Origin of the sequence: Methylobacterium sp. Leaf113, assembly GCF_001423325.1 — a bacterium.
Lineage (GTDB): Bacteria > Pseudomonadota > Alphaproteobacteria > Rhizobiales > Beijerinckiaceae > Methylobacterium.
Genome location: NZ_LMNJ01000010.1, coordinates 1 through 56,597 on the forward strand (window position 1 = coordinate 1; position 56,597 = coordinate 56,597).

At 66.6% G+C, this 56,597-nt stretch carries 49 protein-coding genes and 1 pseudogene; 15 read left to right on the forward strand and 35 right to left on the reverse strand.

What is annotated here, in order from left to right; translation table 11 throughout:
- A pseudogene (locus tag ASF60_RS24325) lies at positions 1-89 on the forward strand (IS5/IS1182 family transposase); the annotation flags it as partial.
- A gap of 166 nt (positions 90-255) precedes the next feature.
- On the opposite strand, the gene ASF60_RS23500 reads toward ASF60_RS24325, so the two are convergent.
- The 9 genes from ASF60_RS23500 to ASF60_RS08310 all read right to left on the reverse strand — a co-directional run bounded on the left by ASF60_RS23500 (position 256) and on the right by ASF60_RS08310 (position 5,947).
- Positions 256-432, reverse strand: a complete 177-nt coding sequence (locus ASF60_RS23500) for a DUF1328 domain-containing protein (protein ID WP_003599466.1) — start codon at positions 430-432, stop codon at positions 256-258.
- Positions 433-572: 140 nt separating this feature from the next.
- The gene (locus ASF60_RS08275) at positions 573-812 is read right to left on the reverse strand and encodes a hypothetical protein (RefSeq protein ID WP_056183288.1); all 240 of its coding nucleotides are present in this window, start codon (positions 810-812) and stop codon (positions 573-575) included.
- A 173-nt stretch (positions 813-985) separates the two neighbouring features.
- Positions 986-2,182 carry a poly(ethylene terephthalate) hydrolase family protein gene (locus ASF60_RS08280; protein WP_056183291.1) on the reverse strand — a complete coding sequence of 399 codons (1,197 nt, stop codon included), beginning with the start codon at positions 2,180-2,182 and terminating at the stop codon, positions 986-988.
- A gap of 155 nt (positions 2,183-2,337) precedes the next feature.
- Positions 2,338-2,541: a hypothetical protein gene (locus tag ASF60_RS08285; RefSeq protein ID WP_156633953.1), complete on the reverse strand. Its 204-nt coding sequence runs from the start codon at positions 2,539-2,541 to the stop codon at positions 2,338-2,340.
- 91 nt (positions 2,542-2,632) lie between these two features.
- Entirely contained in the window at positions 2,633-3,073 is a 441-nt protein-coding gene (locus ASF60_RS08290) for a response regulator (protein WP_056183299.1), read from the reverse strand.
- Between the two features lie 154 nt (positions 3,074-3,227).
- A complete protein-coding gene (locus ASF60_RS08295) occupies positions 3,228-4,124 on the reverse strand; it encodes a dienelactone hydrolase family protein (RefSeq protein WP_082507820.1) in 897 nt (298 codons plus the stop codon).
- A 65-nt stretch (positions 4,125-4,189) separates the two neighbouring features.
- Complete coding sequence (locus tag ASF60_RS25130; RefSeq protein WP_056183303.1) at positions 4,190-4,675, reverse strand: hypothetical protein; 486 nt, start codon at positions 4,673-4,675, stop codon at positions 4,190-4,192.
- A 145-nt stretch (positions 4,676-4,820) separates the two neighbouring features.
- Positions 4,821-5,318, reverse strand: coding sequence for a DUF192 domain-containing protein (locus tag ASF60_RS23505; RefSeq protein ID WP_443136746.1), 498 nt, complete (start codon positions 5,316-5,318; stop codon positions 4,821-4,823).
- Positions 5,319-5,329: 11 nt separating this feature from the next.
- Complete coding sequence (locus ASF60_RS08310; RefSeq protein WP_056183306.1) at positions 5,330-5,947, reverse strand: cold-shock protein; 618 nt, start codon at positions 5,945-5,947, stop codon at positions 5,330-5,332.
- A gap of 302 nt (positions 5,948-6,249) precedes the next feature.
- On the opposite strand from ASF60_RS08310, the gene ASF60_RS08315 reads away from it, so the two are divergent.
- A complete protein-coding gene (locus tag ASF60_RS08315) occupies positions 6,250-7,236 on the forward strand; it encodes a DUF1624 domain-containing protein (RefSeq protein WP_056183309.1) in 987 nt (328 codons plus the stop codon).
- Positions 7,237-7,260: 24 nt separating this feature from the next.
- Here ASF60_RS08315 and efp read toward each other — a convergent pair whose 3' ends face one another.
- Complete coding sequence (gene efp, locus ASF60_RS08320) at positions 7,261-7,827, reverse strand: elongation factor P (RefSeq protein ID WP_055953091.1); 567 nt, start codon at positions 7,825-7,827, stop codon at positions 7,261-7,263.
- A 181-nt stretch (positions 7,828-8,008) separates the two neighbouring features.
- Here efp and epmA point away from each other — a divergent pair, with 181 nt between their 5' ends.
- From epmA to ASF60_RS08335, 3 genes are all read left to right on the forward strand, one after another.
- Positions 8,009-9,061 (forward strand): EF-P lysine aminoacylase EpmA, encoded by a 1,053-nt coding sequence (gene epmA, locus ASF60_RS08325; protein WP_056183312.1) that lies wholly within the window; start codon positions 8,009-8,011, stop codon positions 9,059-9,061.
- Positions 9,058-10,110: a lysine-2,3-aminomutase-like protein gene (locus ASF60_RS08330; protein WP_056183317.1), complete on the forward strand. Its 1,053-nt coding sequence runs from the start codon at positions 9,058-9,060 to the stop codon at positions 10,108-10,110. Before epmA ends, ASF60_RS08330 begins: the two co-directional genes overlap by 4 nt.
- Before the next feature lie 118 nt (positions 10,111-10,228).
- A complete protein-coding gene (locus ASF60_RS08335) occupies positions 10,229-10,693 on the forward strand; it encodes a hypothetical protein (RefSeq protein ID WP_056183320.1) in 465 nt (154 codons plus the stop codon).
- 3 nt (positions 10,694-10,696) lie between these two features.
- Here the strand turns inward: ASF60_RS08335 and ASF60_RS08340 are convergent, their stop codons facing one another.
- Together ASF60_RS08340 and ASF60_RS08345 are read right to left on the reverse strand one after the other, a co-directional pair.
- Positions 10,697-11,089 (reverse strand): phage holin family protein, encoded by a 393-nt coding sequence (locus ASF60_RS08340; RefSeq protein ID WP_056183323.1) that lies wholly within the window; start codon positions 11,087-11,089, stop codon positions 10,697-10,699.
- A 101-nt stretch (positions 11,090-11,190) separates the two neighbouring features.
- Positions 11,191-12,615 (reverse strand): SNF2-related protein, encoded by a 1,425-nt coding sequence (locus ASF60_RS08345; RefSeq protein WP_056183326.1) that lies wholly within the window; start codon positions 12,613-12,615, stop codon positions 11,191-11,193.
- A 182-nt stretch (positions 12,616-12,797) separates the two neighbouring features.
- Here ASF60_RS08345 and ASF60_RS08350 point away from each other — a divergent pair, with 182 nt between their 5' ends.
- Positions 12,798-13,442 (forward strand): hypothetical protein, encoded by a 645-nt coding sequence (locus ASF60_RS08350; protein WP_244478372.1) that lies wholly within the window; start codon positions 12,798-12,800, stop codon positions 13,440-13,442.
- 24 nt (positions 13,443-13,466) lie between these two features.
- On the opposite strand, the gene ASF60_RS08355 is transcribed toward ASF60_RS08350, so the two are convergent.
- Positions 13,467-15,521: a methyl-accepting chemotaxis protein gene (locus ASF60_RS08355; protein WP_056183474.1), complete on the reverse strand. Its 2,055-nt coding sequence runs from the start codon at positions 15,519-15,521 to the stop codon at positions 13,467-13,469.
- A gap of 518 nt (positions 15,522-16,039) precedes the next feature.
- Here ASF60_RS08355 and uvrA point away from each other — a divergent pair.
- From uvrA to ASF60_RS08370, 3 genes are all read left to right on the forward strand, one after another.
- A complete protein-coding gene (gene uvrA, locus ASF60_RS08360) occupies positions 16,040-19,021 on the forward strand; it encodes an excinuclease ABC subunit UvrA (RefSeq protein WP_056183328.1) in 2,982 nt (993 codons plus the stop codon).
- Between the two features lie 533 nt (positions 19,022-19,554).
- Positions 19,555-20,529 (forward strand): transporter, encoded by a 975-nt coding sequence (locus tag ASF60_RS08365; RefSeq protein ID WP_056183476.1) that lies wholly within the window; start codon positions 19,555-19,557, stop codon positions 20,527-20,529.
- Positions 20,530-20,778: 249 nt separating this feature from the next.
- A complete protein-coding gene (locus ASF60_RS08370) occupies positions 20,779-21,351 on the forward strand; it encodes a fasciclin domain-containing protein (protein ID WP_082507821.1) in 573 nt (190 codons plus the stop codon).
- 91 nt (positions 21,352-21,442) lie between these two features.
- On the opposite strand, the gene hflX is transcribed toward ASF60_RS08370, so the two are convergent.
- From hflX to ASF60_RS08390, 4 genes are all read right to left on the reverse strand, one after another.
- The gene (gene hflX, locus ASF60_RS08375) at positions 21,443-22,855 is read right to left on the reverse strand and encodes a GTPase HflX (protein WP_056183331.1); all 1,413 of its coding nucleotides are present in this window, start codon (positions 22,853-22,855) and stop codon (positions 21,443-21,445) included.
- Between the two features lie 130 nt (positions 22,856-22,985).
- Positions 22,986-23,240 (reverse strand): RNA chaperone Hfq, encoded by a 255-nt coding sequence (hfq, locus tag ASF60_RS08380; RefSeq protein ID WP_056183333.1) that lies wholly within the window; start codon positions 23,238-23,240, stop codon positions 22,986-22,988.
- Between the two features lie 155 nt (positions 23,241-23,395).
- Entirely contained in the window at positions 23,396-24,766 is a 1,371-nt protein-coding gene (gene ntrX, locus ASF60_RS08385; protein WP_056183336.1) for a nitrogen assimilation response regulator NtrX, read from the reverse strand.
- Positions 24,763-27,120 carry a sensor histidine kinase NtrY-like gene (locus ASF60_RS08390; RefSeq protein ID WP_056183338.1) on the reverse strand — a complete coding sequence of 786 codons (2,358 nt, stop codon included), beginning with the start codon at positions 27,118-27,120 and terminating at the stop codon, positions 24,763-24,765. The genes ntrX and ASF60_RS08390 overlap by 4 nt, the downstream gene beginning before the upstream one ends.
- Before the next feature lie 170 nt (positions 27,121-27,290).
- Here ASF60_RS08390 and ASF60_RS08395 point away from each other — a divergent pair, with 170 nt between their 5' ends.
- Positions 27,291-28,889 (forward strand): gamma-glutamyltransferase family protein, encoded by a 1,599-nt coding sequence (locus ASF60_RS08395; protein ID WP_056183341.1) that lies wholly within the window; start codon positions 27,291-27,293, stop codon positions 28,887-28,889.
- 99 nt (positions 28,890-28,988) lie between these two features.
- Positions 28,989-30,263: an oxalate/formate MFS antiporter gene (oxlT, locus tag ASF60_RS08400; RefSeq protein WP_056183346.1), complete on the forward strand. Its 1,275-nt coding sequence runs from the start codon at positions 28,989-28,991 to the stop codon at positions 30,261-30,263.
- A 114-nt stretch (positions 30,264-30,377) separates the two neighbouring features.
- On the opposite strand, the gene ASF60_RS08405 is transcribed toward oxlT, so the two are convergent.
- From ASF60_RS08405 to dusB, 5 genes are all read right to left on the reverse strand, one after another.
- Positions 30,378-30,998, reverse strand: coding sequence for a pyridoxamine 5'-phosphate oxidase family protein (locus ASF60_RS08405; RefSeq protein WP_056183350.1), 621 nt, complete (start codon positions 30,996-30,998; stop codon positions 30,378-30,380).
- A gap of 138 nt (positions 30,999-31,136) precedes the next feature.
- Positions 31,137-31,751: a DUF6886 family protein gene (locus ASF60_RS08410; RefSeq protein ID WP_244478373.1), complete on the reverse strand. Its 615-nt coding sequence runs from the start codon at positions 31,749-31,751 to the stop codon at positions 31,137-31,139.
- Positions 31,748-33,211 (reverse strand): nitrogen regulation protein NR(I), encoded by a 1,464-nt coding sequence (gene ntrC, locus ASF60_RS08415; protein WP_056183355.1) that lies wholly within the window; start codon positions 33,209-33,211, stop codon positions 31,748-31,750. The genes ASF60_RS08410 and ntrC overlap by 4 nt, the downstream gene beginning before the upstream one ends.
- Positions 33,212-33,220: 9 nt before the next feature.
- Positions 33,221-34,375 carry a two-component system sensor histidine kinase NtrB gene (locus tag ASF60_RS08420; RefSeq protein ID WP_056183484.1) on the reverse strand — a complete coding sequence of 385 codons (1,155 nt, stop codon included), beginning with the start codon at positions 34,373-34,375 and terminating at the stop codon, positions 33,221-33,223.
- A complete protein-coding gene (gene dusB, locus ASF60_RS08425; protein ID WP_056183363.1) occupies positions 34,372-35,424 on the reverse strand; it encodes a tRNA dihydrouridine synthase DusB in 1,053 nt (350 codons plus the stop codon). Before dusB ends, ASF60_RS08420 begins: the two co-directional genes overlap by 4 nt.
- Positions 35,425-35,621: 197 nt before the next feature.
- On the opposite strand from dusB, the gene ASF60_RS08430 reads away from it, so the two are divergent.
- The 3 genes from ASF60_RS08430 to ASF60_RS08440 all read left to right on the forward strand — a co-directional run bounded on the left by ASF60_RS08430 (position 35,622) and on the right by ASF60_RS08440 (position 39,493).
- Positions 35,622-36,917 carry a bifunctional 2-C-methyl-D-erythritol 4-phosphate cytidylyltransferase/2-C-methyl-D-erythritol 2,4-cyclodiphosphate synthase gene (locus ASF60_RS08430; RefSeq protein WP_056183367.1) on the forward strand — a complete coding sequence of 432 codons (1,296 nt, stop codon included), beginning with the start codon at positions 35,622-35,624 and terminating at the stop codon, positions 36,915-36,917.
- On the forward strand, positions 36,914-37,429 hold the full coding sequence (locus tag ASF60_RS08435; RefSeq protein ID WP_056183369.1) for a CinA family protein: 516 nt from the start codon (positions 36,914-36,916) through the stop codon (positions 37,427-37,429). Before ASF60_RS08430 ends, ASF60_RS08435 begins: the two co-directional genes overlap by 4 nt.
- Before the next feature lie 276 nt (positions 37,430-37,705).
- Positions 37,706-39,493, forward strand: a complete 1,788-nt coding sequence (locus tag ASF60_RS08440) for an ABC transporter ATP-binding protein (protein ID WP_056183372.1) — start codon at positions 37,706-37,708, stop codon at positions 39,491-39,493.
- Positions 39,494-39,518: 25 nt separating this feature from the next.
- Here ASF60_RS08440 and ASF60_RS08445 read toward each other — a convergent pair whose 3' ends face one another.
- The 6 genes from ASF60_RS08445 to ASF60_RS25575 all read right to left on the reverse strand — a co-directional run bounded on the left by ASF60_RS08445 (position 39,519) and on the right by ASF60_RS25575 (position 44,284).
- On the reverse strand, positions 39,519-39,974 hold the full coding sequence (locus tag ASF60_RS08445) for a type II toxin-antitoxin system RatA family toxin (RefSeq protein ID WP_056183375.1): 456 nt from the start codon (positions 39,972-39,974) through the stop codon (positions 39,519-39,521).
- 6 nt (positions 39,975-39,980) lie between these two features.
- The gene (gene lipA / locus ASF60_RS08450) at positions 39,981-40,943 is read right to left on the reverse strand and encodes a lipoyl synthase (protein ID WP_056183377.1); all 963 of its coding nucleotides are present in this window, start codon (positions 40,941-40,943) and stop codon (positions 39,981-39,983) included.
- A 179-nt stretch (positions 40,944-41,122) separates the two neighbouring features.
- Positions 41,123-42,511 carry a diguanylate cyclase domain-containing protein gene (locus tag ASF60_RS08455; protein WP_162241301.1) on the reverse strand — a complete coding sequence of 463 codons (1,389 nt, stop codon included), beginning with the start codon at positions 42,509-42,511 and terminating at the stop codon, positions 41,123-41,125.
- An 88-nt stretch (positions 42,512-42,599) separates the two neighbouring features.
- Entirely contained in the window at positions 42,600-43,280 is a 681-nt protein-coding gene (locus ASF60_RS08460; protein ID WP_056183382.1) for a PAS domain-containing protein, read from the reverse strand.
- Positions 43,281-43,577: 297 nt separating this feature from the next.
- Positions 43,578-43,904: a hypothetical protein gene (locus ASF60_RS25570; protein ID WP_244476854.1), complete on the reverse strand. Its 327-nt coding sequence runs from the start codon at positions 43,902-43,904 to the stop codon at positions 43,578-43,580.
- 92 nt (positions 43,905-43,996) lie between these two features.
- Positions 43,997-44,284, reverse strand: a complete 288-nt coding sequence (locus ASF60_RS25575; protein WP_056183386.1) for a PAS domain S-box protein — start codon at positions 44,282-44,284, stop codon at positions 43,997-43,999.
- Positions 44,285-44,746: 462 nt separating this feature from the next.
- On the opposite strand from ASF60_RS25575, the gene ASF60_RS08475 reads away from it, so the two are divergent.
- The gene (locus tag ASF60_RS08475) at positions 44,747-45,853 is read left to right on the forward strand and encodes a PAS domain-containing protein (protein WP_156376013.1); all 1,107 of its coding nucleotides are present in this window, start codon (positions 44,747-44,749) and stop codon (positions 45,851-45,853) included.
- A gap of 260 nt (positions 45,854-46,113) precedes the next feature.
- On the opposite strand, the gene ASF60_RS08480 is transcribed toward ASF60_RS08475, so the two are convergent.
- The 7 genes from ASF60_RS08480 to ASF60_RS08510 all read right to left on the reverse strand — a co-directional run bounded on the left by ASF60_RS08480 (position 46,114) and on the right by ASF60_RS08510 (position 56,532).
- A complete protein-coding gene (locus ASF60_RS08480; RefSeq protein WP_056183390.1) occupies positions 46,114-46,428 on the reverse strand; it encodes a hypothetical protein in 315 nt (104 codons plus the stop codon).
- A 7-nt stretch (positions 46,429-46,435) separates the two neighbouring features.
- Entirely contained in the window at positions 46,436-48,310 is a 1,875-nt protein-coding gene (locus ASF60_RS08485) for a methyl-accepting chemotaxis protein (protein ID WP_082507826.1), read from the reverse strand.
- 627 nt (positions 48,311-48,937) lie between these two features.
- Positions 48,938-50,974 (reverse strand): GAF domain-containing protein, encoded by a 2,037-nt coding sequence (locus ASF60_RS08490; RefSeq protein WP_082507822.1) that lies wholly within the window; start codon positions 50,972-50,974, stop codon positions 48,938-48,940.
- Positions 50,975-51,074: 100 nt separating this feature from the next.
- Positions 51,075-52,085: a sensor histidine kinase gene (locus ASF60_RS08495; RefSeq protein ID WP_056183394.1), complete on the reverse strand. Its 1,011-nt coding sequence runs from the start codon at positions 52,083-52,085 to the stop codon at positions 51,075-51,077.
- 314 nt (positions 52,086-52,399) lie between these two features.
- Entirely contained in the window at positions 52,400-54,874 is a 2,475-nt protein-coding gene (locus ASF60_RS08500) for a putative bifunctional diguanylate cyclase/phosphodiesterase (RefSeq protein ID WP_082507827.1), read from the reverse strand.
- A 379-nt stretch (positions 54,875-55,253) separates the two neighbouring features.
- Positions 55,254-55,898, reverse strand: coding sequence for a hypothetical protein (locus ASF60_RS08505; RefSeq protein WP_056183396.1), 645 nt, complete (start codon positions 55,896-55,898; stop codon positions 55,254-55,256).
- A gap of 28 nt (positions 55,899-55,926) precedes the next feature.
- On the reverse strand, positions 55,927-56,532 hold the full coding sequence (locus ASF60_RS08510; protein ID WP_244478374.1) for a hypothetical protein: 606 nt from the start codon (positions 56,530-56,532) through the stop codon (positions 55,927-55,929).
- Positions 56,533-56,597 lie beyond the last annotated feature (65 nt).

Here is a 56,597-nt window from a genome sequence, read left to right on the forward strand (position 1 = left end):
TCCGTCGCATCGCCACCCGCTACGACAAGCTGGCCCGAAACTACGCCTCGGCCGTCGCACTCGCTGCCGTCATCGCCTTCTGGTGCTGATCGAGTCCAGACCCTAGGCTCCAGGTGATGGTGGAGCCACAATTACCTGTTTCGGTGTCGGGATGAGTACATCTCTCGATTGGACCGTTGCCGAAATACGAAAGGCCGCCCGTCTTGGGGCGGCCTTCACGTCATAGTCGCGAAGCGTAACGCGCCGCTTGGCTCGTTAGAGTGTCGGCGAACGGCCGCGCATCAGGCCGATGACGGCCGAAATGGCGAACAGAACGATCGCAACGAAGAAGACCAGCTTGGCGGCTTCCATTGCGGTGCCGGCAATACCACCGAAGCCAAGAAGCGCCGCGACGAGGGCGACGACCAGGAACGTAACGGCCCATCCGAGCATGTGACTCACCCCTTGAACAAGTACGGCGCAGCATGGGCTGCGACCTCATGACAGCATAACGCCAACTTAGCTGGACGGTTCCTGCGCGCGTCACAGGATCGCCACGTTTTCAACATGCCGCGAAAAGCCGAAAACGTTCTTCAGGTCCGATGGTTTTCGCCGGGTCCGGACAACGGACCCTCAAGACCTTTTCGACGAAAGGATCTCTGCAAGGCGAGCCCCGCGATGGCGATCGCCACGCCAAATTGCGCCAATCCGTTCTCGGCGAAATCTCCAGTCGCACAATTGAGCTGAATCGCCATTCTCGTGAGGCCGTTCAGCACGATGATGGTGGCGCAGAACAGTGTCGACGCGCCAAGGATAGCGATGAAATCGGGCATGATGGCCTGTCCAGTCGATCCGGACGTAGGTTACGCAAAGCTTGCGCCACGTCTCGCGATCGTGCCAGCACTTCAGCAACCCAAGCCGGCGTCGGTGGATTTTGGCATCCACTGAATACCGACGCTTTATCGGCGCGCGTGGAGTGCCACCGAAGAACTCCGATATGGAATGTTCAGGGACGTCGTGCCGGCTGTGATTTGGGCCGATCGGCGGCCGCCGCAGGCGTTCGTTGCGATGCCGTCGGCTGGACAGCCGGCGCTCGCGGGGTTTCGACGACCAGGCGCTTCACCGGCCAGCCATCGGCCCAGCGTTCCATGTCGCTGAAACGAGGATTGCCCTTCAGGGCTGTCGCATCGGTGCCGGAGAACGCCGAAGCGGCGGCAAGGTCGAAGGTCTTCCAGTAGGCCAAATAGTCCAGGCTATCGGCCCGTGCGTTGTTGATCTGTGAGACCAGTGTGGTCTGTTCGCCGGTCAACGCCATGTCCGGAGACCACTTGAAGGGCGGGCCCGGCTGCTTCGGATCGCGTGGCGGCTCAGGCGGGAGCTTGATCGCCGCCCCGTCATACGCGGTATCGACCGCCGCTGGAGAGGTCAGCGTGGCGGCCAAGGCGGGAAAGCCATGGTCATCCGACAGCGCCCGCACGAACAGCTTACGCTCAGCTGGAACTGCGCTGGCATCCCGCAGCAGCCGTCGAGCGGCAAGATCGGCGGCCCGGGCATCACGATCGCCGATTACGGTGACCACCAGCGTCTCCGGCGCAATCCGACTGAGATCGTGCAGAACCACGCCCCGCGCCCGCGCATCGCTGGCAATCCCGCCCGGCATCACGGCAAATACCAGCCGCGGAGTGGGCAGGCCCTGCTCTGAGGCATCAGCAGCGAAGTTTGCCGCAATGGGTGCGCCGGCAAGATGGCCGATCACGGCGACACGCTTCACATCGGGCTTTGCCTCCGCGTCGGCCGTCAGATCCGAAAGGGTCGCCTTGACGATGCGCTCGGCAATGGCGGTCGATTCGGATGGGCGAGTGCGATTAAGATCCTGGAACCGTGGGAAGATGACCAGAGACCCGGTCCGCGCAAGGTGGTCGATCCAGCTCCCATAGGCCTGCGGGTTCGGAGCGCCCCAAGCATGCAGGAGGATGACGACCGGGCGTCCCTGGGCCGGCGCGTCACCGGACTTGTAGAACACGAAGCTGCCAGCCCCCGCCTTGCCGAGACCGCGCTTCACGATCGCGGCCGCTCGATCGCCGACCCCGCCGGGACCCTCAGCCGGTTGGTTTGGCGGAGTGGCAGCGATCACCGGCTTGGCCAGAGAGATGAGGCAGGCAGCGCTTATCGCGGCGACACCGAGGCTCAGGTTCAGACGCATGGTTGATCCGGTGACGCAGGCCCGTACGTCGCATGACCCAAGCTCGGAAAGCCGATCCTGGCGAAGCACGGAGGAAATGTGATCCGAACCATACGTCAAGTCGCAGTGGACAAGTGCGGTATTCCCGCCGCACTCGGCTTGTAGAATGCAAGGCTTCAGAGGCCGAGGTCCCTGACCCGCTCTTCAATCACGACGGCGAGTTGCAGAAGATCCCTCGGCTGATCAGCATCCGTCATCGGCTCATAGATGTTCCGAAGACTGTGTCCGATGGTGGCAAGCAGCCGATCATCCGATAAGCCTGTCAACGACGACCAGGATTCATCCGGACGTTGAGCGTTCACCGACTGCGCAAAGGTCATCGCTGGCTTCCGGGCCATCGCTCGGCCTCTCGATTTCAGAGACTAGACAACGGCCTTCTGCGTCAATGTTTCCCTTGATTTACGATCATTTTCAGTTGCCGGGTGCCGACGAACCGATGATGTCAGGCCTGGAAACGCCGCTATCGGTTCGGCCGGCGGCTTCCTGAACCCAGGCTAGAATGTCGGCTGCTCGCCACGGCTTCGGAATGAACGTCGCAGAGACACGCAGGTCACTCGGCTGATCGCCGGCATCACCGGATGTCAGAAGGACCCGGACACGCGGCCAAGTTACGCCAATGATGCGGGCCAGCTCGAAGCCACCGATCGGACCGGGCGTGCGCACATCGGAGAAGACGACACTGACTTCGTCGCCCCGGTCGTTCAGGATCGCGAGGGCGCGCTCGGCTGTCTCGGCCTCGATAACGCGAAAACCGGTTTCCTCGAGCAGCTCAGCCGCGAGGAAGCGCTCGTCTGGTTCGTCCTCGACGACGAGGATTACGGGACGTGCATCAGACGAATTCACAGCGCTCATGGGTCCGGTACGCTCTTCGGGCCAGAACGGCGGGCCAAGCGCAATCTTGCGCCATGGGGGAGCATCGCTGTCAATGTGGCGGAACCAACCGAATATCCGGATCGAGGCTTGAGGACTCGTTCTGTGCTTTCGGCGTCACGCTTTTCTAAGGATTTTAGCCAACACCATGAGATTTCAGAAAGGCTAAGGCGCGTGCCCATCCGTCTTTGGCATCCGCTTCCCGATAGCTTGGCCGATAATCGGCGTGAAAGCCGTGGGGTGCCTCGGGATAGACGACGAGCTCGACCGATTTGCCTGCGGCTTTTGCCTTGTCTCGTGCAGCCTCCACGGCCGCGACCGGAATGCCGGCATCGGCACCGCCGTAAAGGCAGAGCAGTGGCGCCTGTATATCGGCGGCGACGTCCGATGCGGTTTTCGGCTGGATCTCGGTGCGCTCACCCCCGACTGGCCCGTACCAGGCGATTCCCGCTTTCAGGTCCTTTCGGTGTGCGGCGTAGAGCCAGACGCCTCGCCCACCACGACACCACCCCATGGCGGCGATCCGCCCCTGGTCCCCACGCGACGTCGAAATGGCCCAGGCGGCTGCTGAGTCGAGGTCGGCGATCCACTGTGCGTCGGGTGTCTTCGAAATGATGTCGCGAATGATCACCTTCGCATCGGTCATTGTCGAAAGATCGCCCTGACGCGCATAAAGTTCAGGCGCGACCGCACAGTAGCCGGCTTGAGCCAGGCGACGACAGATATCTTTGATGTAGTCGTGGACGCCGAAGATCTCCTCGATAACCAGCACGATCGGAAATGGCCCCTCGCCCTTCGGCATGGCTCGGTAGCCTGGCATGGGACCGTCGAAGGCTGGGATCTTGACTTCGCCGGCCTCGATCGAGTCGGCATCCGTGCGGAGGACCTGAGCATCGACCGAACTGGTTGCCAGAGTCAGACCGGTCATCAAGCTGGTCATGACAAAGCCGCGTCGCGAGAAGGGCGGCGTCAGCAGGCCGTCGAGACCTTCGAGGTTTGAGCTGTCCTCAACATGATCCGGTGTCTGCGACATGAGATCCTCGCGGCGAATTTCGACGTCGTCGGGTACCTAGGGCATGCAGCAGCAGCGACCAGACGTTAGAGGGCGATACGGTGACGGCTCGTTTCGCCGATCCGCTGAGACGCCGGTAATCCCATCCGCCGCGCTATGACCCGCCCCTCGGAGGCCGGATTGCGTTTTCGAGAGGTGCCCTTCACCGTAGATTTCGGTCGCACGAGATCCCCGAGCGATACGAAGTCCTCCTCGCTCTTTTGCGAAGCGCCCGATGCCACGAAACCGAAGGCGACCGCGAAGGATTGCGCCAGATCGGCATCGCGCGCGACGCCGAAGGCATCGATCGCAGCTAGGAACGCCTCGCGGAAGAGGCGGACCGTGCACCAGTTCTTCTCGGCCAAGTGCAGGGGCCATTCCCAAAGATTGTCGCGCCGAATCCCAATCGCCTCTCGGGCGATGAAGTACCCGGTCTCGCGATGCTCGAGACCGTCGGCAGCCACACGCCAGTCCGCATTCTCGAAGAGGATCGGGCTCGGCCGGCACGCGTCGTCTAAAGTGAGATCGAACATGATGTCCCCTCGCCGCCAGTCCCGCGGCTGCCTAGTGGCAGTCCCGAAATGGATCAGAACATTAAGGGAACACTGATCGGAAACCTCGGCGACGTCAAGCCTTTGTTCTCGGTGTGTTCGAGGGTGGAACCCGGAAGAACCGACGCTAGCGCGCCGGCTTCTCGAAGAGTGAGTGCTCCACCCGGTCTCCGGCATGCAGACGGAGACGCGCCGCTGTCCCGGCATTGAGTTCGAGCACGGACAGCACCGGTTCGTTCGACGGAATGACCTTTGTCGAGAGCGGCTCGGTATCTGCCGCGATCTTTGCGATGGTGCCGTCGGCCCGGATGAACACCATGTCGAGCGGCAGGTAGGTGTTCTTCATCCACATCGCCACCGGGGCGGAAGCCTGAAAATCGAACAGCATGCCGTGGTCGGGCGCCATCGAGCGACGGTACATCAGGCCGCGCGAACGCTCTGCATCGGTGCGCATCACCTCGACGGCGAAGACGTGCCGTCCCTCGCGGCCCACGATGCTCAGCGGTTCGGTCGGTCCCGAACGCGCATCCTGCGCCACCGCTGGATCGAGGATCAGGGCGAGGAGCACAAGGGAGAGGAGCGCGCGACATCCATCGCGCCAGTCGATCACGAGTCTGGAGAGCACCGGACCATCCGTCAGTGTGAGGCGGGCAGCGCGCCGTCGAGGAGCCGGACTTCGGCGGCCATCTTGCCCTTGGAACCATCGCCATAGCGGACGAGAACCATCTCGCCCGGCTTGAGTTCGGCGATCCCGTAGCGGCGAAGCGTCTCCATGTGAACGAAGATATCGGGTGTCCCATCGCCGCGGCTGAGAAAGCCGAAGCCGCGGAGACGGTTGAACCACTTCACCACCGCGGTTTCGAGCCCGCTGGTGGGTGTAACCGTGACGTGTGTTCGCGGAAGCGGCAGCTCTGAGGGGTGCAGCGCCGTCGACTGGTCGAGCGAGATCACCCGGAAAGCCTGCCAGCCGCGCGGCCGCTCGGTGGCCTCCACGACGACGCGTGCGCCCTCGCTGGCGCTTTGGTGCCCGTCGCGACGCAGGCAGGTGATGTGGAGAAGCACGTCGCCCGAGCCGTCGTCGGGGACGATGAATCCGAAGCCCTTCGAGACATCGAACCATTTGATCCGACCGGCGACCTCCATGAGGTCGAGGGGCCGCTGGGCATCGATGCTCTGTCCTTCGACGGAGCGGTTCTCGTCCTGCTCCCCCGACGAACGCTGCCCAAACGGGCCTGAACCGAAATCGTCAGACATGTCAGCAACCCACACCGAATCACGTCACGCGACCCGCGCCAGAGATTAACAAAGTCATGACTCGGCGGAAGCCCGTTTCATGCGTCCGCCGGCTTCCCGATGCCGCATTGTTCGGCAGGGCTGTGCGCGCGCAACAGCGCACCTTGCCATTTTCCGGCGCAAAGACCGGCGGGGGCTCAGGATTTTTTCGATCGAGCACGCAAAGCTGAAATTTCGTTAGCGCTGTTGCGCGAAAGCGTCCGTCGAGACCGGAGATCGTCGCGTCGTCGCGGAGGCCATCATTCGATGGTACGGCCTCTGCGATGAAATCCTGGTTGTCGACCTCCGTCGCGCCGCGCTTCCGGTACGCTGCCCTGGATGCCGGGCGTGGCCTCGCTCTGCTGGCGATGGCGCTCTACCACGCCACGTGGGATCTCGGGGCTCTACGGCTCACGCCGGAGAACTATGCCCTGACGCCGCCGGGGCGCATGATCGCTCACGGAATCGCCGGAACCTTCCTCGTGCTCGTCGGCATCGGGCTCGTTCTGATGAATGGCGGCCGCTTCGCGCCCAAGCGCTTCAGCCTGCGATTCGCCCGCATCGCGGCTGCGGCCGCCCTTGTGACAGTCGCAACCTACCTCACCGATCCATCAAGCTATATCTTCTTCGGCATCCTGCACTGCATCGCGGCCTCGAGCGTGCTGGCCCTGCCCTTCGTGCAGGCGCCCGGCTGGGCTGCCGCCGCTGGAGCAGCCGTCGTGATCGCTGCTCCGCTTTGGGCCTCCGGCGGTCCGTTCGATGCGCCGATCCTGTCCTTCATCGGATTGGGACGCGGCACGCCGCAGACCAACGACTACGTGCCGCTGTTTCCCTGGTTCGGCATGGTACTGGTGGGGGTGGCGCTGGCCCGATACGGGCGGGACGCCGTCGGCCGATCGCGATTGGCCGACTGGCCCGGGTCTGGCTGGTTCGGGCGTGGTCTGAGCTGGGCCGGTCGCCACAGTCTGGCGATCTACCTCATCCATCAGCCCATTTTGATAGCTCTGCTGACGGGCCTCGTCACCCTGACCGGACCGCATCCGCAGGCGGGTGTCGCCGAGTTTCGGGCGCTTTACGTGCGAAACTGCCTTGCCACTGGCGGCGAGGGCACAGCCTGCAGCCGGGCCGCCGCCTGCGTCTCGGACGCCTTTCGGCGAGAGAACCTCTGGGCCGACCGGCCCCGAAGCTTCACCCAGGCGGAGCGCCAGCGAGCCCAGAGCCTGTCGCAGACCTGCTACGAGGCCGCTGAGGGAACGGCCCCAGCCCCGTGAGGCGGAGGGCCGTTCCGGAATCGCTCAGTCCTTGGCGCGCTCCACGTAGGAGCCATCCTCGGTCATGATCACGACGCGGGTGCCGACGGCGATGTGGGGTGGAACGGCCGTGCGTACGCCGTTGGAGAGAATGGCGGGCTTGTAGGACGACGAGGCGGTCTGGCCCTTCATCGCCGGCTCGGTCTCGGTCACTTCGAGAACGACGCGCTGCGGCAGGTCCAGGGTCAGCGCGACGCCGTTATGGGTCGAGACCATCACAGCCATGCCTTCCTGCAGGTACGGCGCGGCGGAGCCGACGACGTCCTTCGGGATCGCGACCTGATCGTAGTTCTCGGGGTTCATGAAGTGGAAGCCCTCGCCGTCCTCGTACAGGAAGGTGTGCTCCCGGTCCTCGACGAAGGCGCGCTCGACCGATTCGGTGGTGCGGTAGCGCTCGGAGACCTTCACGCCGTCGGTGATGCGGCGCATGTCGAGCTGGGTCACCGGGGTGCCCTTGCCGGGATGGATGTTCTCGACCGTCAGGATGACGTAGAGCTTGCCATCCTTGTCGACGACGTTGCCCTTGCGGAGCGTAGAGGCGATCACCTTCACGGGGTCTGGTCCTGCTGTGTTCGTTGAAAAAACGGACGCGGCGCCCCGACGCAGAATCCTCCGCGGGAGCGACATCTTGGCTCCGCCACTAACCTATCCGCGCCACCGTTGCCAGTCGCACCGCAAGGCGGCACTCCCGAGACCCTGATGTCCTCCCGTGCGGGCCGCAAAGTTTTCGCGTATGAACACCCCCTCCCCCTGGTGGGCACCCCATCGCCACGCCGACCGCCGTCCGGCCCTGATGGCGCGCAACCGCATCGTCGCCGCTGTCCGCGCGCATTTCGCGGCGGCCGAGTTCGTTGAGATCGATGCGGCCGCCCTCCAGATCTCTCCAGGCAACGAGGCCCATCTCTCGGCCTTCTGTACGGAGGCACTCGGACCGGACGGGGCGCGTCAGCCGCTTTACCTGCACACCTCGCCGGAATTCGCCTGCAAGAAGCTGCTGGCGGCCGGTGAGCCGCGCCTCTTCAGCATCGCCCGTGTCTATCGCAACCGGGAGCGCGGGCCCTTGCACCATCCGGAATTCACGATGCTCGAATGGTACCGGGCCGGGGCCGAGTACATGGAATTGATGCAGGACTGTGCCGACCTCCTGGCGCTCGCGACCGACACCGCCGGCGTCGGCACGCTGCGCCATCGCGATCGGGAGGCCGACCCGTTCGCGACGTTCGAGCGCTTGACCCTGGCCGAGGCTTTTGCCGAGCGCGCCGGCATCGATCTCCTCGCCACCGTCGATCGTGACGGTTCGACCGACCGCGATGCGCTCGCCGAGGCGGTACGTCGGGCCGACCTCCGGGTGGCGGAGGACGACACCTGGGCCGATTTGTTCAGTCGGGTGCTGGTAGCGCGAATCGAGCCGAATCTGGGCATCGGGCGGCCGACCATCCTGTATGAATACCCGGTCAGCGAAGCGGCGCTGGCGCGGCCGAGTCGACACGATCCCCGCGTGGCCGAGCGTTTCGAGCTCTATGCCTGCGGCGTTGAACTCGCCAATGGCTTCGGGGAGCTCACCGATGCCGACGAGCAGCGCCGGCGCTTCACGCTGGAAATGGCCGAGAAGGCTCGCGTCTATGGCGAGACCTATCCGATCGACGAGGACTTCCTCGAAGCCCTGGCGATCATGCCGGAGGCAAGTGGCATCGCCCTCGGCTTCGATCGCCTCGTCATGCTGGCAACCGATGCCCGCCACATCGAGGATGTGATCTGGACGCCGGTGGCGGGCGGAGCTCGATGAAGACGGCCCTGCGCAGTCCAGCCGCCCTCGTCCGTGCGGGCCTCGTGGCGCCCGGCGATCTCTCGGCCCTGGAGGCCGTCGCGGCGCGCTATGCCGTCTCGCTGACACCTGACATGGCCGAGTTGATCGATCCGTGCGATGCCGCCGACCCGATCGCGCGGCAGTTCCTGCCCCGGGCCGAAGAACTCGTGACCCGGCCCGAGGAGGACGCTGATCCCATCGGCGACGCGGCCCACAGCCCCCTGCCGGGCCTCGTGCATCGCTATCCCGACCGGGTCCTGCTCAAGCCCCTGCACGTCTGCCCGGTCTATTGCCGCTTCTGCTTTCGGCGCGAGATGGTTGGCCCGGAGGGCCAGGGGACCCTGAGCGAAGCCGAACTCACCGAAGCCTTCGCCTACATCGCGGACCGGCCGGAAATCTGGGAAGTCGTCGTTACCGGGGGCGATCCGTTCGCACTCTCGGTGCGCCGCCTCGCACACCTCGCCGGCGCTCTCGGGGCCATCCCGCACGTGCGCGTCCTGCGCTTTCACACGCGGGTCCCCGTCGTCGATCCGGGCACGGTCGACGACGACCTGATCGGCGCCCTGAAACGTTTCGGCGGCGCGGTCTTCGTGGCTCTGCATGCCAACCATCCCGCGGAATTCACTCCGGCGGCGATGGCGGCGGTGGCGAGGCTGGTGGATGCCGGGATCCCGATGGTGAGCCAGACGGTCCTCCTGGCAGGCGTCAACGACGATCCCGCGACCTTGGCGCTCCTGATGCGTCGCTTCGTCGAGAACCGGATCAAGCCGTACTACCTGCATCACGGCGACCTCGCACCGGGGACCGGACACCTGCGGACGGACTTGGCGGCCGGCCGCGATCTCGTCCGCACCCTGAGGGGCGGTCTGTCCGGCCTCGCGCAGCCGACCTACGTCCTCGACATCCCCGGCGGGCACGGCAAGGTCCCGGTGGGACCGGACTACCTGGAGCCGGCCGGGACGACTTGGCGGGTCACCGACCCTCAGGGCACCACTCACGCGTATCCGCCGAAGCCGGCGCGTCCGTAGGTCCCGGCCGCGGGTGCGTTGACAGCGCTTCGGCGCCAAGCTTTTGATGCGGTCGATCTGCCATGCGACGGTCCAGCCAGGGCGACGCAGGCGGAACGCCAGGTGTTCGGGGAAACGAATGGGTGTGTTTCAAGAGTTCGTCGGGCGTTTCTCCCAGACCATGGGGGCCTTTCTCGGCGACCGCCCCCTGATGGAGGCAGCGGTCTCGGCCTCGGCCAATGTGATCCTGGCGGATTACGAAATCGACGAGGAGGAGATCGAGGCAGCGCTCGCCGGCATGCGTTCCAATCCGATCCTGGAGCGGGGCTACGACACGTTGAAGCTGGAATCGGAGCTGTTCGAGGGCATTGCCCGCGCGCGGACGCGTGCTGGGCGCGCGGAGAACCTGAGCTTCGTCTCGGCCATCGCCGAGCGGGACGTTGCCCAGCGGACCAGCGTGTTCCTGATCGCGGCGGATGTCGCCGATCAGGCCGGGATCAGCGAGCTCGAGCACGTGGCGCTGGCTGAGATTGCAACTGCGCTCGGCGTCGACAAGGACGCTCTGCTCGGTGCTGCGACGCCGGCCGGCAGACCTCGTATGTAGTGCTCAGTCGTCATTCCGGCCGGTCATCAAGGCGGCATCCTTCTCGATCTGACGCTCGAATCGGCGCGGAAGCAGGTTCGAGCGGTCCATCCGACGCAGTCCGAGCATCATCAGGATCAGGGCAACGGCCGCAAACGGGGCGCCGACGATCAGCGCCGCGAGGATTTCCGACCCGATCAGAGCCGCCAGACCCTTCACCAGAGCCACGAGCACCATCGCCAACGCAGCCACCAGCAGGATGACGGCTGTACCGAAGCAGGCGAACACGCCCAGGATGGCGCGGATGTTGCCATCCGTCTCCCGGCGCATCAGTTCGAGTTCCTGCCCCACGAGATCTCCGCCGTGGCGCAGGCCCTCACTGATCAGGCGGCCGAGGCTCGGCGTCGGTGGGGCCATCGGGGCGGGTCCTTTTCGTTGGCCGAAGCATCCTGCATGCGCCGGACCTCGAAGGCCACAACCGTGACGGTTCGATCCCGTTCCAGCCAGCCGCGATTCGGTCAGGCGGCTTCCGCATCCCGCGTTTCGGACAGGGCAAGGGCGATCGCATCGAGGAGTGCGGTGTCCTCACCGGCCATCGCCTCCATCGAGGCCATCCGACCGACGACGGTGGTGGCGATGCTCTCCTCCACGGTGCCTTCGGCCAGGGCATAGTAGATCGTCGCCTTCTGCCCATCTCGATGGCAGCGGCCCTCAATCTGGGCGAGCTGAATCGCGCTGTGGCGCAGGTCGTGGACGATCAGAGCACGGGGCCGCTCGCCACCCGGCAACTCGCCGGCGTGGAGCGAGATCGACTCGGTGACGGTAAAGACGATGGCATCGAGCCCGCCGGTCTGGAAGGCGAGACGTGCCGCCTCGTTGGCCTCGCCCGACTGGGTGCCGGTGATCGTCTCCGCCCGCCAGCCGGCTGTCCGCAGCGCCTCGACCAGCGCGGCGGCCGTCTCCAGGAAAGCGACCGAGATCGCCACTGCATGGCCCTCTTCCATCAGGAGGTCGGCGAAGCCCGTGGTTCCCGAGACCCGGAGCAAGCTGGCCTTCTGGCGAAAGCGCAGGTCGGCGGCCCAGCCCGCTGGCTTGCGGGTACTGCCACCCAGCAGCCCCCATTCGCGGCGGAATTCCCGCCAGGTGGCGTCGTAGAGCCGGCGCTCGGCGGGGCTGAGGGCGACTGCGCTGAGGGCACGCTGCACCTCCGGCCAACCGGCGATGTCACCCGGTCGCCGCCGAAGCCCGATCGCTCGATCACCCTTGAACAGGAGGTCGGCCATGATCGTACAGTCGCGCGGGTTTGCCTCCCAGGACCAGTTGGTCCAGCGCCCCTTGGCACGGCCGATGCCGAGATGCTGCATCAGCGTGCGGAACTCGGCCAGTGTCCCGGTCGGCTGGCCGGCGGCCTCGCCGAGCAGACGGCCGAGATACGAGAGTTCGTGCGGGGCCTGGCCCGCCGTGGCGCTGAGATAGATCGTGAAGGCCGCACCCTCCGCGATCTGTCGGCAGACGAGGCTCTGCTGGGCGTAGGGATTGCGGATGCGGTGGCTCTCGTCGAAGACCACCAGGGACCATGCGCGTTTCGGCGTCCCGTGCTTGGCCAGCGCATTGTTCCTGGCCCGGGTCGAGCGCCGATTGCTCGGCGGCGGAGGCGCCATCAGGCCCTTGGTCCGCTCGTAGTTCGTCAGCGTCACGTCCTTCTCGGCGAGGCCCGACAGGGCGATCGTCCGCCGCCACTGAGGCATCGCGCCTTTGGGACAGACGATCAGCACCTCGCGCTCCGGCATGGCGGCGACAGCGCACCAGACCGACAGAGTCTTGCCGAGCCCCGTCATGTCTCCGAGCAGAAAACCCGAACGCCCCGCGCTCCGCGCGGCCAGGATTGCTGCGCTGGCCGCCTGTTGATGAGGGCGCGGGATCAGACGTTCGCTAGCCACCATCAGGAGTGTTTCCTGACCCGGCCCGAAGCGTCGGATTTTATTCTCGTCGGGGCTTTGCAACCATACTCGCGAGATCTTGCCGCCATCCTCACCATGTTTTGAAAACCCTGGAACTGTTCAGGTTGTGCTTTTGTTAAGGGATCATCTCGGCACGCGGCCGGGCGCCCTCATCGGAGACATCGATGCCGACGATCTCGCTGCCAGCTGCGTCGCGCGCTGTGATCGCCCCTGCTTTCGGCATGCTGATGCTGACTCTGCCGGCCCAGGCCCAGAGCGCTGAAGGTGGATTGTTCGATCTGCTGTTTGCGCCTGCCCGCCCCGTCCAGCAAGTCGCACCGGCGCCCGCGCCGGATTTCGATTACGGACAGGCGCGACGCTCCATTCGGCGGGCAGCCCATGCCGGACGCCAGCGTCCGAAGATCCGCTATGCGGCCCTGCCGAAATCGGAGCCCCTCAAGATCAAGGTGACGGACCGCCAGACTCCGATCGACATGACAGCCGGACCGGCCGCTGCCTTCATGCGGGACGAGACGCTTCGGCCCGGTGATATCGTGGTGATGAAGGACGGACCCAAGGTCTTCGTCGGCCGCACTGACGACCGGCATACGGCAGCCGATTTTGCCAGCATCGGCCGGTCCGACTTCATCGATCGGCGCACCCGCACCCAGTTGACAGCGATGATGCTGCCCATCGGAGCGATGCCGGCGGATCAAGCCCGGAAAATGATGCAGCAAGCGCGCAAGGTCATGCCGGCCAATACCGAACTGCAAGCCAAGACCGAACTTACGGCAATGCGGGTGATCAATCCATGGACGACCGCTCGCTAGACCGGACTGAAAGTTTCGGCAGGGTCACGCTGCCCTGACGCTGGCCAGGAAGCCCGTTACCTCGCGACGTAGGTCTGAGGCCTGACGCGCCAGGTCGCTTGCCGCCGACAGAACCTGGGAAGAGCCGCTGCGCGCCGCTTCCGCCGCTTCGCGAACACCTGCAATGTGGCCGGACACGGCGCGCGTGCCCTCCGAGGTTCGCACGGTATTCCGGGCGATTTCCTGCGTCGCGGCATCCTGCTGATCGACTGCGGCCGAGATGTCCCCGGAGATCCGGTTGAGGCGCTGAATTACCTCGGTGATTCCCCCGATAGCCGTGACCGAGGCCTCCGTCGACTGCGAGATTTCGGCGACTTTGGCGGCGATTTCCTCGGTGGCCTTGGCGGTCTGAGCTGCCAAATTCTTGACCTCGCTGGCGACCACCGCGAAACCGCGCCCGGCATCGCCCGCGCGGGCGGCCTCGATGGTGGCGTTCAGCGCCAGCAAATTGGTCTGCCCGGCGATGCTGGTGATCAGTCCGACGATCTCCCCGATGCTGCTGGCGGCAAGCGCCAAACGGTTCACATCCTCGGCCATCCGGCCGGCATCGCGTTCCGCCTCGCCGGCGACGGCGGTCGAGGCCTCGACGCGGTTGCCGATCTCCCGCACCGAAGCGCTCAACTCTTCTGTCGCGGCCGCGACCGTATCGGCCGTCGCGGCGGTCTCGGAGGACGCCGTGGCCACCGACTGGCTTAGGGACGAGGTGTCGCTCGCGGCCTGATTGAGGGCGTAGGCGGCGGTCTCGAGCTGGCTCGATGCGGCCGAAACCGCCTCCACGATGCCGCTGGCCTGGGCTTCGAAGCGATCGGCGAGCGCGACCATCTCGGCCCGGCGGACCGAAGCGGCCTTCGCGGCGAACTGGTCGGCCTCCCCGGCGATGCGGCGGCGCTCGGTCACGCTGGCCTCGAAATCGATGGCCGCCGCAGCGATGGCCCGGACCTCGCGCGCTCCCTTCCGCGGAATTGCCCCGGCCTGCTCGCCGCGGCCAATCGCCGTGAGCGCGCCGGCGATCCGGGTCAGGGGACGGGCGATGGCCGTTCCGAAAGCGTAGGCCAGCCCGCAAGACAGAGCCAGCGTCGCGATACCGGCCGCGACCCATAGCAGGACGCTGCGCTCGGCTTCGGCGCGGGCATCCACGGCTGCCATCCCGAGATCGGCGGTGAGCCGGTCTTCGATGGTCTTCAGGCTGTCAATCCGCTGCGTGGCGACGCCGAACCAGGCGGGCGCATCCGTGAAGGACAGGGCCGTTCCCGGGATCGTGTCGAGAATGATGCGACGCAGGCGCTCGACTTCGCGGGCCGGAGCAGCCGTTTTGACGCCGTCGAGCAATGCTGCCTGGGCCGAACCTGCTCCGAGGCGGAACAGGGATTCGTAGGTGGTCTGGCCTGCACTCAGGCCCGCCAAGCGCTCATGCCCCGCGAGATCGGTCTGTCCGGCGCCGAAGATCGCTGAGGCGGTGGCGCGCTCCTGGCCTGCGAGTTCCTTGAGGGCGAGAAATGACGAATAGGCGGCGATGCGACCGGCGAGATCGGCACTCGCGGCCACCTGGGAAACTTCGCGGACGAGGTCGAGGGCGCTGGCGATCACGCCGGAATAGGCGGCCATGTTCTGGGCCGGCGTGCGCGTCAGGCCATCGACCGCCGCGCGATGCGGGCCAATGGCGGCGATCTGGGCGGTCAAGGCTTCGCTCCGGCGAGCGACGCCCGCGCCGAAGGCTCCGACATCCATGCCGGCTCGCCCTGCATCGAGGGCCGTCCGGGCTGCGTCGGTGCGCAAGCGCTGCGTATCCAGTTCCGCCCGGAACTTGGTGCCCTTCGCGCCGAGGAAGAGACTGGAGGCTCCACGTTCCCGCTGGGTCTCGTGCACCAAAGCACTGATCCGACCCGCCATCCCGACAAGATCCTCGACCTGCACCATCTGAGACCGCAGGCTCATCCGCTCGGTGATGGCAAGACCGACCACCACCGCGAAGGCGAGACAGGGAGCGAGTGCAACGAGCAGGATTCGGAAGCGCAGCGATGAAGTGAAACCGGCGGACATCAGACGAACCTGCTTGCAAGACGATGCAGCGATGGTTTCATTCATCGGGTAAAGGTTGCGTTGCATTACTATCATATGATGAAAATTTGGTCATATCTGATGCAAATTTGGTAACGATGAGCCGTTTGCGTTCCGCGAACTCTGGGTTGCTCCCTCCAGGAATCTGGCGTCTTCCGTGTAGTCGCTCATGACTCAAGCCGTGGAATGGACGCCGTCCTTACGCCCGGTCGTGATCCTGATGAGTCAGGCGGAGACTGGATCGCATTCGACCTTTGTCGGATTTGAGACGGCGCAACGGAGACAACGAAGCCGGCATGTCGATCGACCGCTGTTCCCCCGATCCGGCGCGGTCTCTGGCGGCGGCCGCCGATATTGTGGTTGTACGCTTTTTGTTCTAGCTGAAGAGCCGATATGCGCGGTGTGCGCCTTGCCCGCGGTTGCCTTGCGCCCGACATGCGGCGAACGGGTCGTTCCGAGACGTGCCGGGTCCCGCACCGCAGACCTTCCGAAGAGACTCCATGGCCAAAGCCAAAGCCGCCGCCAAGAAATCGCAAGCCGAGGCCGAGAAGGTCGAAGCCAAGATCGAGGCATTGTTCGACGGGGCGGCGGCGCGCGATGCGCGGGTCATTTCGGTGCGCGGCGCGCGCGAGCACAACCTGAAAAATATCGACCTGACGATCCCGCGGGATCGGCTGGTGGTCTTCACCGGGTTGTCGGGGTCCGGGAAGTCGTCGCTCGCCTTCGACACGATCTATGCGGAGGGGCAGCGCCGCTACGTCGAGTCGCTCTCGGCCTATGCGCGGCAGTTCCTCGAGATGATGTCGAAGCCCGATGTCGATCAGATCGACGGCCTCTCACCGGCCATTTCCATCGAGCAGAAGACCACATCGAAGAACCCGCGTTCGACGGTCGGCACCGTCACCGAGATCTACGATTACATGCGGCTCCTGTGGGCGCGGGTCGGCATTCCCTACTCGCCTGCGACTGGCCTGCCGATCGAGAGTCAGACTGTCAGCCAGATGGTCGACCGCGTGCTGGCCCTACCGGAAAAGAGCCGGCTTTACCTGCTCGCGCCGGTGATCCGAGGCCGCAAGGGTGAGTACCGCAAGGAGATCGCCGAGTTCCAGAAGAAGGGTTTCCAGCGCCTGCGCATCGACGGGGAGTATTATCCCATCGACGACGCGCCGAAGCTCGACAAGAAGCTCAAGCACGACATCGACGTTGTGGTGGATCGCATCGTGGTCCGGCCTGACATCGCCGCGCGTCTGGCCGATTCGTTCGAGACCGCCCTGGAACTGGCCGATGGCATCGCCCTGATCGAGTTTGCCGACGCGCCGGAGGGCGAAGCCCCGCGCGAGCCCATCACCTTCTCGTCGCGCTTCGCCTGTCCGGTCTCCGGCTTCACCATCGCGGAGATCGAGCCGCGTCTGTTCTCGTTCAACAATCCGTTCGGTGCCTGCCCGACCTGCGGCGGCATCGGCCATGAAATGCGGATCGACCCGGAACTCGTCATCTCCGACGCCAAGCTAAGCCTCAAACGCGGCGCTGTCGGTCCCTGGGCGAAATCGACGTCGCCCTATTACGGACAGACCCTGGACGCGCTGGCGCGCCATTACGGGTTCAAGACCACGACCGCGTGGAGCGACCTGACCGCTAAAGCCCGCGAGGTCGTCCTCTATGGGACGCAGAATGAGTCGGTGCGCTTCGCCTACGATGACGGGATGCGGGCCTACGAGGTCAACAAGCCGTTCGAGGGCGTGATCCCGAATCTCGAGCGGCGCTACAAGGAGACAGAGAGCGATACCTCCCGCGAGGAGATCGCGCGCTTCATGAGCGAGACGCCCTGCGCCACCTGCGGCGGCAAGCGCCTGAAGCTCGAAGCGCTCTCGGTCAAGGTCGCGATGCAGGATGTGGGCGAAATCACCGCGCTGTCCGTGCGCGACGCCCATGCCTGGTTCTCGGGTCTGCCGGGTAAGCTCACCGACAAGCAGAACGAGATCGCTTTCCGCATCCTCAAGGAAATTCGCGACCGTCTGACCTTCCTGATCGATGTCGGCCTCGAATACCTGACGCTGGCGCGCGGCTCCGGCTCGCTCTCCGGCGGCGAGAGCCAGCGAATCCGCCTCGCCTCGCAGATCGGCTCCGGGCTCACCGGCGTGCTCTACGTGCTGGACGAACCCTCGATCGGCCTGCATCAACGCGACAACGAACGCCTGCTCGGCACCCTGAAGCGCCTGCGCGACCTCGGCAATTCCGTGATCGTCGTCGAGCACGACGAGGACGCGATCCTGCAAGCGGACTACGTCGTCGATGTCGGCCCCGGCGCCGGCATCCATGGCGGGCGGATCATCGCCCAGGGCACACCCGCGGAGGTTCTGAAGAACCCGAACTCGCTCACCGCCAAATATCTCACCGGCGAGATGAGCGTGCGGGTTCCGAAGGCGCGTCGCAAGGGACGAAAGGGCACGCTGAGCCTGATCGGCGCCCGCGGCAACAATCTGAAGAACGTCTCCGTGGACATCCCCCTCGGAACCTTCACCTGCATCTCGGGTGTCTCAGGCGGCGGCAAATCCACCCTGATCATCGACACGCTGTACAAGGCTGTGGCGAAGTCACTGAACGGAGCCCTCGAGCATCCGGCGCCCTACGAACGCCTCGACGGGCTGGAGCACCTCGACAAGGTCATCGACATCGACCAGTCGCCGATCGGGCGCACCCCGCGCTCCAACCCCGCGACCTACACGGGAGCCTTCACGCCGATCCGTGACTGGTTCGCCGGCCTGCCGGAAGCCAAGGCGCGCGGCTACCAGGCCGGGCGCTTCTCCTTCAACGTGAAGGGCGGACGCTGCGAAGCCTGCTCCGGCGACGGCGTCATCAAGATCGAAATGCATTTCCTGCCGGATGTCTACGTGACCTGCGACGTCTGCAAGGGCCGCCGCTACGACCGTGAGACCCTGGAGGTGAAGTATCGCGACCATTCGATCGCGGACGTGCTCGACATGACCGTCGAGGAGGCGGCCGACCTGTTCAAGGCGGTGCCGACGATCCGCGAGAAGATGGAGACCCTGGCGCGGGTCGGTCTCGGCTACGTCAAGGTCGGGCAGCAGGCGACCACCCTGTCGGGCGGCGAGGCGCAGCGGGTCAAGCTGTCGAAGGAACTATCGAAGCGCGCCACCGGGCGCACGCTCTACATCCTCGACGAGCCGACGACGGGACTGCACTTCCACGACGTCGCAAAGCTGATGGAGGTGCTCCATGAGCTCGTCGACCAGGGCAACACCGTCGTGGTCATCGAGCACAACCTCGAAGTCATCAAGACGGCCGACTGGGTCATCGATATGGGGCCCGAAGGCGGCGACGGCGGTGGCGTCGTGGTGGCTGAAGGAACGCCCGAGCAGATCGCCAAGTCCCGCGCGAGCCATACCGGTCGATTCCTGCGTGACGTCCTGGCCCGCCGTCCCGCTACGGCCCTCGTCAAGGGACGTGCCGCTGCCGAGTAGACGAACCGCGAGCCCGGATTCGCGCACGACACGGGGAAGGGGGCCCTGATTCGTCCGTGTCGGAGGGGCAAAAGCAGCTCGGCACAGCGTCATGGCCGAGCCCAACCGCACCAATCGGGGTACCGGGGCTACGCCGACTGCGCATTGGCAATAGGTCCTTTGCCGGAAGCTCCTGACGCCCAAGCCAGACCATAACAGGTTGAGAGCCCAGCGGTATTTTGCCGATGCTGGCTGGCACGGGCGCTCAAATAGCCGCGCCAACCTGCTCAAATGGTTAACAATTCCTTCCGCTGCACTGCACCGAAAATGCGACTTTTGAGCAACGGTCAGGGTCGATCTGCCCCGTTTCCAAGCATTCCGCTGTCCTTCTGCGGCGTCCTGTAGAATAGTTCTCGACGTTGAGACTTGAAAACGGGCCGCAAGGGGGGCCGCCGGATCCACTGCAAACAAGCCGCACACAAGCGGCGCATCGGCAGAATGGTTCGGACGGCTGCGTGGCGGACGCCTGAAATCCTTGGGAAGGAATGAATAAGATGTCGAAGAACTGGCTCGTTGCCGGAGCGCTCGCGCTCACCGCCAGCATGACTGCCACCGCTTCCTACGCGCAGAGCACCACGGTTCCGGGTGAGCAGGTCGGCCTCGCAACCGGTGCGCCGCTCCCCGAGGGCATCTACGCCCTCAACACCTTCGTGTACCAGATGCGCGACAACCCGTCGGCTCTCGACGTCGGGGTGAACATCCCGGTGCTGGTCTGGTCGACCCCGCTGGTTCCGCTCGGCGGCCGCATCGAGCTGCTCGTCGCTCCTCCGACCGTCTTCGCCTTCGGCAAGAGCGGCTCCAACCTGCGTGACCTGTCGATCAACGTCGGTACTTTCGTCGGCGGCATCTGGGCCTTCGATCTCGGCAACAACTTCGGCGTCAGCTTGCTCGGCGGTGTTTACCTCAACGAGCTCAATGGCGACCGCGGCGTCCTCGTCACCAACAATGGCACGATTGCCGCCTCGGCCGTGCTGCCGCAGCTCTCCTCGAACACCTACCGCTTCGGCGTCGCCGGCAGCTACACCGGCGACGGCTGGAACCTCACTGCCAACCTCACCGCCAACATCTACGACTCGCCCTCCAACTTCGGTGGCGTTCGCAACATTGGTCTCGGCGGCTTCACGCAGTCCTACTCCCTGTCTGACTCGCTGAACCTCGACCTGACCGCGACCAAGAAGTTCGGCAAGTTCGAAATCGGCGCCATCGCCTACGGTACCTACAACTTCGACATCAGCGCCAAGGCCGGCAACCTCATCAACGCTGCTCAGGGTGATCGCGGCCGGTTCCTGATGGGTGGCCTCGTCGGCTACGACTTCGGTTTCGCTACCGGTCAGGTCTACGTCGCCCGCACCGTCGCTCGTAGCGCTGCCAGCTTCGACAGCACCGAGATCTCGGGCCGCCTGATCGTGCCGCTGTACTCGCCGACCCCGGTCGCCGCCGTCGCTGCGCCGATCATCCGCAAGTACTGATCTGGACATCGGCGGCGAGGCCTGGCTTCGCCGCTGCATGACATAGGCAAAGCCCGTCCGACTTCAGTGTCGGGCGGGCTTTCGCATGTTCGGCGGACACCGCAACGCCCGAAGAAACCGGCGCCGATACGGCATTGGAGTCGATGATTTCTATCAGAAGCCGGCGCGTCCCTGAAACTTTCGCCGGTTGCATCCCGTAACGGAGCAAGACCCCCTTGATGGGGCATTCGTTTTCAGAGGAAGCGCTTCATGATCAACCGTCACGCCCGTCGCCCGATTGCGTCAACGTTCGCCGCCGTCGTCCTCGCCTGCTCCGTCGGCGTCGCGTCCCCGGCTCTCGCGAAGAATCCGATGGTCGGCGGTGCGCCGATGTACGCCTCGAAGACCATCGTCGAGAACGCGGTGAACTCGAAGGATCACACCACGCTGGTCGCCGCCGTGAAGGCTGCCGGTCTCGTCGATACCCTGTCCGGCCCCGGCCCGTTCACCGTCTTCGCGCCCACCAACGCCGCCTTCGCCAAGCTGCCGGCCGGCACGGTCGAGACCCTGGTGAAGCCCGAGAACAAGGCTACCCTCACCAAGATCCTGACCTATCACGTGGTCCCGGGTGTCTACACCGCCAAGGATCTGATGAAGCTCGCCAAGGATGGCGGCGGCGAAGCGCAGCTGAAGACGGTCCAGGGTGAGCCGCTCGTCGTTCAGAGCAAGGGCAAGAAGGTCTACGTGACCGACGCCAAGGGCAGCACCGCTACCGTGACCACTGCCAACGTCATGCAGTCGAACGGCGTCATCCACGTCATTAACGGTGTCCTGCAGCCCTGATCGGGCATTTCGATCCCGTCCGAAGCATAGGAAAACGCCCGCGACCCATCGGGATCGCGGGCGTTTTTCATGACTGTTCCGTGCGGGTCGCTCAGCCGACCCGGTTGAGACGGCGGGCGCCTTCAAATCGGTTGAGGAAGCGCGGCTCCTTCTCGGGTGCAATGCGGATCGCGAGGTGCATGGTACCGCCCTCCTCCTCGCGCCGATCGAGCACTTCGGCGTTCTCGTAGAGCCAGTGCAGGGCTGCGCCGTCCTCCGGTGGCAGGACCACCGCGAAGGTCGAGCGCTGGCGCGCGATCCGCGCCTCGATCCGGGCCGTCAGGACTCCCAGGCCCTCGCCGGTCACCGCGGAGACGAGAACCGGCGCGTCGCTGTCGCGATCGCTGCGGCCCTGGCCGCTGAGGTTGAGCAGGCGGGTGCGCTCGTCCCCGTCGAGCAGGTCGGCCTTGTTCCAGACCTCGATGATCCGCGCGGCGGAAGTCTCGATCCCGAGCTCCCGCAGCACGGAGCCCACATCCTCCGCCTGGGCCTCGCTGTCCCCGTGCGAGACGTCCCGGACGTGGAGCAGGATGTCGGCGTGGATCACATCCTCCAGCGTGGCGCGGAAGGCGGCGATCAGCGAGGTCGGGAGTTCCGAGATGAAACCGACCGTGTCCGACAGGATCACGGTCTCGCCATGCGGAAGCTTGGTGGCCCGCGCAGTCGGGTCCAGGGTCGCGAACAGCATATCCTGCGCCATCACCTGGGCCTTGGTGAGGGTATTGAACAGCGTCGACTTGCCCGCATTGGTGTAGCCGACGAGGGCGACGATCGGATACGGAACCCGCGCCCGGCTCTGACGGTGCAGGCCGCGCGTGCGGGTCACGCTGTCGAGCTCGCGCTCGATCTTGGTCATCCGCTCTTGAATCATGCGCCGATCGGCTTCGATCTGGGTCTCGCCGGGGCCGCCGAGAAAGCCGAATCCGCCGCGCTGGCGTTCGAGGTGGGTCCAGGACCGTACGAGACGACTCTTCTGGTAGGCGAGATGCGCGTGCTCGACCTGCAGCGTGCCCTCGCGGGTCGAAGCCCGTCGCCCGAAGATCTCGAGGATCAGCCCGGTACGGTCGATGACCTTGCAGCCGAAAGCCTTTTCCAGGTTACGTTGCTGCACGGGGGAGAGGGCGCAATCCATCACCACCAGACCTATTTCGCGGGCGCGAATCACACCTGCCAGTTCCTCGACGCGGCCCTTGCCAAGATAGGTCGAGGGGCGGATCCGCTGCACCGGGGCGACGATCGCTTCGACCACGTCGAGCTCGATCGCGGCGGCGAGGCCAGCAGCCTCGTCCAGGCGGGCATCGGTGGATCGCAGGATCTCGGGCGTGTGGCCCGTGGTGTTACGTGCCGCCGCGGCCCGGCCGAGATAGGGGCCGACGACGAGAGTGTGGGTGGCCGCAGCGATGTCACCCTCGGGAGCGGCCATCGCCTGGAGCCGGGCTTCGCCGGCCGTCATCGGTTCAGTCATCAAGTCCTTTGATCCGCCCTGTCTTGCCGTGTCGTCAGGCTCGGCCTGTCCTCAGGACAATGGGCGTTCGCCGGCCACAGACAAGGGCGCGACAAACGTTTCACTGCTGCGCCAATCAAATGTGCTGGGCTCACACCTTGTCGGGGGCCGTTTCGTCGGGCTCGAAGAGCTGAACAGGATGTCCCGGCATAATGGTGGAGATCGCGTGCTTGTAGACGAGTTGTGAGTGACCGTCTCGCCGCAGCAGAACGCAGAAGTTGTCGAACCACGTCACGACGCCCTGAAGCTTCACGCCATTGACGAGGAAGATCGTGAGCGGAATCTTGTTCTTGCGAACATGGTTCAGGAACGTGTCCTGGAGGTTCTGAGCGCGTTCGCCCGCCATTTTTTCTTATCCTTGGTTCGCATCGCCGCCCGCCGTAGTAGCGGGTTCTCATCCGTTGGTCTCGACACGAATCGGGCGCACCCGACGTCACATGCCGATCCCGCAACATTACACGTGTATCCCGCCCCCGATGCAAGTGCATCGCGCGCGTGTTCTCAGGGGCCGATGCCGAGCGACTTGAGTTTCCGGTGGAGCGCGGAGCGTTCCATCCCGATGAACTCCGCCGTGCGAGAGATGTTGCCCGAGAACCGGGCGATCTGGGCCACCAGGTACTCCCGCTCGAAGATCTCGCGTGCTTCGCGTAAGGCGAGGCTCATCAGCTTCTCGCCGCCCGAGCCGTTCGGTGTCGTGGGCACCAGGGCGCCGATCTCGGTCGGCAGCATCTCCGAAGTGACCTCCTGCTCCGGATCGGTATGGGTCAGGATCATCAGGCGCTCGACGTTGTTGCGCAGTTGCCGGATGTTGCCCGGCCAATCGTGCGATTGCAGCACCGCCATCGCATCCTCGGCGATGCGCCGGCGCGGCAGGCCGGTGGCCCCCGAAATCTGCTCCATGAAGAACGAGATCAGCTCCGGCACATCCTCGCGCCGCTCGGACAGCGACGGCACCCGGATGGGCACCACCGAGAGCCGGTGGAACAGGTCCTCCCGGAATCGGCCGCCCGCGATCTCCTCGGCGAGGTCGCGCGAGGACGACGAGATGATACGCACGTCGACGTGGACCCGGGCGGTGCCGCCCACCCGCTGGAAGTTCTGATCGACGAGGACGCGCAGGATGCGGTTCTGCGTCTCGCGCGGCATGTCGGCGACTTCGTCGATGTAGAGGGAGCCGCCATGCGCCTCTTCCAGGGCGCCGACGCGGCGCACCCGTCCTTCGCCGGCCTCGACGCCGAACAGCTCGGCCTCCATGGTGTCCGGCGTGATCGTGGCCGCGTTGATGACCACGAAGGGCCCGCTGGCGCGGGTCGACAGGGCGTGGAGCGTGCGCGCCGACAGTTCCTTGCCGGAGCCCGGCGCGCCGAGGATCATTACCCGGGCGTTGGTCGGCGCGACGCGCTCCACGGTCTGGCGCAACTGGTTGACGACCACGGAGGCGCCGACGAGGCGGCTTGCCTGCCCCGAGCGAGCCTTCAGGTCGCGGACTTCGCGCTTGAGGCGAGAAGCCTCCAGGGCGCGTTCGGCCACCAGGATCAGCCGGTCCGCCTTGAACGGCTTCTCGATGAAGTCGTAGGCGCCCGCTTTGATCGCCGCGACCGCAGTCTCGATGTTGCCGTGGCCCGAGATCATCACCACGGGCAGGTCCGGATGGCCGGCCTTGATCTGGTCCAGCACTTGAAGGCCGTCGAGGCGCGAGCCCTGTAGCCAGATGTCGAGGAAGACCAAATGCGGCCGGCGCGATTCGATGGCCGCCAGGGCCTCGTCGGAACCGCCGGCCGTCCGGGTGCGGTGCCCTTCGTCGTCGAGGATGCCGGCGACGAGGTCGCGGATGTCGGCTTCGTCGTCGACGATCAGGATATCGGCGCTCATGAATGGATCTCCGCGATTGGGGGGGCCGTCCGCGCGGCACCCTTCTCATCCTGCACGGAGGGTTTGCCCCCCGGCGTCGTTGGGTCGGTGGCGTCACCAGAGGTTTCGAGCGGCACGCGCAGCCGCACCCGTCCGCCCCGGCCTTCCGGATTGTCGTTCAATTCGATCCCGCCGCCATGCTCTTCGAGGACCTTGCTGACGATGGCCAGCCCCAGGCCGGTGCCACCCTCGCGGGTGGTCATATAGGGCTCCAGCAGCCGCTGGCGCCCCTCGGCCGGAAATCCCTTGCCGTTGTCCGTCACTTCGATGACCACGAATCCGTCCTCGGGCACGAGGCGGACATCGACCCGGCCCTTGCCGAGATCGGCTTCGGGAACCGCCTGAACCGCCTCGACGGCGTTCTTCAGGATGTTGGTGATGGCCTGCGACAGGAGCCGGATGTCGAAGGCCGCCAGGATCGGCTGACCGCCCTCCTCCGCGAAGGAGAAATCGAGATCGGGATGGGCCACCCGCATCATGAAGAGGTTCTGCCGGGTGATCTCGCTGAGATCGTTCCGGGCGATGGCGGGCTTGGGCATCCGCGCGAAGGACGAGAACTCGTCGACCATGCGCTTGATCTCGTCGACCTGACGCACGATCGTCGCCGTGCACTGGTCGAAGATATCCTTGTCGGTGGTGATGACCTTGCCGTACTTGCGCCGGATGCGCTCGGCCGAGAGCTGGATCGGGGTCAGCGGATTCTTGATCTCGTGGGCGATGCGCCGGGCGACGTCGGCCCAGGCCGAGGTCCGCTGGGCCGCGACGAGGTCGGTGATGTCGTCCAGGGTCACCACGAAGCCGCGCGCACCGCCCTGGGCCTGCTCGCTGGTCACCCGGACCGTCACGGTGCGCTCGCGCCCGTCGCGGGTGAGCTGGATCTGCTGCTGCAGGGTGCGCAGGCGCGCCTCGCCGCCTTCCGGGAACAGCGCCTGCAGTTCGGGCACGGCCTGGGTCAGAGGCTTGCCGACGATCTCGTCGGCGGTCAGCCCCAGCGTGCGCTCCACCGACGGGTTGGCGATGGTGACATGGCCCGCCGCGTCGACGCCGAGCACGCCCGGCGATACACCGGACAACACGGCCTCCGTGAACCGGCGCCGGCGGTCGATGAGGTCGCTCGCCGCCGTGAGCCCGTCGTGCTGTCGGCGCAGCTCCTGGGTCATCTTGTTGAAGCTCTCGGACAGGTGCGCGAGGTCTCCGTCGCTCTTCCGGGCCGGCACCTGGGCGTAGAAGTTTCCGGACGCGACCTGATCGGCCGCGTTGATGAGGCGCCGGATCGGCGCGACGAAGCGATTGGCGAAGTTGAGGCCGAACCACACCGCCGAGAGCAGCGCGATCAGCGCGATAAGCACGAAGACCAGCGCGAAGGTGAGCTGGATCGAGCGCTTCAACGAGTCGTAGGTCAGGTATTCCGCCGCCGCCGCCCGCGACACGCCGGGAAACTCGACCGCGAGCTGGCTCACCTCCCGCTGCACCAGCAGCACGGCACCGTCATAGGCCGGCATCCGCAGGAGTGCGGCGAAGACCCGGCCCTCGTTCGGCACCAGGCAGATCGGATCGGGGGACTTCGCCGCGTCTTCGAAGGCCGCTGCCGAGGGCAGGCGGCGGTCCTTCAGGATGTCGATCTTGGCCCGGGCGACCACCTCGGTCGGGCCGCGCATGATCTCGGCCACGGGCAGGCCGAGCGCGGTGGCCCGCGTGGTCAGGAAGCTCTCGAACCACGTCCGGTTCACGTCGAAGTTCGGGCGTGCCCGGGTCAGGTCGTCCGTCAGGATGCGGATCTCGCGCGCCAGGCTCTGGCACTGGTTCTCCTGGTAAGCGTCAGCGACCTCGACCGATTTCAGCACCACGTCCCGGACGCGGTCGGTGAAGCCGAGGGAGAGGGCGAGATTGATGGTCATCGCCGCCACCACCGCCAGCAGAAGCGTAGGCAGGATCGCGATGATGCTGAACAGGCCGACGATGCGGGTGTGCAGGCGGGCCACCGCCGCATTGGTACGTCGGGCATAGAGGAAGACCCGCGCCTCCCAGGCGATGATCACCACCAGCCCGAGGACGAGGAACACGTTGATGCCGAGCAGCGTCAGCCCGAGGGTCGGCGTCCGGATGACCTGAATGATCCCCGCCAGGATCAGGAAGGTTGCGATGGCCGAAATCAGGGCTGTGATCACCACCAGGGCGCCGATCAGCCCGGGGCCACGCGGGGGCACCCGCACGGCGCTCTCGAGCCGGTCGGACCCGTTGGCCTGCCCCGGCTCGGGAGGGCTCGCCCCCTCTGCAGAGGGGGCCGAAGTGCTGGAAGATCGAAGCCACGGCATGGCTGATGCGTCGCCACAACAGTGTGGCGAAATTAATACGGATGGGGCATGGATCGCTGCGCAAACCACCAGCGCGCCGGCCAAACGCTCAGCCCGAAGCGGGGTCCGCACCCTTTCGTCGTAGCGTAAAAATACATTATTCTTCCGTTCGTCATCGCGCAGAGATCAGAATGTCAGACACGCCCGTCTTCGCCACGGCCGCCGTTGCGGCGCCTCACCGTCTCGCGGCCCAGGCGGGGCAGCACGTCCTGGCGCAGGGGGGGAACGCCATCGAGGCGATGACCGCCATGGCCGCGGCGATCGCCGTGGTCTACCCGCATATGAACGGCATCGGCGGCGATGGCTTCTGGCTGGTGCGCGAGCGCGGCGGCCGGGTGCGCGGGATCGAGGCCTGCGGTCCCGCCGGCCGCAAAGCCACGATCCAGCGCTACCGCGAGCAGGGCTACGAGGTGCTGCCGTCGCGTGGGCCCGACGCGGCCCTGACGGTGGCGGGTGCCATCGGTGGTTGGCGCCTCGCCCTCGACCTGTCGAAGGCTCTGGGCGGACGCCTGCCTCTGAACACGCTGCTGGCGGACGCCATCCGTCATGCCCGGGACGGCGTCGCGGTCTCGCCCTCGGAAGCGCGTTACGTGCCGAAGGAACTCGATACGCTGCACGACCAGCCTCACTTCGCCGAGACGTTCCTCGACGGAGGCAAGCCCTACGCGGCCGGTGCGATCCGCAAGCTGCCGGCCCTGGCCGCGACGCTGGATCACCTCGCCCATGCGGGGCTCGACGATTTCTACCGCGGCGATCTCGGCCGCGAGATCGCGGCGGACCTGGAGACGCTCGGAACCCCGGTCACCCGGGCCGATCTCGAGGCTTACGCACCCCGCGAGCGCACGCCGCTCTCGATCCGCCGCCGGGACGCGATGCTCTATAACTTCCCGCCGCCGACCCAGGGCATCGCCGCCCTGCTGATTCTCGGCATCTTCGATCGCCTGCGGATCGACCGGCCGGAGACCACCGCGCATTATCACGGGCTGATCGAGGCAACGAAGCGGGCCTTCGCCATCCGCGATCGGATCGTCACCGATTACGATCGCCTGAGCGTCGACCCGGCCAGTTTTCTGACGCCCGAATCCCTCGACCGCGAAGCGGCCCAGATCGATATGCGCCGCGCCGCGTCGGTGCCCCTGCGCAACCCCGGAGAGGGCGATACGGTCTGGATGGGGGCGATCGACCGTGACGGCCTCGCGGTGTCGTACATCCAGTCGATCTACTGGGAGTACGGCTCCGGAGTCGTCCTGCCCAAGACCGGAATCCATTGGCAGAATCGCGGAACCTCGTTCTCCCTCGACCCGAAGGCGGTGAACCCGCTGGAGCCCGGCCGCCGGCCGTTCCACACCCTGATCCCGGCGCTGGCCTGCTTCGATGATGGCCGCGTCATGGCCTATGGCAGCATGGGTGGCGACGGACAGCCGCAATTCCAGTCGCAGATCTTCGTCCGCTACGCGGATTACGGCATGAGCCCGGCCGCAGCGGTCGATGCACCCCGCCTTCTCTACGGCCGCACCTGGGGCGCGGAATCGCTGTCCGTAAAGGTCGAGGACCGCTTCGATCCGGCCTGCATCGCGGCCCTACGCAGCCTCGGACACGACATCGAGGAACTCGGCGGCGCCTATATCGACTCCCTCGGGCATGCTGGCATGCTGATCCGCCATCCGGGCAACGGGTCGATCGCCGCTGTTCACGATCCCCGATCGGACGGAGGCTCGGAGGGGCTGTAACCAAAGGCCCTCTTCGCGAACACGTTGTGTGGCAAAGACTTACCACGCATCAACCTGGCATCGTCCTTGCGAAGCGGTTCGCGTCGCAAGGAGCGAATAATGGATACGAACCTCTCCCGCCAACGCTGGATCCAGCTCGGCCTCGGCCTCGTCGCCATGATGGCGATCTCCAGTCCGCAATATGTCTGGACCCTGTTCACCAAACCGCTGATCGCGACCACCGGCGCAACGCTGCCGCAGATCCAGTGGACCTTCACGATCCTGATCGTGCTGCAGACCTTCTTCTCGCCGGTGCAGGGCTACCTGATCGACCGGTTCAGCCCCAAGCTGATGATCGCGCTCGGCGCAGCCCTGTCCGGCCTCGGCTGGGTGCTGGCGGCCCGGGTCGATACCCTGCTGGGCGTCTATGCGACCTACGGCCTGTTCTGCGGCCTCGGCACCGGCATCGTCTATGTCGGCATCGTCGGCCTGATGGTGAAGTGGTTTCCGGACCGGCGCGGCTTCGCCGTCGGCGTCGTGGCAGCCGGCTACGGCATGGGCGCCATGCTGAGCACCTTCCCGATCAGCGACATGCTCACCGCCTCGGGCTACCGCCACACGCTCACGGTGTTCGGCATCGTGCTCGGGGCGATCGGGGCCCTGGCGGCCCTGGGCCTGCGCGCGCCGCGCGCCGGTGAGGTGCTGCCGTCCCCGGCGGTCAATCTCTCGACCTGCGTCCATGATACGCCCCCGCGGGTGATGCTGCGGACGCCGCTCTTCTGGCTGATGTTCGTCATGATGACGATGATGTCGACCGGTGGCCTGATGGTGGTGGCGAACTTCGCCTCCTTCGCCCGCGACTTCGGCGTGGCCGATGCGATCATCTTCGGATTCGTCGCCCTCCCCTTCGCGCTGACCTTCGACCGCATCACCAACGGTCTGACCCGCCCGTTCTTCGGATGGGTCTCGGACAAGATCGGTCGCGAAAACACCATGGGTATCGCCTTCGCGGCGGAAGCGGTGGCGATCGCATTGCTGCTGGTCTTCCGCGAAAACGCCTACGCGTTCGCGCTGCTCTCCGGTGTCGTGTTCTTCGCCTGGGGCGAGATTTTCTCGCTGTTCCCGTCGATCCTCACCGACACCTTCGGCACCAAGCACGCCACGACGAATTACGGTTTCCTCTATATGGCTCAAGGAATCGGTTCGCTCTTCGGCGGCCCGATCGCGGCCTGGATCTATGCCGTGCAGGGCTCGTGGCTGCCGGTCTTCGCGATCATCATCACGCTCGATGTGCTGACCGCGATCCTCGCCTACTTCGTGCTCAAGCCGATGCGTCGGCGCTGGCTCGGCGAAGTCGAGGCTCCGACCCTGGTCGGCAAGCCCGCGCTGGCTTGATTGAGGCTGGGACAGGCGCGGATGGGAGAGCCCGTCCGCGCCTTCCTCGGGGAATCGGCCAGGATTTTGGCTGGGTGCAGGATTTTGGCTGGGTGAATGAGCAGGAGCTCGCGTTCACCACATCGTCTGGCGGGCGCGTTCGCCCCAGGTCCTGTCATAGGTTTCGCCACCCACCCGGCCCTCGCTGCGTTCGGCCAGGATCTGCCCCGGTGAGGGAAGCGACGTCGGGTCCACGTGGCTGTCCTGCCGCCATAGGCCGGAGCGGATCAGGGCGCGGGCGCACTGGAAGTAGATCTCGTGGACGGTGATCACCATCACGGTCCGGGGTGCCTTGTCCTCGACGGCGAACGTGGCGAGGAGGGCCGGATCGTCCTCGATCACCGCACGCCCGTTCACCCGTAGGGCATTGCCGATGCCGGGGATCAGGAACATCAGGCCGACGCGCGGGTCCCGCACGACGTTGCGCAGGCTGTCGATCCGATTGTTGCCGCGGCGATCCGGCAGGAGGAGCGTACGGGCATCGGCGACGCGCACGAATCCAGGCCGGTCACCCCGGGGCGAGCAATCCAGGCCTTCCGGACCGACGGTGGCGAGACTCGCGAAGGGCGCGACCTCGATGAAGCGGCGGTAATGCGACGTGATGTGGTCGGCCACCTTCGCGGTGGAGGCCTCGGAGACAGCGTCCCAGGCACCGTAGATGGTCTCGAGGTCCGCCACTGTCTCGACCATGGCCATGGGGTGTTCCCGTTTCGCAGGCTGGAGAAGCGTGCTCCCCTTGCAGCAATCCGAGGGTGATCGCCAAGTGCCGCATGAAGCTTACCGATCAGGCTTGCCGAGATACGGAAACGCAATCGTGCTTTCGAAGCGCCCGGTCTAACGGTCGGGACCGATCGGTTTCGGCGGTCCGCCTTCAGGCGTCACCCAGTCCCGCGCATTGCGCAGACGCAGCCCGCTCGCATGGAGGCTCGAGCGCCAGATCGGTGCCAGGGGTGTGAGGCGAGGCAGGATGCGGAGTTCCAGGCCCGCCGTCGCCATGGCACCGGGCAGATCCCGCAGGGTGTCATGGCCGTCCGGCACGACCGGTTGGCGTGAAACCCAGGTGCCGGCCTCGCCGGAGGGTTCGAACGTAGCGAATGGCATCTGGTAGCGTTCGAGGACGCCGGCCTCGATCCGGTCCGCCCAGGCCTCCTCGACATAGGCGACCGCGCGGCCCGAGACGTCGCCGAACCACGTCTCCCGGTCCTCCGGCGACGTCTCGGCCGTGGGCCAGATCACGATCCTGGGGCAGTCACGCGGAAACAGGTAGAGCAGACTGTGGGCGCTATCGATCGCCCAGACCAGAGCCCCGTTCAGCCAGGCGCGCTCCGCTCCCCGGTCGATGCCGACCCGCACCGGGCGCGGTACGAAGACCCGGATGTCCGGATCCTCGCTGAAGTGGAACAGCGACGGGCAGGCATTACTCGCCGTCGCCGCGTCTCTGGTGCTCACCGGGCGTTGCGAAACACCTGGAGGTCGAGGTCCCGTACCTTCTTGCGCAGGGTGTTCCGGTTCACGCCGAGCAGCTCCGCCGCGCGAATCTGGTTGCCGCGCGTGGCGGCGAGCGCCGCTCCGATCAGCGGCCCTTCGATCTCGCGCAGGATGCGGTGGTAGAGTCCGGGCGGGGGCAGCGTGTCGCGATAGTTGCTGAAATAGTCTGCCAAATGCCGCTCCACGGCGCCCGACAAAGTTTCGGCCTCACCGTTGTTCTTGCGTGGGGTGCCCGTGCCATTCGTCTGACTCTGAGCCAGCGGGAGGGTATCGAGTTCGGCCTCGATCACCGGGCCGGTGATCGTCTCCTGCGGGTAGAGGGCAGCGAGGCGCCGGACGAGGTTCTCGAGTTCGCGCACGTTGCCCGGCCAGCGATAGCGCTTCAGGCGCTCCATCGCCTCGCCATCGAGCTGCTTGCGGCTCAGGCCCTCGCGCTCCACCAGGATGAAGAAGTGGCGGATCAGGTCGGGCACGTCCTCGGAGCGCTCACGCAGGGCCGGCAGGCGCAGCGGCACCACGTTCAGGCGGAAGAACAGATCCTCGCGAAAGATGCCCTGCTGGATCGAGACCCGCAGATCCTTGTTGGTGGCCGCGATGATGCGGACGTTGGTCTTGATCGGGACGCGTCCGCCGACGGTGGTGTATTCGCCTTGCTGAAGCACGCGCAGGAGGCGGGTCTGTGCCTCCATCGGCATGTCGCCGATCTCGTCCAGGAACAGCGTGCCGCCTTCGGCCTGTTCGAAGCGTCCGGCCGATCGCGCCAGCGCGCCGGTGAAGGCCCCCTTTTCGTGGCCGAACAGCTCGGATTCGATGAGGTCGCGCGGGATCGCGGCCATGTTCACGGGCACGAAGGGGCCGGTCCGGCGCCGGCCGTAATCGTGTAAAGCCCGTGCGACCAGCTCCTTGCCGGTGCCCGACTCGCCGGTGATCATCACCGTCAGGTCCGTCGGCATCAGCCGGGCCAGCGCCCGATAGATCTCCTGCATGGCCGGGGAGCGCCCGACCAGCGGAATGTCCTCGTTGCCCGGATCGGCCCCGACCGGCGCGGTTCCGCGCGGGCGGGACAGAGCGCGTCCGACGATCGCGATCAGCTCCTTCAGGTCGAAGGGCTTGGGCAGATACTCGTAGGCGCCGCGCTCCGAGGCGCGGATCGCCGTCATGAAGGTATTCTGCGCGCTCATGACGATGATCGGCAGCTCGGGGCGCACGCGCTTGATGCGCGGGAGCAGGTCGAAGACGTTCTCGTCGGGCATCATCACGTCGGTGATGACGAGGTCGCCCGCCCCCTCCGCGACCCAGCGCCAGAGGGTGGCGCAATTGCCGGTGGAGCGGACCTCGTAGCCCGCCCGCGACAGGGCCTGATTGAGGACGGTGCGGATGGCGGCGTCGTCATCCGCGACGATGATGTGTCCGTTGGGCATGACGCGACTCTACAGCTCCGCGGACGATTCGCGCCCGTCGCGGGCGCTCGACATGGGGAGAAGAAGGCGGAAGGTGGTTCGGCGCGGGACCGGATCGCATTCAACGATCCCGCCGTGGTCGCCGATGATCTTGGCGACCAATGCAAGTCCGAGGCCGGAACCCTGCGCCTTCGTCGTGACGAAGGGATCGAACAGGTCGGGCAGCAAATCCGCCGAGACGCCGGGGCCGTTGTCGCGCACCGCCACCTCGATCGGCAGGCTCACGCGCTCGCGCGAGCCTGGAACCTGCAGGCGCAGGCCGGTGCGGAAGGCGGTCGACAGGGTGATCTCGCCATCGACCGCATCGGCCCCGATCGCCTCTGCGGCATTCTTCACCAGGTTGAGGATGACCTGAATGAGTTGATCGCGATTGCCGAGCACCGGCGGCAGCGACGGGTCGTAGGTCTCGACGAAGCGAATATGGCGGGCGAAGCCAGACTGAGCCGAGCGCTTCACCTGGTCGAGCACGCCATGCACGTTGACCGAGCCGCGCTCCACCGGGCGCTCGTCGCCGAACAGCTCCATCCGCTCGACGATGCGTACGATCCGGTCGGATTCGTCGCAGATCAGCCGGGTCAGCAGGCGGTCGTCCTCGTTGCCGGACTGCTCGAGGAGCTGCGCGGCCCCGCGGATGCCGGCGAGCGGATTCTTGATCTCGTGCGCCAGCATGGCGCCGAGCGCCACCATCGAACGCGCGGCGCCCCGATGGGTGAGCTGGCGGTTCATCTTGTCGGCAATGGTGCGTTCCTGGAGCATCAGCACGACGATCTCCTCGTCGTCGCCGAGGGGCGTGGCGAAGACGTCGACGCTGCGCTCCAGGCCCGAACGCGGCTGCACCAGTTCGACCCCGTACTCGCTGACGCTGGCCCGGCGGCGACGCACCTCAGCCACCAGGGCGATGATCGGCGACGCGAACGGGATGATGTCGGACAGGCGGCGCCGCTGCATCAGCCGGGCCGAATGATCGAAGAAGGTCTCGCCCGCATGATTGACGTGCAGGATGTGATCGTTGGCCCCGACCGTCAGCACCGGCAGCGGCAGGGCGTTGATCACCGCCTCGTTGGTCGGCACGACCTCGGGCTTCTGGCCGCCGCCCCGGCCGGATATCGGCTTGCCCGCGCTCATGCGGCCTCCTCGCTGGTGTCCGGCATCGCCCATGCGTCCCGCGTCTCGAAGGCGCGCGCCAGCAGGTGCGTCGCCACCGCGGGGTCGGTGGTGGTCAGGAGCCGCATCCGCGCTGGCGCATCGAGCCCTCCACCCGCCTCCGCGTAGGCCGCCAGGTGCTTGCGGGCGTGGCGCACGCCCATGCGCAGCCCGTAGAGAGCGAGAAGACCCTGGTAATGCTCGATCGCCAGCGCGGCCTTCTCGGCGCTCGACAGCGTTGGCACCGGGCGCCCGGCGAGGCCAGCCGCCAGAGCGCCGACGAGCCACGGCCGGCCTACCGCTGCCCGTCCGACCATCAGCCCGGCGGCGCCGGAGCGCTCCAGACAGGTGCGCGCCTCGGTCAGGGTGGAGATGTCGCCATTGGCGATCACCGGAATCGCCACGGCCTCGACCACGGCGCGGATCGCGCGCCAATCGGCCCGGTCCTTGTAGAATTGCTGCCGGGTCCGTCCATGCACCGTGACGGCGTTCAGCCCGAGCCCTTCGGCCCGGCGCGCCAGATCGGGCGCATTGAGATTGGCATGGTCCCATCCGAGACGCATTTTCACCGTCACGGGGATGCGCACCGCGCCCCGGACCGCCGCGAGGATGCGGGTCGCCCCCTCGATGTCGCGCATCAGGGCCGACCCCGAGGCGACGCCGGTGACCACCTTGGCCGGGCAGCCCATGTTGATGTCGATCACGTCGGCGCCGTTCGCCTCGGCGATCCGGGCGGCTTCGGCCATCGGCTCCGGCGCGCAGCCGGCGAGCTGGACAATGTGCGGATCGACGCCGCTGCCCTCGGCCCTCAACTGGGCCTCCTGATCGCCGCGCGCCAGTTCGGCGGCCGCCACCATCTCGGAGACCACCGCGCTGGCGCCGAGCCGGCGGGCGATGCGCCGGACGTGCAGGTCGGTGACACCCGAAAGCGGCGCCAGCAGCACCGGTATCGGGCGTTCACCCTTATCGATTGCGATGCTGCGCTCACCCTCCGCCGGGCGAAGGAAGCTTAAATAATCATCAGTGGCCATTGTGCTCAACAAATAGACAAATCCGCCCGGCGCGCAAGCGATTCGGTGGATTTGATTTCAGCTTCTCCCGCGCTTAAACGACAGGTCTCCCCATCGGCGGGTTTCCAGGCCTACGCATCGCAGACGCGCGGTGCCCCGTGGGCGTGGCGATCGGCAGGTGCGCGGTTCCTCACCCCCCGAAGCGCGGGAGCATACGCATGTCCGGCATCGCATGGAATGCGGCCGCGGTGGTCGTCGCGGCCGGTCGCGGCATCCGCATCGGCGGCGATACCCCGAAGCAGTACCGCAGCGTCGGCGGTCAGGCCGTCTTGACCCGGACCCTGACGGCTCTGGCGGCCCATCCGGGCATCGTCCGCATCCAGCCGGTGATCGCGCCGGATGCGGCCGAATTCTACCGCGCCTGCCTCGCCGACCTCGACGCCGCGACCCGCGATAAAGTTGCCGCGCCGGTTCCCGGCGGCGCCACCCGCCAGCAATCGGTTCGCGCCGGCTTGGAAGCGCTGGACGGATCGCAGGCGCCCGACCTCGTCCTGGTCCACGACGCGGCTCGCCCGCATGTGGACGTGGCACTCATCGAGCGGGCCCTGGTGGCCGGCCGCGATCATCGTGCCGCTGTGCCGGGCATCGCCGTCACCGACACCATCAAGATCGTGGACGATCTCGGCGATGGCAGCGGACGGGTGCGCGAGACGCCCCGGCGCGAGGGCTTGCGCGCTGTTCAGACGCCGCAATCCTTCGCCTACGGCCTCTTGCGCGACGCCCATCGCCGGGCGGCCGAGGCCGACCTTCATGCCTTCACCGATGACGGGGCCCTCGCCGAATGGGCCGGCCTCTCCGTCGTCGTCTTCGAAGGCGATCCGCGCAACCGCAAGATCACCCAGCCGGCCGACCTGATCGAGGCCGATCGCGGCTTCTCCGGCCAATACCCCACCGCCCTAAGCGAGGCCCAGCCCATGACCACCTACGTCACCCGCCTCGGCACCGGCTTCGACGTCCACGCCTTCACCGACGGCGACCACGTCTGGCTCGGCGGGGTGAAGATCCCGGCCGATCGCGGCGTGCTTGCGCATTCGGACGGCGACGTCGCCCTGCACGCCCTCACCGACGCCCTGCTGGGCGCGATCGCCGATGGCGATATCGGCACCCACTTTCCGCCGAGCGACGAGCAGTGGCGCGGCGCCTCCTCCGATCGCTTCTTAGCGCATGCGGTCGAGCTGGTTCGGGCGCGCGGCGGCAAGATCGACCATCTCGACATCACCGTGCTGGCCGAGGCCCCGCGCATCGGCGCCCATCGGGAGGCGATCCGCTCCCGCATCGCCGAGATCGCCGGGGTGCCGCTGAGTTCGGTCTCGATCAAGGCCACCACCACCGAGAAGCTCGGCTTCGTCGGTCGCGCCGAGGGCCTGGCCGCGCAGGCTGCCGCCACCGTGCGGCTGCCCGAAGTGACCGCCGAACTGAACGCGGCCGACGAGACGGCCGAGCGCCGCTCGTGATCGATGATCCCGCCTTGCTTGCTCGGGCGGAGGCGCTGGTCGCCGCCTATGCGGCGGCGGAATTGACGATCGCCACGGCTGAATCCTGTACCGGCGGCCTCGTCGCCGGCCTGCTCACCGCAATCACAGGTTCGTCCACCGTGGTGGAGCGCGGCTTCGTCACCTATTCGAACGCCGCCAAGGCCGAGAGCCTCGGCGTGCCCGTCGATCTCATCGCCGCCCACGGCGCGGTCAGCGCGCCGGTCGCCCGCGCCATGGCGGAGGGCGCCCTCGCACGGTCCCGGGCCACCGTCGCGGTGGCGATCACCGGAATCGCCGGCCCGGGCGGCGGCAGCGCCGACAAGCCGGTGGGCCTCGTGCATTTCGGCCTGGCCGTGACGGGCGCGACCGTGCGCCACCTCGAGCGCCGCTACGGCGATCTCGGCCGCACCGAGATCCGCCGGCTGGCGGTGGGCGATGCGCTCGGTCTCCTCGAATCGATTCTCGCTCCCGGTCTCGCCCCGGCGTCTTGAAACTGACACGCTTGGGCGTCAGCCTGCGTATCACGGCGCATCGATCCGCGCCGGGTTCGCTCTCGAGCCCTTGCGGAGGCTGCATGACTTCAGGTTTGATCGCCGCCCCGGTCCGCCCGCGCCTCTCGCGCCTGCCGGCCTGACGGAGCCCACGCGCCCGAGCGCGTCGCGGCCGTCTCCCCCCCCCTTCCCGTTCGTCCATCCTTTCGGCCGGCCCGTCCGGGGCCGATTGCCGTTCACGGAGCCGGCGCGCATCCCGCGCCGCGATCGCGTTCCATGATCCTCGACCGCCTTCAGGGCGCGCAAGCCTATCGCGCCGTCCTAACCTTTCTCGTTCGCCAGTGGCGCACTCGGCCCGGACTTCTGCTCGGGCTCGTCGCGGCCATGGTCGGGTCGACCCTCGCGGACGTCTTCCTGCCGCTCTTCGCCGGCCGGCTGGTGGATGCCCTCTCGGCCGCCGATCGCGATGCGGGGCGCTTGGATGCCCTTGTCGCCTTCGCGGCGATGGGCGGGCTCGGCCTCCTCACCCTGGGCTTGCGCCACGTGGCCTGGACCTTCGTGGTGCCGTTGAGCCTGTCCACCATGCAGGCGGTGGCGCAGGCCGGCTTCCAGCGGGTCCAGCGCCTGTCGACCGACTGGCACGCCAACAGCTTCGCGGGCTCGACCGTGCGCAAGGTCTCCCGCGGGATGTGGGCGCTCGACGGCCTCAACAACACGCTGCTGCTGGAATTGCTGCCGGCCTTCGTGGTGCTCTTGGGCACCATGGTCTTGCTCGGCGTGCAATGGCCGCTCATGGGGCTGGTGATCGGGCTCGGGTCCCTGGTCTATCTCGGCATCGTTGTCACGCTCGCCACCCTGGTCATCGCTCCGGCGGCGCAGCTCTCCAACGTCTGGGATTCGCGCCTCGGCGGCGCGCTCAGCGATGCGATCGGGGCCAACGCGGTGGTGAAGGCCTTCGGGGCCGAGGCCCGCGAGGATGCGCGCCTCGGCCGCCTCCTGGCCAAGTGGAACCGCCGCACCCACCGGACCTGGATGCGCATCACCTGGAGCATCACGGCGCAGTTCGCGCTGCTCCTCCTGCTCCGCACCGCCATCGTCGGTACCGCGCTCTGGCTGTGGTGGACGGGAGATGCGACGCCCGGCGACGTGGCCTACGTGCTGACCACCTATTTCGTGGTGCACGGCTACCTGCGCGACATCGGCGATCACATCAATCGGGTGCAGCGCGGCGTGAACGAGATGGAGGAGTTGGTCGCCCTCGACGCGGAGCCCTACGGGGTCGCCGATCGGCCGGACGCCACGCCTCTCACCGTGCAGGGCGGCACGATCGGTTTCGACCGCGTCACCTTCCACTACGACGGGCACGTGACGCCGCTCTGCCGCGACCTGTCCGTGCAGATCCCGGCGGGGCAGAGGGTCGGGCTCGTCGGCCGGTCGGGCTCCGGCAAGACTACCTTCGTCAAGCTGGTGCAGCGCCTCTACGACGTCACGTCTGGCCATGTTCGCATCGACGGGCAGGACGTCGCCGGGGTCACGCAGGCCTCCCTGCGGGCGCACATCGCCATCGTGCCGCAGGAGCCGGTCCTGTTCCACCGGTCACTGGCCGAGAATATCGCTTACGGGCGTCCCGGCGCCTCGGCGGAGGACATCGCCCGCGCGGCGCGGCTCGCTAACGCGCACGACTTCATCGCCCGACTGCCCAAGGGTTACGGCACGCTGGTGGGCGAGCGCGGCGTCAAGCTCTCGGGCGGCGAGCGCCAGCGCGTGGCCCTGGCCCGTGCCTTCCTGGCCGATGCACCGATCCTGATCCTCGACGAGGCGACCTCCAGCCTCGACTCGGAATCGGAAGCACTGATTCAAGAGGCGATGGAACGCCTGATGCGCGGCCGCACCGCCATCGTCATCGCGCACCGGCTCTCCACCGTGCGGTCGCTCGATCGAATCCTGGTGTTCGATCGCGGTTGCATCGTCGAGGACGGAACCCAAGCGGACCTGCTCGGCCGACCGGAGGGCCGGTATCGCGCCCTGTTCGAACGGCAGACCGGCGGGATGGTCGAGGCGTGACGGCCGGATGGATCGACGGTGCAGCTCAGACCGCGCCGTAGACCCGGTTGGCGCGTGCCTCGAAGGCGTCCGTGAACTTGCGGAAGGCGCGGTCGAACATCGTGCCCATGAGCAGCCCAAGAGTCCGGCTCTTGAACTCGTAGGTGATGAAGAAATCGACGGTGCAGGTATCGCCTTCGCCGGGCTTGAAGGCCCAGCGGTTCTCCAGGTGGCGGAACGGACCGTCGATGTATTCGGCGACGATGCGCAAGTTGTCGGGGTCAAGGGTGACGCGCGTGGTGAAGCGCTCGCGGATGGCCTTGTATCCGACGCCCATCTCAGCCACGAGCACCTCCGTGCCGTCCGGCCCCGGCTGGCGCCGCAGCACACGCAGCGATTCGCAGAGCGGCAGAAATTCCGGGTAGCGTTCCACGTCGGCCACGAGGTCATACATCTGGCGCGGCGAGTGCCGCACCGCGCGGTTGATCCGAAATGAGGGCATCGAGACTCAGGCGTTGGCGATGCGGGCGAGACGGGCCGCTTTCAGCTTTGCGAAATCCTCACCGGCGTGATGGGAGGAGCGGGTCAGGGGCGTTGCGGAAACGAGCAGGAAGCCCTTGGTGTAGGCGGTGGTCTCCAGGCCCTTGAACTCGTCCGGGGGCATGAAGCGCACCACCGCGTGGTGTTTCTTGGTCGGCTGGAGGTACTGGCCGATGGTCAGGAAGTCGACATCCGCCGAGCGCAGGTCGTCCATGAGCTGGACCACCTCGTTCCGCTCCTCGCCGAGACCGACCATGATGCCGGACTTGGTGAAGATGGTCGGGTCGAGTTCCTTCACGCGTTGAAGCAGGCGCACCGAGTGGAAGTAGCGCGCGCCGGGGCGGACCGTGAGGTAATTGCCCGGCACCGTCTCCATGTTGTGGTTGAAGACGTCGGGGCGGGCGGCGACCACGATTTCGAGGGCGCCGGGTTTGCGCAGGAAGTCCGGGGTCAGCACCTCGATGGTGGTGGCCGGGCTGCGCGCCCGGATCGCCCGGATGGTACGGGCGAAATGCTCGGCCCCGCCATCCGTCAGGTCGTCGCGATCCACCGAGGTGATCACCACGTGGTGCAGGCCGAGCTTTGCCACCGAATCCGCGACCTTGTCGGGCTCGCTCGCGTCGAGGCCTTCGGGCAGGCCGGTGCGGACGTTGCAGAAGGCGCAGGCCCGCGTGCAGGTGTCGCCCATGATCATGAAGGTGGCGTGCTTCTTCTCCCAGCACTCACCGATATTGGGGCAGCCCGCCTCTTCGCAGACCGTGACCAGACCGTGCTCGTGCACGATCTTGCGCGTGTCCTCCCAGCCCTTCGAGCCGGGCGCCTTGACGCGAATCCAATCGGGCTTGCGCTGGATCGGCTTGTCCGGGCGATGCGCCTTCTCGGGGTGGCGCGGGCGCTGGTCATTGCGCAGAAGATCGAGGACGACGGCCATGACAATCCACGGGATTCGCCCGCAAGACGCCGGCGCGTAACCCCGACTTAAGGCCTGGGACTGGCCTCCGCAAACCCGCCGCGTCGTCGTGGCGCGACAGGCCCGCGTGTTCGTCAGGTATCGAGGACGTGATCGGCAGGATCGCCGCGCTGGTTCACCCGGTCGTCTGAGGGGAACGCCTACGTTGCTCGACGATGGGTGCCTCCGCCGTCCGTCTTGGCGCGGTAGAGAGCACGGTCCGCCATCCGATAGACCGTGTCGGGGTCCTCGCCGTCCAGGGGGACCAGCGCGATGCCGATGCTGACCCCGACATCGACGGGGTGCCCCTCGATGACCATGGGCACCTCGATGGCCTGGGCGATCCGGCCGGCGAGGGTATCGATGTCGTCAGTGCAGGCCGCCCCGGTCTGAATGATGACGAACTCGTCGCCGCCCAGCCGCGCCACGGTATCCTCGATCCGGACGACGGAGCGCAGCCGATCCGCCACCATCGTCAGCAGGGTGTCGCCCGCGGCGTGTCCGAGGGTGTCGTTGACCGCTTTGAACCGGTCGAGGTCGAGGCACAGCAGGGCGAATGGCGGCCCGCCGCGCCGGACCAACGCCAGCTCCTGGAGGAATCGTTCCTGGAACTGCATGCGGTTGGCGAGGCCGGTGAGCGGATCATGCCGCGCGAGATGTTCGCTGCGACGCTCAGCCAGTTTCCGGGCTGTGACGTCGAGGGTCAGACCGACGACCCATTCCGGATCGCCCCCCTCGCCGACCACGACCCGTCCGATACAACTCAGCCAGCGCGTGTCGCCCGTGGGCCGGAGGATGCGGAAGTCGGACACGAATGTCCCGCGCGCTTCAATGGCGAGGTCGAGGTCGGTCAGGGTACGGTCCGCATCGTCCGCGTGGATGAGAGGCCGCCAGTCCCGTCTCACGTCGATCTCGATCTCGTCGTCGCCGAAGCCGTGCTGGCGTGCCATCTCGGCGGACAACAGGGCTCGCCCGCTGGTCACGCTGTAGTGCCAAGTCCCGGCATCGGCGGCCTTCAGCGCGAGGTCGAGCAGAAGGGACTGGTCGGCCATCCGCTCGTGCAGCAGACGGCGCTCGGTCTCCCGCCGCAGTTCGGAAACGAGGCGCCGCCGCTGGTCGAGGAGGGACCGGCCGGCGACTTCGGCCTTGATCAGGTCTGCCACCGCGCTCTGCATGAAGTGGATCAACAGGATGTCGATGCCGACAACGAAGGTATAGAGCGCCATGGCGGTGATGACGGAGCCGTTCAGTGCGAACGCGTACTGGCCCGGCATGAAGCAGTACCAAGCTGCAAGCCCGGACAGCGTTGCGCAGACGATGCCCGCATAGGCCCCACACAGGTAGGCCGAGAGGATGACGGCCGGGAAGAACGTGATGAAGGGAAAGCCCGGCGGGAGATGGGGGTGTATGACGCTTCGCACGAGGAGAGCGGCGAGGAAGGCGGCAATCCCGACCGGGATCGAGAGCCTCGGGTGACGATGCGGTCCGGCGGCGGGAAGCAGCAGAGCCAGCGCCGTTCCGCTCCGGCTGACGAAGGTGGACTCGCTCACGGTTGGCGCGTTGACCGCCTCCGTCGTTTCCATGTCGATCAATGGACGATGGTCCTTGCTGGCCGTTGTGGAAATCGGGTCGTCGAGCCTATCCGGCGCGAAGGGACAGGCCGCCGCGTGTCCCCGTGGTCCAGGTGAAGATGACGCCGTTCCGTTCGAAGGCCCGACGGACCGCATCGACCTTTGATGGACGCACGCTGTCGATGCGGGCCGCGTCCTCGATGCGCGCAACCGTGGACGGCGACAGGTCCGCCTCTTCCGCCAGGCGCTCGATGGTCCAGCCGAGCATCGCCCGCGCGCCCCGCACCTGTTCCGTCGTCAGGCGTCCAGGCCCGGCCTCCGCCGAGACCCGGTCAACCTCGAACCGCTTGCTGCCCGTAATCGGCAAGCACACCCCCACCCACTCGCGGATCGTGCCGTCTCGGGCGAGGACGGGGGCGCCGCGTGCGTTGAACCAGCGGTGGACGCCGTCCGCGCACCGGATGCGGTAATCGGTGTCGTAGATGCCCTGATGCAGGACCGCCGTTCGCCAGGCCTCCCGAGTTCGCTGCCGGTCGTCCGGATGGATGGCGTCGAGCCAGCCGTAGCCGGCCATCTCGCGCGATGTCTGGCCGGTCAGTCCAGTCCAGTCCGATCCGACCCTTGTCCCCCCGTCGGCGGTCGCGGTCCAGATGACGGTGGCGACCGCGCGGACAAGCGCGCTGTACCGCTCATGTGCAAGCTCGTTCGGATCCTCGACCGAGGCCGGGGCCTGCAGGGTTCCACCCATCGTGTCTCCTGGGATTACATCGCTCGGTTCAATGATTTGCCAGATTTGAATGGTTTTAGAAGCAATATTCCGCAGAAAGAACGAATTTCATGCTTTCCGCGGGACACAAAAACGTTTGTGTATTTGTTGCAGCGCGCACGGATGATCGCGACCCTGAGGCCGTCTAACCCCGCTTCAGCGTCCGTCAGCCGTGTTCCCGATATCGCCACTTCGCCAGGGTCACGTTGGAGGCGGACCACGGCGTCCGCGGTGGTTACGGCAGGCGTGCTCCTCGTCAGGAACCGTCCGGCGCGGCGCTCACGCCGTTATGTTCCGCGAGGCCTCGCGAACCAGGCGGATCGACGCATCGACCTCCCAAGTCGACGCGGCGGTCAACCCGACACTCAGGCTCATCTCGGTGACTGCGCTGATCATCGCCAGCATGTTCGCGGACATCTTCCCGGCGACCGCCGCCTGCTGCTCAATGGCCGTCGAGATCGCGGCCGAGAGTGCATTGATCTCACCGATGGTTCCGCCGATGCCCGCAATGGCGGTCGCGGCCACGTGCGCGGCCGACTGCGTCTCGGCGATCTGACGAGCGATACTTTCGGTGGCCTTTGCGGTCTGGGCCGCGAGGCTCTTCACCTCGGCGGGTATGACGGCGAACCCCCGACCGGCCTCACCGACTCGCACCGCTGAGCTTGCCCCTAGGTCCGATCAGGGGATTGTAGCTGGCCTCAATCCAGACCTCCCGCCCCCATGGCCGATACGCTTGTACGCGGCCGCCTGGAACTCGCCGCGGCCAGGGCTTCCCAGAAAAGACGATCATCGTCGCCCTCCCGCTCGGCCGGACCGACGGACATGGAATGATGGCGACCCCGGATTTCGGCCAGACGATAGCCCAGCGCGTCCAGGAAGGTCTTGTTGGCGGTGACGACCTTGCCGTCGAGGTCGAACGCGATGAGCGCCTGAGAATCGTCGAGCGCGTTGAGCTTGGAAATCCGCCCATGGCTACCGAAGACCATCGAGCATTTCTTTCATTCGATGGACGAGCCGCCATCATGCGACGAAGGGTGACGACCCCTGCTGACGAAGCCTCGATCCGATCTGCGAATTCCGCCTGCATCGTGCAAGTGTCATGGCATCTATCGTTTCATCGTCATGGCGGCTTCGATCGATCGCCAGAATCAGGAAGGTTCTATTTCATAATGGGATGGACCGGTGGGAGCCGCCCAGTGAATTCTTAAAACGCTCCTGGTTCCGCACCCAAAGCCCCGACCGGATTTGCGATCGGTGCGCGTGCCAACGGACTTTCTACGCCATGTCGGCCTTTCTGGATCCGGCAAAGGCACTTCCCTGACATCGTCAGCGAATTTACAACTTCAGCGTGGGCCAATTCGTTTCTCTTAAGAGTCCGAGCACCAAATTCATGACTTGAACTATTTCATGCCCCGATCGGGTGCGAGTGGGCGATCCGAGGACCAGCGATGCCGACACGTTCACTCATGCGGCCCGGCAATTCCGGCGGGATAGCCTCTGCGCCCCGGGCGTTCTCGTCGCGGCATTTCCTCAAGCTCATCGAGGACACGGGCAAGGTGGGTTTCTGGTCCGCCGATCTTCGGGCCGACCGGATGGATCTCTCTCTCGGACTCTACCGCATCCTGGGGCTCGATCCGGCCGCAGAGATGACCTTCGGCTTCGGTCTCGACATGATCCATCCCGAAGACCAGGCGACGCATGGGGACCAGATCGCGGTGCTGCGCTCGGGCCAGCCGGTCAGTCGCGAGTTCCGGATCATCCGGCCCGACCGGACCCAGCGCTGGATCCTCCACCATGCCGAGGCCATTCTGGGTCCGGACGGCGCACCGAGCCACGGCATGGGCGTGGTGTTCGATGTGACCGCGCAGCACGACACCATGAACGCGCTGATGCAGCGGCATGACCGGCTCAACGCGCTGATCGCCGCCACCGCCACGGTGTTCTGGATCAACAAGGCCAACGGCGAGCCGAGCGAGATGCCTCAGTGGATGGCGCTGACGGGGCAGAGCCATAGCCAGATGCAGGGCTTCGGTTGGCTCGACGCGGTGCATCCCGACGACCGCCCCCGCACCCAGGCGGCCTGGGTGACGGCCGTCGAGCATACCGCTCCTTACAACACCGATTACCGCGTGCTCTGCGCCGATGGCATCTATCGATGGTTCAATGCCCGCGGCGCACCGGTGCTCAACAAGGACGGGTCGGTCCGGGAATGGGTCGGCGTCTGCCTCAACGTACCCGGGCGCAACCGCTACGGCTCGTCCGAAGGTACCGCCCGCAGTTCCGCGCCCCGGGGCACGTCCGCCTCCCCTCCGCCGGGTGACGAGCTGCCGACCCCGGGCCAGATTCGCGCAGCGCGCGCCTTTGCCGGACTGTCGAAGGAGGATCTTGCCCAATTGTCGAACGTCTCGGTCTCGACCATCAATCGCTTGGAAGATCCGAACTCGTCCATCCGGACCCGGAACGATACGGCCATCGCGGTCCGCCGTGCCCTCGAGAAGGCCGGGGTCGAGTTCACGTTCGAGGATGGGGTGAAGCCTGGGGTGCGGGAGGCCTGAGGCTCGGTTGTCCCAAACTTGGTCGCAGTCCGGCGGGACACTGGCTGTCCGGGATCGACCGGCACGCCCCCATCGACGCGCGGTGGAGACGGGGCGGCCCTCCCCCCCTGGTGTCGACAGCGTCTCACGCGGCTCTCGATATCCAGAGGCGTGATATGCGGCGCGATCCGCGGCGACCCGGATGCAGGGCGAAAGGACCCCACATCGGGGGCGATGTCCGACGACCGATTTTTGGCCCAACGCCCGTGTCTGGTCCGGCGTCAGGTGCCGGGTCTGGTGATGGGGCCGTGAAGGGCCGCGTAATCCATGACGGCCTTCGCAAGCCGCGTCATGTTTGCCGCCGCATCTCTGAGCTGACAGACCATCGGGTCGTCGGGCGGCAAGTCGGCAGCAAGCAGGATCACGGCCTCCCGCAAGCCTTCCACCGAGCGCATGATCGCCTCGGACAGGCAGGCAATCTGGCCGTGGCGCGAGCCGAGATCCCTGCCGGCCTGGATCTCCCGTTCGAGCTGGGCTCCCAAGCGACTCATGCCGCTCGGGGACAGATCGACGGGGAGGATGAGCATCTCGGTCATGGCCCCCTCACGCCGCGCGGATCTTGGCAAGGAACCGACTGACCTCGCCATCCAGGTGCTCGGACTGGCGCGAGAGGTCCGAGGCGGCGGTCAGGACCTGGGTGGCCGCGGCCCCCGTCTCTTCGGCCGCGCGGGCGACACCCGACACGTTGCTCGTCACCTCGCCCGTCCCGGTGGCGGCCTCCGTCACGTTGCGCACGATCTCCTGGGTCGCCGCCCCCTGTTGCTGAACGGCTGCGGCGATCGACCCCGCGACGCCGTTGATTTCCTGAATGCGGCGCCGGATGCCGTCGATGGCGCTGACGGCGCTGCCCGTCGCCCCCTGGATGCGGCCGATCTGGCCCGTGATCTCGTCCGTGGCCCGGGCGGTCTGGTTGGCGAGTTCCTTCACTTCGGACGCGACCACCGCAAACCCGCGCCCTGCTTCCCCGGCCCGCGCCGCCTCGATGGTGGCGTTGAGCGCCAGCAGGTTGGTCTGGCTCGCAATGGCCGAGATCATGGCGACGACGTCCCCGATCTTGCGCACGGCATCGCTGAGTTCCTGGACGAGGTCCGCGGTTTGCTGTGCCTCCGCCACCGCCTGGCCGGCAAGGTGCTCGGAACCGGCGACCTGCCTCCCGATCTCGTTGACCGAAGCCCCGAGCTCTTCCGCAGCCGCCGCAACCGTACCGACATTGGCGGCGGCCTGACTGGCCGCCGCGGCCACGGCAGTCGATTGCTGGGCGGTCTCGGTCGCGATCCCCGACATGCTCGAAGCCGTCGCCTGAAGTTCCGTGGCGGCAGACGCGACGGAGGCCAGGACGGCCCCGACCGTCTGCTCGAAGCCGTCGGCGAGGCGCAGGAGGTCCGCCTTGTGGCGCGCTTCGGCGGCGACGCGGTCCCTGGCCGATTCCTCCTCCATTCGCCTGACCTTGTCACGCTGCTCGACCTGGGCGGTGACATCGATGGCGAACTTGGTGATCTGGACGGGTCGTCCGTCGGCATCGAGCACGGGGTTGTAGCTGGCCTCGATCCAGACCTCGCGGCCGCTCTTTCCGAGGCGGCGGAACTGCCCGGCCTGGTGCTCGCCGCGGCGAAGTGCCTCCCAGAAACGGGTGTATTCGGGGCTCGCGCGATGCTCCGGGTCGAGGAACATGCCGTGATGCTGGCCGACGACCTCCGCGGCCGCATAGCCGACGGCGGCCAGGAAGTTGGCGTTCGCCTCGAGGATGCGTCCGTCGAGGTCGAAACTGATCACCGCCTGCGACTTGCGGATGGCATCCACCTGTCCCCGAAGGGCATTGGCCTCGAGTGTTTGCGCCGTCACGTCGGTGGCGTACTTGACCACGCCCGTGACGACGCCGGCCGCATTGCGGATCGGGTTGTAGGAACCCTGGATCCAGACCGCCTTGCCGTCCTTGGCGAGACGCTTGAACGCCGCGACTTCCGCTCGGCCCGAACGCAGACCCTCCCAGAACGCGGCGTAGGCGCGGCTGTCCCGATACCCGGCCTCGACGAAGAGGCCATGATGGCGCCCGCGAACCTCGTCGAGGGTGTAGCCCATGATGTCGAGGAACGCCGCATTGGCCGAGACCACGGTGCCGTCCGGGGCGAACGCGATGACGGCCTGCGACGCTTCGACCGCCGCGAGGCGCTGCGACCGGTCTTCGCTCTCCAGGCGCGGGGCTGCATCGATCCATTCGAGGACGTAGCCCGAGACCTTATGTCCGGAGAGCAAGGGGGTGGCGGTCACATCGAAATGACGGCCGTCGAAGCGGACCAGAATCTTGTGCCGGTGGCGCAGGCCCGGCGGGATCAGCGGCTGACCGGAGACGTCGCGACAGACATCATCGAGGCGCGAACCCGACAGGCCGGGTCGGCCCGTCCCAAGCAGGTCGATCATGGCCGGGTTCATTGTTCTGATGACCGACTGAGCGTCAACGACAAGCACTGCCAGACACAAGCCGTCGAGCATCGCAGAATCACGGCCGAAATTTCGCGACCGAGCCATGAAATCGAACATCGGATACTCCATGTCGCATCAGGAAAGGCCGCAGAGGTATTTGCAGTTACCAGTCCTGAACCTTCCATCATTGTGAAACTTCATCACTTCACAAATTCTGAATTCAAATCCCCGTGCCGGCCTCGAAACAGGTCTTTCCGAGGATGAGAACCCTCACCGAAGCTCGGTTGAGACGTCTGCCGGCCCGGCATGGAAGAATTCATGCCATGGGTCTCATCGGCCCTGTTCGCCTCTTCGCCGCGTGATCCGACGTCGACCTTGTTCACGGACCTCGACTTCTCACCGGCATCAAGCCTGAACGCCCGGGGCCCGCGGTGATCTATGCAAACCCGGCCTTCGCACGCATTCGTCGATCCGGCGTCGTGAAGATCGGCGAGGGATGGCCGAGCCTTGCCCGAACCCGGCGCGATCGGGTGCCGGGAACCGCGCCGGCTCCGATCCTCGCGGGAGAGGCTCCCCGGGTTCAGCGGATCCTGCCTCGCTCGGGCTTGTCCGATGTCGTGCGCTTCAGACTTCGGCCTGAAAAGCCGCCAGGGGAGCCTCAACCGAGAAGACGAGGCCGGTCGGGTCATAGGAGAGTTCCACTACGCCCCCGACCTGACCGGCGAGCCCGCGCTCGATCAGGCGACTTCCGAACCCCTTGCGCGAGGGCATCGCCACCTTTGGACCGCCGATCTCACGCCAGGTCAGGCGGAGTCTCGCCGCATCGTCCTCGCCGAGAACGTTCCACGAAAGGACGACGCGTCCGGTGCCGTTCGCGAGAGCGCCGTACTTCGCGGCGTTCGTCGCCAACTCGTGGAGCATCACCGACAGCGACAGGGTGACTTTGCCACCGATCCTGACCTCCGGCCCCGACAGGTCGAAGCGCGACACGGCCTCCGTATGCAGGTGCAGAGCGGCTTTCACCACGTCCAAGAGAGGACTGCTGCCAATCTGTCCGTCGAGAAGCAGATCCTGCGACTGCCCCAGCGCGGAAAGGCGTCCGGCAAGGACCTCGCTCGCAGCCGTGAGGTCGTTGGCCGAGCGCATGGTCTGCGTGGCGATGGCCTGGACGATCGCCAGAAGGTTCTTGAAACGGTGGCTGATCTCGCGGGTTCGGAGTTGCTGCTGCTCCTCGGCGGCGATCCAGCGCATCGCCAGACGCGCCCGCTCCGCGACGGCCTCCGCGAAGGCGACCTCCTCGGTTGTCCAGTCACGCGGTTCCGCGTCGTGGAGGCAAAGGACGCCAACGAGGCGCCCGTCGGTCATCGCCGGGACGTTGACGAGCGCGCCGATGCCGTATTGCCCGAGCGCGTCGCGGCGCGACGCGGTGCGGGGGTCCGCGCCGATGTCGCGAATCACCACGGTCGTACCGCGGCGCAAATCCTCGACGTAACGGCCGTAATCGGCATAGCGATGGCTGCCGACGACAGTGGGATGCCCCGGCAGGGTCCAATCGCGCTCGAAGGCAATGCCGCTCGCCGTCGTGTCGACGACGCCGTAGGCCGCTCGGCAGAGGCCGAGGGTTCGACCGGCCGTCTCCGACGCCCGGTAACCGACCTCCTCCGGGTCCGTGAGGCCCCGAAGGCGATCGCTGAGGCGCGTCAGGGCCATCTGTCTCCGGGTTGCCAGCCTGGCCGCCGTCAAATCGCGCGAGACAGCCAGAATGCGCTCCGGTCGCCCGTCGACACCGTTGATCGGGGTGACCATCACGTCCCAGAATTTCCGTCGGCCACGACGAGTTTCGGCCCAGCCCGCGAATCGGCCGACGCCGCCCGCTCGGGCGGCGCGGAGCGCGATCTCCGCCCGTTCTTCATCCGGACCCGACCAAAGTGGGGGCCAGCGCATCCCGGAGAACGGGGCGAAATCGTCGATTTCCATGGCGCGCAAGCCCGGTTCGTTCATGGAAGCGAGCCTGCCGTCGAGGTCGAGCACCTTGATGCAATCCTGGGACGCGGCGAGCACGCCCTTGAGAAACGCTTCGCTCGACTGGAGCCGCGCTGCCGATTCTTCCTGGCTGCACAGGGCTCGTCGCGCCTCCATGAGGGCCATGACCTGCATGCCGAGGGTTCTCAGGACCTGCTCCTGGGCGACGGTGAGACCGCCGTCCCGGGGCTCCCGGTCGAGGACGCACAGGGTGCCGAGGCCGAAACCACACGGGGTTCGCAGCGGGACCGCCGCGTAGAAGCGCATCGGCGCTTCGCCTGTGACGACCGGGTTCGCCTGGGTGCGTGGGTCCAAGGCCAGGTCGGGGATGACGAGCAGGGAGGGCTCCGGCAAGGTGTGGATGCAGATCGAACGGTCGAGCCCCGTCTCGGAGCGCTCGAACCCGACCCGAGCCTTGAACCACTGCCGGTCCGACGCCACCAGGGTGATCAGGCCGACCGGCGTTCCGCAGAGTTGCGAGGCCAGCCGGACGAGGCTGTCGAAGGCCTCATCCGCTGGCGTGTCGAGGATACGGTACCGCTCAAGCGCGGCGATCCGGTCAGGATCGCCGAGGCCGAGGGATACCCAGACATCCTCACCGCCTTTCGTCGGCACATCGTCACTGGGGTGCTGTATCATGGGTGTCGGGTCGTTGGCTGCCGGATGACCGAGGCCTGAGTCACCGGGCGGAATGTCATTTGCCGCGAGGTCACTGGCCGCGATGTGGTCTGGTGAGGCGTCATGGGGCGAACGCGGAGCTTTGGAGAGCCGTGAGCAGCAGATCGAAACGGCAACGCACGCCCTCCGGCTCGAAGGCCAGCGTGACATCCCCCTGAAGCTGCCGGCACATCCCGTCTTCCAGGAAGCGTCGTCCGAACCCCCTCCGTGTGGGTTCAGCGCGCATCCGCACGCCGCGCTCGATCCAATCGAGGTGCAGGCGCGGTTCGCCCCCATCGCCGCAAGCCCGGATTTCCCAGGTCACGGAAAGTCGGCCTTCGGGTCTTGAGAGGGCACCGGAGGCGATGGCATTCAGAGTCAACTCGTTGAAGGCGAGAGCCAGTGTCACGGTGGCCTCGGGGCCGAGACGGATCATCGGGCCGCCCATCGTGATGCAGGCGCGATCCGCGAAGGAAGCGAGATTGCGTGCGATGAGCTCGCGAAGCTCGACCGATTCCCATCGTCCCGCCTCCAGCAGGTCATGGGCGCGGGACACGGCGACCAGCCTGGCCTCGAAGGCGTGCCGGAACGCAGCGGGGTCCGGCGTGTGGCGCAGCGTCTGCGTGGCCATCGACTGGATGGTCATCAGGGTGTTCTTTACGCGGTGGTTCAGTTCGTCGCTCAAGCGGCGCTGCCGGCGCTCGGCCGCGATGCGGTCGGAGATGTCGCGGACGACCTTGGATGCGCCGACGACCTTGCCGCTTCCGTTCCGGATCGGCGTGACGCGCAGCAGAACATCGATGATGCGGCCGTCCTTGTGCCGGCGCCGGGTCTCGTAGGCATCGACGGGTTCGCCCCGTCGGATGCGGACGAGGAGGTCGGGCATCTCGTCTCGTCGGCCCGCCGGAGCCAGCATGGTCACCGGCCGTCCCATGGCTTCGAGGCCGGTATACCCGAACAGGCGCTCGGCTGCGGCGTTCCAGGTCGCGATAAAGCCATCCAGCGTCTTCGACACGATGGCGTCGTCGGAGGATTCGATGATGGCGGCAAGCCAGTTCTCGGCCACGTTCGCATCGTCGGTCTCAAGGGGCATCGATCGGGGCTTTCTCGGTTCCCGCGCCGGTGTGGCCCAGTCTCCGGGACGAGGAAACGATGACGTCGTCGCGCGTGTTCGGATGGTTTGGCCCGGCACCGGCTGGCGAATGGAGCCTCTCCTGTCACCCGCCTCCTCCTCGGGGGTCTGCGGCTGCCGAAAATCCCTAGGGCGTTACACAGCGACGCTACTTAAAGCCAAGCGGCTTTCAAGGATGATTGTTGATCATTCGAGATAAAATCGCCGTGAAATGAGATGAAATCGACCACTCGTTTCGTGCACTTCAACGATCGACCTAAATGACAGGTTTTCGCTCATGCCGGTGGTTGAAAACGCCGCTGCAGCGGCTGGCGAGGCCATCCGGGTCGCCCGGGCGGTTCATTGACCGGCCTGACCAGCGAGAGGGTCGGCGTCCGCGTGCGGTCCAACTCGCCGCCACACCCGCCCGCCGGCTGCGGCGGCGCTTCGATGCGCGCGATCAGGGCGGTGATCTCGCCGGCCGGTCGGGCGGGGCTGTAGAGAAACCCCTGGGCGATGTCGCAGCGCTTGGCCCGAAGAACGTCGAGCTGGGCCTGCGTCTCCACGCCCTCCACCGTCACGTTCATCGACAGGGCCCGCGCCATTCGGGCGATCGCCTCGACCACGGCGACCTTCTCGGGCCGTCCCTGCAAGTCACGGACGAAGGACCGGTCGACCTTCACCTTGTCGAACGGAAATTCGGTCAGGTAACTCAGGCTGGAATAGCCCGTGCCGAAGTCGTCGAGAGCAATCCGCACGCCCAGGGCGCGCAGGCGCTTCAGGTTGCCCAGAACCGCGGGTCCATGGTCGAGCAGAACGGATTCGGTGATCTCGATCTCCAGGTTCTCCGGCGCCAATCCGGTTTCCCGGAGGATGGCGGCGACCTCGTCGTGGAACGTCGGCATGCGGACGTGGATGGAGGAGATGTTCACGGCGACCCGCAGGTCGGCCCACAGCCGGGCGTCGGCGCAGGCCCGGCGCAGGGCCCACCGGCCGATCTCCACCACGAAGCCGGTCGCCTCCGCGATCGGGATGACTTCGCCCGGCGAGACCCAGCCGTGGCCGGGCTTGTTCCAGCGCAGCAGCGCTTCGAAGCCGACGACCCGCCCGCTCCGCATGTCGACGAGCGGTTGATAGTGCAGTTCCATTTCGTCGGACGCGAGGGCAACGCGCATGTCGGCATCCAACTGGCGATGGCGCAGCGCCTTCTCCTCCAAGGACGGGTCGAAGCCCTGCCACCGTCCCTTGCCGGCGGCCTTGGCGGAATAGAGCGCCAGGTCGGCGCGCATGAGCAGGCTCTCGGGGTCGACGGCGTCGTCCGGGGCGTAGGCGATGCCGACGCTCGCGCCGATATCGAGGCGCACGGAGTTGATCTGGAACGCGCGGCGCAGGGCGGACACGATGCGCGTCGCCAGCGCCTCCGCAGCCTCCGGGTTGGTATCCGGAACGACGAGCGCGAACTCGTCGCCCCCGAGCCGGAAAGCCGAGGCTTTGGACCCTGCGAGGTCGGTGAGGCGCAAAGCCACGGCCTTCAGAAGCCGGTCGCCCGTTCCGTGCCCGCGTTCGTCGTTGACGGCCTTGAAGCCGTCGAGGTCGAGATAGAACAGGGCGCCGCATCGTCCCGTCGACACGCCGTCGTCGCAGAGCGCCTGAACCGCTTCCTGGAACGCCGCACGATTGGGCAATCCCGTCAGGGTGTCGTGTCCGGCGAGGAACGTGATGCGTGCCTGGGCTTCGCGGCCCGCCGTGGTGTCCGATCCGACACCGCGATACCCCTGAAACGTTCCCGACTCGTCGAGGACGGGCTTTCCGTTGAGGGTCCACCAGCGGATGCCGCCCGATGTCCGCAGCCGTACCGTCCGGTCACGGAACGGCGCGCGCGCCTCGATCGCCGCGACGACCGCGTCGATTTTCGCACGGCCCTGGGGGCCGTCCGCGTAGCGATAGAGGATATCGGCAAGGGTGCAATGGTGCAGGCCGGTGGCATCGACACCGAGCAATTCGCCAAGTCGTCCGGAGGCATGCCGCAAGCGACCGGTGTTGTCGGTCTCCCAGAGCCAGTCTCTCGCCCCCTCCTCGAAATCGTTGAGGAGCAGGCCGATGGTCTCGTTCTGCTCCTGCACCTTGAGACGGTCGAGGATGCGCTGGTGAGAGAGGCGACACATGCGGCGCGCGCTGATGAACACGAACGTCGCATAGATGACCAGCAGAACCGCGATGTATCCGCCGACCGGCGCGTCCGTTCCGGCCAATCCGACGATCGCCCCAGCGACGACAGGAGCGACGAGCAGGATCGCGACGGAGAAAATCGGGCCGACCACGTAGGCGTCGGAGATCAGCCCGGCACAGACGGCGACCACCACGATCCGATAGGCGTTGTCCACCGACGGAAGCAGCATCGCCGGCATCGTCGACCAGACGAGCCCGAGGCCGAAGGAAAGCACCTTCGCGAGGAGGAAGCCGCGGCGGACCGCCGTTGGGGTCGCGCAATCGCGGAACCGCCTCCGGTGGTGCCGTGTGGCGACGAAGGTCGCCGCGCACAGGGACGTCACACTGATCGCGAGTCCCATCAGATAGGTGTTCGGGGCGATATCCCAGAACATCCAGGCGAGCGCCACGACCACGGCGGCCTGCGTGACGGCCGAAAAGTTGGCGAGGTGCAGGGTCTCGCGAAGCAACGCCGTGCGGATGTGCCGTTTGAAGCGATCGTCATTGCCGCCCGGCACATTCGATCCATCGCCGTGGAACACTGCGTCGTCGGAGACCGACATGGCTTTCATTTCCCCCCGTTCGACGTCATGTCGCCGCTGTCGGGTGATGTATCGCAGTGACAAGCTGCCGACGGTTCAAGCCGATCCGCGAAAAGCGGGAGCATCCCGTGGATTCCGTGGGCGTTTTCGTAGCATTCCGCCTCAGCTTCACCGGATCGTTCCAGTAAAGGACGAATTTTTGTCATCAACGGCTTCGTAGCTCAATCTTCGAGCGTTGCCTTCGACGACATGTGAAGGTGAATTTTGAAGGTGTCGGCCGTGATGGGCCTCTGAACTTGTGATCTTGTCCGGCCGAGCGACATCCGCGACTCTTCGATTGGCCACCCATGACGGAGGCCTTCTGCCGCGGCAATCCGACGGGTTCGTCGCTGCGCGATGGCTATGCGCTCTCCCAGGCCGTCCGGACGGGGCCGGTCGCCGTATCCGGCTTCGAAGGGCCGATGAAGATCACCACCGGACCGTGCTCGGCCCGTCGCGGGTCGTAGAAGTCGAGCAGGTCGGGAGAGCGCTCCTGGATGAAGTCCGGACAGAGGCCTTCCCGGCGCAGCAGGTGATCGATGACGACCTGATCGCCGTGCACGGCGTTCGGCACCGGGCCGCAGGAGCCGGCCGCCATCCAGCGCTCGGGCTCGGCCGCGAAGGTGGCGTAGAGGAAGTCGAGTTCGGCGCCGTGCCACCGCAGCAGGGCGCTGGAGAGGCGGCCCTTGTGGAAGTAGTCTTCCATGGCGGCCAGGCCCGGCTCGGCCAGGGCATCGGCCGGCCCGGTGAGGACGGTGTCGAGGTCGCAGAGCAGCGTCAACCCGTCTGTCAGACCCGGGCGGAACGCCTCCATCTTGGCCCACCACGCCGGCCAGTCGTGCCGGAGCGGCACCCGCTCGACACCGGCTACCGCGAGAGGAAGGTCCGTCAGGCACAGGATGCGGTCGAAGGCCGGGGCGTGGCGGCGGACGCCGCGTGCCAGGCGCTCGACCCAGGCCGCATCGTAACGTCCCCCGCTCTTCAGGACGGTGATGAGAGTCGTCATCGGATGAGCGTGATCCTGATCGATGCGGTCAAGGAGAACAGGGGAAGAGCCGGAGTTGCCCGGCCGTCTCAGCCTGCTGGAACCAGGCCCGCTCGGCGGCCCACGGGTGCCCGGGCCAGCCGTCGAAGCCGAAGCCATAAACTTCGGCCGGGCTGTGCCGGAGGGGCCGACCCTGCAGGAACGCCCGCGTCACGAGAAAGCCGGTGCTCGGGTTCGGACGTCCCGTGGTATCCGGTGCCAGGTCGCGCCGCGCCGCCTCGTGCAGATCCTCGGGCAGGATGTGAACGGGTTTGCCCAGGGGGGCGAGCAGCGCCATCGCCTCGCGGGTCCAGCATACCTGTTCGGGCCGATTGTGCTCGGCCGGCAGCATCGGAAATGGAAGGATGAACGCCGCCGCGCGCCGGACCACCGGGCGATCGAGAAAGCGCGGGTCGGCGAGCCATTCGCGCATCTGTCCACCCCGGTTGACCAGGGCGAGGTGGGTGACCCGGTCGCCGGTCCGGCCGCCGAAGCCCGGCGCATTGTTGAAACGCACCACGCTGGTGGCGGCATCGATCGCCGCGGCGGCATCGAGACCAGGCGCATTGCCCACGATGGCGAGCGTGCCCGGTGCGGAAGAGGACAGGTCGAGCATGTGCGGAGGGTCGACCTGAGCCATCACTTGCGGCAGGGATTTGCGGAGCAACCGAAGTATGGCGC

What these genes read in the sequence shown, in the direction of transcription:
- ASF60_RS08295 (WP_082507820.1), bottom strand. Translation starts at nt 4,124, where the DNA reads ATGTCGCAGACACCGGATCATGTTGAGGACAGCTCAAACCTCGAAGGT.
- ASF60_RS08420 (WP_056183484.1), bottom strand. Translation starts at nt 34,375, where the DNA reads ATGAGCGCGGGCAAGCCGATATCCGGCCGGGGCGGCGGCCAGAAGCCC.
- ASF60_RS08405 (WP_056183350.1), bottom strand. Translation starts at nt 30,998, where the DNA reads ATGGCCATGGTCGAGACAGTGGCGGACCTCGAGACCATCTACGGTGCC.
- ASF60_RS08275 (WP_056183288.1), bottom strand. Translation starts at nt 812, where the DNA reads ATGCCCGATTTCATCGCTATCCTTGGCGCGTCGACACTGTTCTGCGCC.
- hflX (WP_056183331.1), bottom strand. Translation starts at nt 22,855, where the DNA reads ATGACTGAACCGATGACGGCCGGCGAAGCCCGGCTCCAGGCGATGGCC.
- ntrC (WP_056183355.1), bottom strand. Translation starts at nt 33,211, where the DNA reads ATGCCCAACGGACACATCATCGTCGCGGATGACGACGCCGCCATCCGC.
- lipA (WP_056183377.1), bottom strand. Translation starts at nt 40,943, where the DNA reads ATGGCCGTCGTCCTCGATCTTCTGCGCAATGACCAGCGCCCGCGCCAC.
- ASF60_RS08345 (WP_056183326.1), bottom strand. Translation starts at nt 12,615, where the DNA reads ATGGTGGCTAGCGAACGTCTGATCCCGCGCCCTCATCAACAGGCGGCC.
- ASF60_RS08355 (WP_056183474.1), bottom strand. Translation starts at nt 15,521, where the DNA reads ATGTCCGCCGGTTTCACTTCATCGCTGCGCTTCCGAATCCTGCTCGTT.
- ASF60_RS08500 (WP_082507827.1), bottom strand. Translation starts at nt 54,874, where the DNA reads ATGTCGGTCTCCGACGACGCAGTGTTCCACGGCGATGGATCGAATGTG.
- ASF60_RS08370 (WP_082507821.1), top strand. Translation starts at nt 20,779, where the DNA reads ATGATCAACCGTCACGCCCGTCGCCCGATTGCGTCAACGTTCGCCGCC.
- ASF60_RS08315 (WP_056183309.1), top strand. Translation starts at nt 6,250, where the DNA reads ATGAAATCCTGGTTGTCGACCTCCGTCGCGCCGCGCTTCCGGTACGCT.
- ASF60_RS08335 (WP_056183320.1), top strand. Translation starts at nt 10,229, where the DNA reads ATGGGTGTGTTTCAAGAGTTCGTCGGGCGTTTCTCCCAGACCATGGGG.
- ASF60_RS08480 (WP_056183390.1), bottom strand. Translation starts at nt 46,428, where the DNA reads ATGACCGAGATGCTCATCCTCCCCGTCGATCTGTCCCCGAGCGGCATG.
- ASF60_RS08495 (WP_056183394.1), bottom strand. Translation starts at nt 52,085, where the DNA reads ATGCCCCTTGAGACCGACGATGCGAACGTGGCCGAGAACTGGCTTGCC.
- ASF60_RS23500 (WP_003599466.1), bottom strand. Translation starts at nt 432, where the DNA reads ATGCTCGGATGGGCCGTTACGTTCCTGGTCGTCGCCCTCGTCGCGGCG.
- ASF60_RS08460 (WP_056183382.1), bottom strand. Translation starts at nt 43,280, where the DNA reads ATGGGTGGAACCCTGCAGGCCCCGGCCTCGGTCGAGGATCCGAACGAG.
- ASF60_RS08390 (WP_056183338.1), bottom strand. Translation starts at nt 27,120, where the DNA reads ATGCCGTGGCTTCGATCTTCCAGCACTTCGGCCCCCTCTGCAGAGGGG.
- ASF60_RS08285 (WP_156633953.1), bottom strand. Translation starts at nt 2,541, where the DNA reads ATGACCTTTGCGCAGTCGGTGAACGCTCAACGTCCGGATGAATCCTGG.
- ASF60_RS08290 (WP_056183299.1), bottom strand. Translation starts at nt 3,073, where the DNA reads ATGAGCGCTGTGAATTCGTCTGATGCACGTCCCGTAATCCTCGTCGTC.
- ASF60_RS08365 (WP_056183476.1), top strand. Translation starts at nt 19,555, where the DNA reads ATGTCGAAGAACTGGCTCGTTGCCGGAGCGCTCGCGCTCACCGCCAGC.
- ASF60_RS25575 (WP_056183386.1), bottom strand. Translation starts at nt 44,284, where the DNA reads ATGGTCTTCGGTAGCCATGGGCGGATTTCCAAGCTCAACGCGCTCGAC.
- uvrA (WP_056183328.1), top strand. Translation starts at nt 16,040, where the DNA reads ATGGCCAAAGCCAAAGCCGCCGCCAAGAAATCGCAAGCCGAGGCCGAG.
- ASF60_RS08445 (WP_056183375.1), bottom strand. Translation starts at nt 39,974, where the DNA reads ATGCCCTCATTTCGGATCAACCGCGCGGTGCGGCACTCGCCGCGCCAG.
- dusB (WP_056183363.1), bottom strand. Translation starts at nt 35,424, where the DNA reads ATGGCCACTGATGATTATTTAAGCTTCCTTCGCCCGGCGGAGGGTGAG.
- ASF60_RS08330 (WP_056183317.1), top strand. Translation starts at nt 9,058, where the DNA reads ATGAAGACGGCCCTGCGCAGTCCAGCCGCCCTCGTCCGTGCGGGCCTC.
- ASF60_RS08350 (WP_244478372.1), top strand. Translation starts at nt 12,798, where the DNA reads ATGCCGACGATCTCGCTGCCAGCTGCGTCGCGCGCTGTGATCGCCCCT.
- hfq (WP_056183333.1), bottom strand. Translation starts at nt 23,240, where the DNA reads ATGGCGGGCGAACGCGCTCAGAACCTCCAGGACACGTTCCTGAACCAT.
- ASF60_RS08310 (WP_056183306.1), bottom strand. Translation starts at nt 5,947, where the DNA reads ATGTCTGACGATTTCGGTTCAGGCCCGTTTGGGCAGCGTTCGTCGGGG.
- ASF60_RS08485 (WP_082507826.1), bottom strand. Translation starts at nt 48,310, where the DNA reads ATGATCGACCTGCTTGGGACGGGCCGACCCGGCCTGTCGGGTTCGCGC.
- ASF60_RS08510 (WP_244478374.1), bottom strand. Translation starts at nt 56,532, where the DNA reads ATGCTCGACCTGTCCTCTTCCGCACCGGGCACGCTCGCCATCGTGGGC.
- ASF60_RS08340 (WP_056183323.1), bottom strand. Translation starts at nt 11,089, where the DNA reads ATGGCCCCACCGACGCCGAGCCTCGGCCGCCTGATCAGTGAGGGCCTG.
- ASF60_RS25130 (WP_056183303.1), bottom strand. Translation starts at nt 4,675, where the DNA reads ATGTTCGATCTCACTTTAGACGACGCGTGCCGGCCGAGCCCGATCCTC.
- oxlT (WP_056183346.1), top strand. Translation starts at nt 28,989, where the DNA reads ATGGATACGAACCTCTCCCGCCAACGCTGGATCCAGCTCGGCCTCGGC.
- ntrX (WP_056183336.1), bottom strand. Translation starts at nt 24,766, where the DNA reads ATGAGCGCCGATATCCTGATCGTCGACGACGAAGCCGACATCCGCGAC.
- ASF60_RS08475 (WP_156376013.1), top strand. Translation starts at nt 44,747, where the DNA reads ATGCCGACACGTTCACTCATGCGGCCCGGCAATTCCGGCGGGATAGCC.
- ASF60_RS08430 (WP_056183367.1), top strand. Translation starts at nt 35,622, where the DNA reads ATGTCCGGCATCGCATGGAATGCGGCCGCGGTGGTCGTCGCGGCCGGT.
- ASF60_RS08440 (WP_056183372.1), top strand. Translation starts at nt 37,706, where the DNA reads ATGATCCTCGACCGCCTTCAGGGCGCGCAAGCCTATCGCGCCGTCCTA.
- ASF60_RS08280 (WP_056183291.1), bottom strand. Translation starts at nt 2,182, where the DNA reads ATGCGTCTGAACCTGAGCCTCGGTGTCGCCGCGATAAGCGCTGCCTGC.
- epmA (WP_056183312.1), top strand. Translation starts at nt 8,009, where the DNA reads ATGAACACCCCCTCCCCCTGGTGGGCACCCCATCGCCACGCCGACCGC.
- ASF60_RS08490 (WP_082507822.1), bottom strand. Translation starts at nt 50,974, where the DNA reads ATGATACAGCACCCCAGTGACGATGTGCCGACGAAAGGCGGTGAGGAT.
- ASF60_RS08395 (WP_056183341.1), top strand. Translation starts at nt 27,291, where the DNA reads ATGTCAGACACGCCCGTCTTCGCCACGGCCGCCGTTGCGGCGCCTCAC.
- ASF60_RS08505 (WP_056183396.1), bottom strand. Translation starts at nt 55,898, where the DNA reads ATGACGACTCTCATCACCGTCCTGAAGAGCGGGGGACGTTACGATGCG.